The following is a 53,716-nucleotide window of genomic DNA, read 5'->3' on the forward strand; positions in this document are numbered from 1 at the left end:
GGCCCGAAGTGCGGTGAACCAGACCTTCGGTGCCGTCTCGCGCAGCGCGCGGGCAAAGGGCTCCAGCTTCACTTCTTCAGTAAAGGCGGCATGGCGCGGATCGTCGAGCGCCGGGGTCGGGCCCTCGACCGCTTCGCGATGCGCACGCGAGCGGCGCGGCAGGTAGATGTGCAGGTCCAGGCCCAGTTGCTTCGTCACCTCGTCGGCAAAACGGTAGGTGGCCTCGGTGTTGTAGCCGTTGTCCATCCAGATCACGGGAACATCGCGCTTTGCGCGCGTGACCATGTGCAGGATCACCGCCTCGAAAGGGCGGAAGTTGGTGGTGATGATCGCGGGCTGGCCCAGGCCGATCGCCCAGTCCACCAGGCCCTCGGCGTTGCGGCCGAGTTCGGTGTTGATGCGTGCGAAGTCGATGTCCGTGGCAATGCTCATGTCGAAGGTTCCCATTCGCTCTCAGTTGCCGGCCGCGAAGTGCGGCGCGGTCTGCACCGCGTCGCCCTGGTAGAAGGCGGCGAAGCGGTCGAACTGGCGCTGCGCGTCGGAGGCGTCCACGCCTTCCTTGAGCACGGCGCTGGAGAAGCCGGTGCGTTCCATCTGCACCAGCTGGTCGATCAGCACGTCGCCCGTGGCGCGGATGTCGCCCTGGAAGCCCAGGCGGCGGCGCAGCAGGAAGGCCTGGCTGTAGGCGCGGCCGTCGGTGAACTTCGGAAAGTTCAGGTCGATGCGCTCGATGTCGGCCAGGCACACCTCGATGGCGAGCGGGTCGGCGTCGTTGGCCAGTTGCAGAACCTTCGGATCGCCGTCGTCGATGTGTTCTTCTGCCGAGAGGATGTTGAGTTTCTTGTTCATGCTGCTTCCTCCACCTTGAAGCGTGCACCGTTGGCGGCGGCCTTGAACGGGTCCGGGCCTACGCGGCGCAGCGTGTCGATGAAGTTCTCGCCGCTTTCGCGGGTGTCGCGGTAGGTGGTGAGCACGGCCTCGATCACGCCCGGCACTTCGGCCGCCGAGAACGAGGGGCCGACAGCCTTGCCGGCCTGCGGCGCGCCGCTGAGCTCGGAGCCGTCGGAGCCGCCGAGGGTGACCTGGTACCACTCCTTGCCGTCCTTGTCGACGCCCAGGATGCCGATGTGGCCGCTGTGGTGGTGGCCGCACGAGTTGATGCAGCCGCTGATGTGCAGGTCGATCTCGCCCAGGTCGTCGAGCTCGTCGAGGTCTTGATAACGCTCGGTGATGGCTTCGGCGATGGGAATGGAGCGCGCATTGGCCAGCGCGCAGAAGTCGCCGCCGGGGCAGGCGATCATGTCCGTCAGCAGGTGCACGTTGGCGCTGGCGAGGCCGGCGGCGCGGGCGGCGAGCCACAGCGCGTGCAGGTCTTCGGCATGCACCCAGGGCAGCACCACGTTCTGGTCGTGCGTCACGCGGGCCTCGCCGGCCGAGAAGCGGTCGGCCAGTTGGGCGAGCGTGTCGAGCTGGTCGGCCGATGCGTCGCCGGGCGCCTGCTTCAGGCGCTTGAACGACAGCGTGACGGCGCGCAGCGCAGGGTTCTTGTGCGGCGCCACGTTGCGGGCGAGCCAGCGGGCAAACTGCACGTCGTCTGCGGCGTGGGCGCGCAGCTCGGCGTCGGTCTTCTCGGCGCTTTGCAGCACGCGGGTGGCGAGCGTCGGCGGCACGAAGGAGGCGGCCACGCGGTCGTACTCTTCCTGCGTGATGGTGTGCGGCGCACCGTCATGCTCGAGGATCTGCTTGTATTCGGCGTCGACGTCGTCGATGTAGCGCTGGCCTTCGGCCTTCACCAGAATCTTGATGCGCGCCTTGTAGATGTTGTCGCGGCGGCCATAGCGGTTGTAGACCCGGATCACCGCTTCGAGGTAATTCATGATCTGCTGCCACGGCAGGAACTCGCGCAGCACAGTGCCGATGATGGGGGTGCGGCCCATGCCGCCGCCCACCTGCACGCGAAAACCGATTTCGCCCGCTTCGTTCTTCACCACGTGCAGGCCCACGTCGTGCCAGCCGGTGGCGGCACGGTCTTCAGTGGCGCCGGTAATGGCAATCTTGAACTTGCGCGGCAAGAACGCGAACTCGGGGTGCAGCGTGCTCCACTGGCGCATGATTTCCGCGAACGGGCGCGGATCGGCGATTTCGTCGACGGCAATGCCGGCGCGCTCATCGCTCGTGATGTTGCGGATGCAATTGCCGCTGGTCTGAATGCCGTGCATGTCGACCGAAGCCAGCAGGTCCATCACGTCGGCCGACTTGGCGAGCGGAATCCAGTTGTACTGGACGTTCTGGCGCGTCGAGAAGTGGGCGTAGTGGGTCGGGAGCTTGTGGCTGCCAAGCAGGCCCTGCGTCTCGATGGCCTTCTTGTAGACCTCGGCTTCGGGCTCGTCATATTCGCGGGCGATGCGGGCCAGCACGCGGATCTGGCGGCTCGAGAGTTCGCCGTAAGGCACGGCCACGCGCAGCATCGGCGCGTAGCGCTGCACGTACCAGCCGTTTTGCAGCCGCAGGGGGCGGAACTCGTCTTCGGCGAGCTTGCCCTTTTGCCAGCGCTCCAGCTGGTCGCGGAATTGGGCAGCCCGCTGGTGGACGAACTGGCGATCGAATTCTGTGTATTGGTACATCGTGCGTGCGTGTGTCTTGAAGTGCGGTGCGTCCAGCGCCCCAGCAAGAAGCCGAGATTCTGAAAGCCGGCCTTATGGAAACAAACTATTTTTTGGTTCGCGCTTTATGCGGATAAGCTTATTCGCCAGCATCCATGCGGGTTGTGGGACGGTTTGATGCTTATTCCGGATAAGGCGAGATGGCCGGAAAAAAGTTGCCGGACCCGGGAATTCTAGGAACCGGACAAGGCCCGGATGGGCGAGCGGGTTCCTGGCCGCGCGGCCATCCGCTTCGCCATGCAGGCCTGAAGAGGGGCTGGCGCCTCAGCGCAGCATCGAAGACATTGCCGAGCAGCAGTTCAGCATGCGCACCGCCGCTTCTACCGTATCGGCGGTGAAGCGCAGCGTGACGCCGTCGACGCGCTCGAAGGCCGGCCACTGGCAGAACAGGTCGGCCAGCGCGGTTGACTGGGTGCGCAGCGTCACGGTCTGCGGCCCCTTGAAAACGAGCGGTTTCGCGTTCGAACGCGCGGCCAGCGCTTCTTCCACCCCCGCACGAATCGCCCGGCGCGACTGCTCGGGCGACAGCGAAATGCCGCTGGTGCAGCCCGTCGCCTTCTTGGTCTCGACGAATGTCGCGTGCGGAAAGAGCGGGCGGTTCTCGGCGATGAACACGTCGTCGCCGCTGCCCATCACCACGGGCGCGCCGTATTCGCCGGCCAGTGCGCCATAGAGCCCGGCCTCGCCCAGTTCCTGCCCGCCGAGCGAGATGCCGGCAAACGCAAAGCTGTTGATCGTGTGCGCCAGGATGCCGCGCCCCTGCGCGCGCGAGTGGTAGCCGACCATGCAAACGGCGTCCACGCCTTCTTCCACGCCCGCCACCATGCTCAGGTAGCGCGGCTTGCCCTGCACGACGCGGGCGCGCGCATCGAGCACATCGGGCGGCATGTTGCGAAAGCCGCCGTGCGAGTCGTTCACCAGCACTTCGGTGGCGCCTGCGTCGAAGGCGCCGGCAATCGCTGCGTTGGCTTCCTGCGTCATCAGCAGGCGCGCGCGCTCGAACTCGGGGTTGCCCGGGCGCACCTGCTCGGAGTGATAGACGCCGGCGACGCCTTCGATGTCTGTGGAGATCAGGACTTTCATGGAGCGGCTCGCAGTCAGGCGTGGGTTGAAAGAAGGACGGAGGCGGGCAGCACGTCGCCCAGTGCGGCGCGGTGGTTGTCGTCGCGCCCGGTCACGGGCGTTGCGCGCCACAGGGCATGGATGATCGCCTGCTCGGTGCTGTCTGCCGCGGCCTGGAACAGCCCGTCGAGCAGCCCGTCGTGCAGCATCGCTACGGCCGGCATCGGCCGCTCGACGCGGTCGGGCACGGTGTAGGCGGTGGAAAAGGCCAGCACGATGTCGCCGCTGCCGTGCCCGAAGACCGAGCCCGTGCGGGCCAGTCCGGCGCCTGCGCGCAGCGCCAGGCGGCGCAACTGGCGCGCATCGAGCGGCGCGTCGGTGGCGACGATGATGATGATCGAACCCTTCTCGGCCTCGTCCACCGCCGGCAGGCTGCGCGCAGCCTGCAGCTTCGCCAGCCGGTCGCCCACCGAATGCCCGGCCAGCACCAGTTGCGGCTGGCGTCCGTAGTTCGCCAGCACCAGCGCGCCTACGGTATGGCAGCCGCCTTCGCGCGCCGACACCCGCCGTGATGCGCTACCGATGCCGCCCTTGAGCTGGAAGCTCGACATGCCGCGCCCCGCGCCGACCGAGCCCTGCGCAAAGTCGACGCCGGCATCAGCCAGCGCCTGCAGGTAGTCGGCCTCGGTCACGGCCATGCGCTGGATGTCGTTCAGAAAGCCGTCGTTGCACTCGAACACCAGCGGGTTGACCGTGGGCAGCGTGCGTCCGCTCTCGGGGTTGTCGGCCACGCAGTGGCGGATCTGCGCCGTGGCCACGGTGCCGACCGAAAACGTGTTGGTCAGCGCAATCGGCGTTTCGAGCACGCCGAGCTCAGCCACCTGCACCAGGCCCACGCTCTTGCCGAAGCCGTTGAGCACTACTGCAGCGGCCGGCACCTTGTCGCGGAACGGGTCGCCGGCGTGAGGGCGAATCACCGTCACGCCCGTCTGCACGGGGCCATCGCTGAGCGTCTGGTGGCCCACGGTGACGCCCGCGACGTCGGTGATGGCGTTGCGTTCGCCCTGGAGCAGGTTGCCGATGAAGGGGAGAGGGGCTTGCTGCTTGCTGGAAGACATGAAGAAGAACGGAAATTACTGGCGGTCGATCTTCGGATCGAGCGCGTCGCGCAGTGCATCGCCCAGCAGGTTGAAGGCGAGCACGGTGAAGAAGATGGCCAGGCTGGGGAACAGCGCCACGTGCGGCGAGGTCACCATGTCGGCGCGGGCTTCGCTGAGCATCGCGCCCCATTCGGGCGTAGGCGGCTGCGCGCCCATACCCAGGAACGACAGGCTGGCGGCCGTGATGATCGAGGTGCCCACGCGCATCGAGAAATACACCACGATCGACGAGATGGTGCCCGGCAGGATGTGCCGCACGATGATGGTCCAGTCTGAAGCGCCGATGCTGCGCTCGGCCTCGATGTAGGTCTGCTGCTTCAGCACCAGCGTGTTGCCGCGCACGAGCCGCGCGAACGCCGGCACGCTGAACACCGACACTGCCACCACCACGTTGGTCATGCTGCTGCCCAGGATGGCGACCACGCCCAGCGCCAGCAGGATGCCGGGAAAGGCGAACAGCACGTCCGAGACGCGCATCACGATGCGGTCCCACCAGCCTTCGTAGTAGCCCGCCAGCAGGCCGAAGGCCGTGCCCACGAAGCCGCCCACCAGCACCGAGAGAAAGCCCGCCATCAGCGAGATGCGCGCACCCATCAGGATGCGACTGAAGATGTCGCGGCCCAGCGGATCGACGCCGAACCAGTGCGTGGCCGAAGGCCCCGTGTTCAGCATGTCGTAGTCGAAGAAGTTCTCCGCATCGAAGGGCACGATCCACGGCGCGAACACCGCGACGAACACCAGCAGCAGCACGAAGAGCGCGGCGACGATGCCCACCGGCTGCTTCTTGAAGCGGCGCCAGCATTCGCCCCAGGGCGTGCGGACCTTGCCAGCGATCTGGACGGCCGCGACAGGTGTCGTTGGAATGAGGGTTTCGGCAGGCACGCCGGAAGCTTGCGTCATGGCTGCTTGCTCACTTGTAGCGGATGGTCGGGTTGATGTAGCCGTACAGCACATCCACCACCAGGTTGATCAGGATGAATTCGAGCGAGAACAGCAGCACCAGCGTCTGGATGACGGGGTAGTCGCGCATCTGCACGGCATCGACCAGCAGGCGGCCGAGGCCGGGCCAGTTGAACACCGCCTCCACGAGGATGGAGCCGCCCAGCAGGAAGCCGAACTGCAGGCCCATCATGGTGACCACCGGAATCAGCGCGTTGCGCAGCGTGTGCTTGAACACCACGCTGGATTCGCGCACGCCCTTGGCGCGTGCAGTGCGCACGAAGTCTTCCTGGATCACCTCGACGAACGAGGCCCGCGTGAAGCGCGCCATCACGGCCGCCACGGCCGCGCCCAGCGTGATCGAGGGCAGGATGTAGTGTTTCCAGCTGCTGGCCCCCACCGTGGGCAGCCAGCCGAGCTGGACCGAGAAGATCTGCATCAGCAGCATGCCGAGTGCAAATGCGGGAAAAGAGATGCCCGACACGGCGAGCGTCATGCCCAGCCGGTCCGGCCATTTGTTGCGGTACACCGCCGAGACGATGCCGATGCCCATGCCGAAGATCACTGCCCACACCATGCTGGTGATGGTCAGCATCACCGTCGGGAAGAAGCGCTCGCCGATCTCCATCGACACCGGCCGCCGCGTGCGGATTGAGGTGCCGAAGTCGCCTTGCAGCATGTGGGTGAAGAAGCTCACGAACTGCTGCGGCAGCGGCTTGTCGAGCCCGAGCTCCGCGCGCACCATGGCCACGGTCTGCTCGTCGGCCTCCTGGCCGGCGGCAAGGCGCGCCGGGTCGCCGGGCAGCATGTGGACGAACAGGAACACCAGCACCGCCACGATGAGCAGCGTGGGGATCAGGCCCAACAGTCGTTTGAGAAAGTAATTCAGCATGGGGTGCAGGCGGTCAACCCCTCACCCTGACGGGTGAGGGGGCGAGGCTTAGTTCGCTACGGAGATTGCGTCGATGTTGATGTTGCCGTCAGGCATCACGAACACGCCGGAGAGGCGCTTGGCATGCGCCGACAGGTTCTGCTCCGTGACCATCGGCACGCGCGGCAGGTCCTTGCGGATCTCGTCCTGCGCGGTCTTGTAGAGCGCGGTCCGTTCCTTTTCGTCGACCGTCACCAGCGCCTTGGCCAGCGCGTTGTCGACCACCTCGCTCTTGTAGAACGACATGTTGTTCAGCTTGGGCGCCCAGGCTTCCGAGGCGAACAGCGGGCGCAGGCCCCAGTCGGCTTCACCGGTCGACGACGACCAGCCCGTGTAGTACATGCGAACCTTCGCCGTCTTCGGATCGGGCCATGCATCCACCTGCTCGGTGCGCTGGCCCACTTCGAGCGCCTGCACCTGCAGCTTGATGCCGATCTGCGCGAGCTGCTGCTGCACGAACTGGATCGTCTTCTGGCTGGTCGTGTTGTTGTAGGCGCTCCACAGCACCGACTCGAAGCCGTCGGGGTAGCCGGCTTCCTTCATCAGCTCCTTGGCCTTCTTCAGGTCGTAGGGAATGGGAGCCATCTTCTCGGCGTACTTCACGCCCTGCGGCACGATGCCCTGCGCGGGGAAGGCGTAGCCGCCGAATGCGACCTTGGCCAGCGCTTCCTTGTTGATGGCGTAGCCGATGGCTTCGCGCACCTTGGCGTTGTCGTAGGGCTTCTGCAGCATGTTGAATGCCAGGAAGCGCGTGATGATCGACGGCGTGGCCACAACTTCGAGCTTGTCGCTCTTTTTCAGCAGGTCGGCCTGCTCATAGGGAATGGGATACGCGAAGTCGGCTTCGCCGGTCTGCAGCATCGCGGCGCGCGTGTTGTTCTCGAGCACCGGCTTCCACGAGACCGTGTCGATCTTCGGGTAGCCCTTTTTCCAGTAGCCGTCGAACTTCTTGGCCTTGACGGCTTCGGTCTGCTTCCACTCGACGAATTCGAAGGGGCCCGTGCCCACGGGGTGGAAGGCGATGTCCTTGTTGCCCCACTTCTTCAGTGCGGTGGGCGAAATCATGGCGGCCGAGGCGTGGGCCAGCGAGTTGATGAAGGGGCCGAAGGGCTCCTTCAGCGTGATGCGCACGGTCGTCGGGTTCAGCGCCTCGACCTTGCCCACGCGGTTGAACTGGTTGTAGCGCAGCAGCTTGTTGTCCTGGTTCAGCACGCGGTCGAGCGTGAACTTCACGGCCTCGGCGTTGAAGTCGGTGCCGTCGTGGAACTTCACGCCGGTGCGCAGCTTGATGGTGTAGACCAGGCCGTCCTTCGACACGTCGTAGCTCTCGGCGAGCACGTTCTGCACCTTCAGGTCCTTGTCGAACTGGAACAGGCCTTCATAGAAGGTCTTGGTCACTGCCGTGGTGATGGTGGTGTTGGTGTTGTACGGGTCCAGCGTTTCCGGCTGATAGCCGATCGAGAGCACCACGTCTTTCGCGGCCAGTGCCGTGCCCGAAGCGGCCAGCGCGGCCAGGCCCAGCAGTGCGGAAGCCCATCGCAGGGAGGAAGAAGATTGCGTCATGGAAGAACTCCAGTCGGTTCGTGGAAAAAAGCAGGAGGGCCTGCGGGTTGAAAAAATAGGTTGATCGATCGGAAAGGATCAGAAAGCGCCGCCAATGGCGTGCCGTGCAACGAAATGCCCGGGCGCAACCTGCACCAGCGGCGGCACGTCGGGCTCGTCGCCCACCGCGCGGATGGGGCTGGGAATCTCGCCTTCGAGCAGCGCGCGCGGCTTGTGGCGGCGCGACGGGTCGGCCACTGGCACAGCTGCCATCAGCTTGCGGGTGTAGGCGTGCTGCGGCGCTTCGAACACCGCGCGGCGTGGGCCGATCTCTACGATCTGGCCCAGGTACATCACGGCCACGCGGTGGCTGATGCGCTCGACCACTGCCATGTCGTGCGAGATGAACAAGAAGGCCACGCCCAGCTCACGTTGCAGGTCGAGCATCAGGTTGACGATCTGCGCCTGAATGGACACGTCGAGCGCCGACACTGATTCATCGGCCACCACAACCTTCGGGTTGAGCGCCAGTGCACGCGCAATGGCAATGCGCTGCCGCTGGCCGCCCGAGAACTCGTGCGGATAGCGCTGCGCCACCTCGGGCGGCAGGCCGACCTTCTGCAGCAGCCAGTCGACGCGCTGCTGCGCCTCGGCGCCCTTGGCGATGTTGTGGATGAGCAGCGGCTCCATGATCGAGAAGCCCACCGTCACGCGCGGATCGAGCGAGGCGAACGGATCCTGAAAGATGAACTGGATGTTCCGGCGCAGCGCCTGCAGCTCGCGCGTGGGCAGCTCGCGGATGTTCTTGCCGCCGAACTCGATGGCGCCGCTCTGGCTTTCGACCAGGCGCAGCAGCGAGCGGCCGGTGGTCGACTTGCCGCAGCCCGATTCGCCGACCAGCGCCAGCGTTTCGCCGGGGTACAGGTCGAAGCTGATCTTTTCCACCGCATGCACGCGGCGCTTCACGCGGCCGAAGAGGCCGCTGCGCACGTCGAAGCGCGTGACGAGGTCGCGTACGCGAAGAATGGGGCCGGTGTCCTGGCGCACCGTGTCTTGCTGCGTGGGCGCTTCGACGGGCTGGGCGTCGGCACTGGCCTCGGTGCGCAGCAATTCGAACTTGGCCGGCAGGTCGGTGCCCTGCATGGCGCCCAGCTTGGGCACGGCCGACAGCAGTGCGCGGGTGTAGGGGTGCTGCGGCGCCGCGAACACGGTGTCGGAGCTGCCTGCTTCCACCTTGTCGCCGCGGTACATCACGAGCACGCGGTCGGCAATCTCGGCGACCACGCCCATGTCGTGCGTGATGAAGAGCACGCCCATGTGCATCTCCTTCTGCAGCTCGCGGATGAGCTGGAGGATCTGCGCCTGGATGGTCACGTCGAGCGCGGTGGTTGGCTCGTCGGCAATCAGCAGCTGAGGCTTGCACGACAGCGCCATAGCGATCATCACCCGCTGGCGCATGCCGCCCGAGAGTTGATGCGGAAAGCGGTCGAGCACGTTGCGCGCTTCGGGAATGCGCACCAGCTCCAGCATGCGCAGCGCTTCGGCGCGCGCGGCCGAGTCGCTCTTGCCCTGGTGGATGCGGATGGCCTCGGAGATCTGCTCGCCGGCAGTGAACACCGGGTTCAGCGATGTCATCGGCTCCTGGAAGATCATCGCGATGTCCGCGCCGCGGATGTTGCGCATTGCGCTGTCGCGTGCCTGCGCGAGGTCGAGCACTTCGCCGTTGCGGCGGCGGAACGCCATGCTCCCGCCGAGGATGCGGCCACCGCCGTGCTCCACGAGCCGCATCAGCGCGAGCGAGGTCACCGACTTGCCCGAACCCGATTCGCCCACCACCGCAAGCGTTTCGCCATGGTCGACGTGGAAGGACAGCTTCTTCACGGCATCGACCGTGCGCTCGGAAGTCGAGAAGCGAACGGTGAGGTCGTCGACGGCGAGAACGCGGCCGTCCGGCAGGGCGAGGGCAGGGGTGGACATGGGAGTGCGAAGAAAAATGGGGCGTGCGGCGATGCGTTGTCAGGCGAAGATGGCCGTATGGGGCGCTTCGTCGCCGCGCGCGTGACCGCGGTACATGCCTTCGGTGTTGAAGGCGAGGCTCAGATTGCCGTGGCGGTCGACGGCGATCAGCCCACCGGTGCCGCCGATGGCCGGCAGCGACTGCTGCACCACCGCGTGCGTGGCGGCTTCGAGCGTGGCGCCGCCGTAGGCCATGCGGGCGCACACGTCGTACGCAGCCGCCACGCGGATGAACATCTCACCGCTGCCGGTGCACGACACGGCGGCCGTGCGGTCGTCGGCATAAGTGCCGGCGCCGATCAGCGGCGAATCGCCGACGCGGCCGACGCGCTTGTTGGTCATGCCGCCGGTGGAGGTGGCGGCGGCCAGGTGGCCGTGCATGTCGAGCGCAACCGCGCCGACGGTGCCGAACTTCTTGTCTTCGTCGAGCGGCGGCGTTGCTGCCGCCATCGACGCGCCTTCGTGGTCGACCACCACGCGGCCGGTGTCGCGCACGCGGTAGAGCTGCTGGCGGCGCGCCTCGGTGGAGAAGAACGAGGGCTCGACCATCTCCAGTCCGCGTTCGCGTGCAAAGGACTCGGCGCCCGCGCCGGCCAGCAGCACGTGGGCGCCGTCTTCGAGCACGGCGCGCGCGGCGCGCACCGGGCGGCGGACATGGCACACGCCGGCAATGGCGCCGGCGGCGAGCGTGGCGCCGTCCATCACGGCGGCGTCGAGCTCATGGGTTTCGTCGTGCGTGAACACTGCGCCGTGGCCCGCGTTGAAGAGCGGGCAGTCTTCGAGCATCTCGACTGCGAGGCAGGCGGCGTCGAGCGCGGATGCGCCCTTGAGCAGCGCTGCCTGAGCGGCGGCCACGATGCTTTTCAGCGCGTCGTGATAGGCCTGCGCCTGTTCGGCGCTGGTCGTGGCGGCGCTGATGGTGCCGGCGCCGCCGTGGATGGCGATCACGGGCACATGAGTCTGGGTCATCGGGAAGCTTTCTTCTTCTTGCTGCCGGCGCCGCTGGGGGCAGGGGCATCGGATGTATGGGGCAGAGCGGCAGCACCGTTGCCTGTGCCGTTGATGCGCGGCAGGCCGTTGGCACCGTGCAGCCAGGGCCGCACTGCCTGCAGGATGCGGCCGGCCGACTGCACGGGGTCGGGCGCGCGCAGCGACACCGCGCTGGTCAGCGCCTCGATCAGCGCGAGCACGCTGGTCTCGCAGTTCGGGCGGTAGCTGGTTTCGGTCTGGCAATAGAGCGCCACGTCGGCCAGCGGTGCCAGCGGCGAGCTGGGGCGGTCGGTCAGCGCGATCACCGAGCAGCCCTGGCTGCGCGCGATCTGCGCGAGCGAAATGGTGTCCGTCAGGTAACGCGGAAAAGTCAGGCCGATGAACACGTCCTTCGGCCCCGCGTGCATCAGCGTGCGCGCGGCGTGCGTGACGCCGCTCACGCCCGAGAGCAGGCGCACGTCGTTGCAGCTGCCGTCCAGCCCGTGCTGCAGCAGGCCGGCGAGCCATGCGCTGGCGCCGAAGCCGCCGATGTAGATCGAGCGCGCCTTGCCGATGCGCTCCACCGCGGCTTCGCAGGCGGCGTAGTCCAGCGTCTGGCGCGTGGCTTCGATGTTGCGGCGACTCTCGTCGAGCGCGGTGGCGAACACCTCGGACACGGTGCTCGGGCGCTCCAGGTTGCCTCGCATGCGTTCCACCGGCGCCACCAGCGGCTCGAAGCCGCGCACCAGTTCCGCACGGAAGGTGGCGTAGCCATCGAACTCCAGCGCGCGCGCAAAACGGTTGGCCGTGGCGACCGACACCCCCACCGCGGCGGCGAGCTCGTCGATGGGCAGCGTGGCGACCTGCAGCGGGTGCTCCAGCACGTAGTCGGCCACCTGCCGGTGCGAGCGCGACAGCCGCGGCAGCGCCTGCGCAATGCGCTGGGCCACGGTGGTGCCTGGGGTGTCGACGAGGATGCTCATGAAGGGTGCAACGTGCCCGAAAGTGTGCGTTTTTTGAAAACCAGTTTACAAATATAAGTCAGATAAGAAAATTTTCTGTCATTTTTGATCGAGTTTGCAAGTAACGGGCCAGGGACAGAGGGGCATTGAAGAGGCGATGCGCGACGCGTTTCGCTCGTGGAGGGGCTGCCCGAGCGGGTTGCGGACGGGCGTCTAGGGATTTCCCCTGATGTAGCGGATGCGCGCCGTACCTCCGGCGGCACCGACGGTCACTGGAGCGAGTGGCGCGGCAGTGAGATCGTGAAGACGCAACCGGTGCCGGGCACGTCCCGCACGGTCAATGTGCCGAAGTCCGCCTCGACGCTCTGGCGGGCGATGGAAAGCCCCAGGCCCAGGCCCGACCGGTCATGACTGTGCTGGTTGAAGGGGGCGAACATCTTGGCGGCGATTCCCGGCGGCAGCCCTCCGCAGTGATCTTCGACTTCGATCAGGACGTGCTCGCCAAGCTCATAGGCCTTCAAGGCGATGTCGGTGTGCGGGTGCGTGAACTTGAATGCGTTCTGCAGCAGGTTCGCCAATGCAGCAAGCAGCAGCTCCCGGTTTCCCCGGATGGCCAGCAGGGAGTCGACGGGTGACACCTCGAAGGCGCAACCCGCGGCGCTTGCAACGAGTTGGGCCGCGGTTTCGGCGTCCTTGATGAGCAGGGCCACGGAAAATGTCTGCCGCAGTTCCGGCGCGCCGCTGCGAACTTCGGCGAGCGCCCCGCTGATCAATGTGGCCATCGAAGACAGGCTGCGCTTCAGCACGCTCCCGGTGGCTCCGCCCACCGTCATGTTGCCGAGTTCAAGGGCGTGAATCGCAAGGGTTGCCGTCCCCAGAGCATTGCGCAGCTCGTGAACCAGGAAGCCGAAACGCTCCGTCGCGTCCAGGCTCTGCTGACAGGCGATTTGCGTATCCCGCTGAAAGCTGAATTCGGTGACCGCGTCGGCAATGGCGTTGTCCAGGCACCGGTTCAGCGTCCGGAATTCCCCGATAGCGAACGGGGCGTTGCGCTCGAAGGCCAGGTCCGTGATCGCCTGGCAAAGGTCGCCATAGTCGTGAACGACCTGGTCGACCGTGTACCCCAGCTTCAGCAGCTCCTTGCCATGTGCAGTGGCGGTCATCCCCATCTCCGACAACGCCAGCGAGTCTCCGCCCGATGGTCCCGAGATCCTGACGCTCTCGGCAGGTTTGTCGTCTTCTTCGGCCGCAAGGGTTCTTATCAGTTGCTCGAGGAACAACGGAATGCCGTTCGCCAGCTGATGTTCGGTGGCGGCCCGCCGGGGCCTCAGTGCAACCTTCGACTTGCACCGTGAAACCAGCTCTTCCCGGTTGTTGGTGAGAAAGTTGCGCATGTTGCGGGACCTCGATGGCTTTCGCCTGGTTCATTCAATGAATGCCGCCTGCTTCTGCTTCCGCTTGAAAGGCGTACCGCCCATCGTTAGCCGCCCACGGGCGAATTGTCTGTGCGGCATCGCACATACGCGGAGTGCCGGCACGCGCACCCCTGTGTGCGCAAGCGCACAGACGCCGGGGCATCGGCCGCAAAATGATGGGCACTTTGGAACCTCCTTCTCCCATGGCACCGTCCCCACCCCCGTCTTCTTCGCTCGCAGCCGTGGCGCGCAACAGCCTCCTGGAGGTGATGCCGCCGGAGGTGCTGACGGGCCTGATGCCGCTCCTTGAATTGGTGCCGCTCAAGCTGGGGCAGGTGCTCTACGAATCGGGCGTGGTCCAGCAGTACGTGTATTTCCCGGTCGATTGCATCGTCTCGCTGCTGTACGTGCTGGAAAACGGGCAGTCGGCCGAGATCGCCGTCGTGGGGTTCGAGGGAATGGTGGGCGTGTCGCTGCTGATGGGCGGGGGCAGCACGCCCAACCGTGCCGTGGTGCAGAGCGCGGGGAATGCATTTCGCCTGAGCGCCGGGCACATCAAGCAGTTGACCGACAACGGCGGGCCGCTGCTGCATCTGCTGCTGCGCTACACCCAGTCGCTCATTACGCAGATGTCGCAGACGGCCGTCTGCAACCGGCACCACTCGCTGGAACAGCAGCTGTGTCGCTGGCTGCTGCTGAGCCTCGACAGGCTCCCGGGCAACGAGCTGGTGATGACGCAGGAGCTGATCGCCAACATGCTCGGCGTGCGGCGCGAAGGCGTGACCGAGGCTGCCGGCAAGCTGCAGCGCCTGAATCTCATCAAGTATTCGCGCGGGCACATCACGGTGCTGGACCGCCCGGGTCTGGAGAAGCAGGTGTGCGAGTGCTATGAGGTCGTGAAGCGTGAAACGGATCGCCTGCTGCCTCGCCAGCCCGCGACCTGAGCCGGCGGCGGCCGGGCCGCATTTGGTGCGCCTGCGCACAGACGCGAGAGGTCCCCTCGGCAACAATGCGCCCGGTTGCGCATTTCCGCGCTGATTGACTCTTCCCAACAGGCGGTTCCGTGACATCAGCCCCGACCCGCCCCGTTCTCAATCGCCTGCTCGAGGCGCTGCCGCTCGCAGACCGTGCGCACCTGCTCGAGCGCTGCGACAGCGTGCAGCTGGCCACGGCGCAGATCCTCTACGAGCCGGGCGACGTCATTCACCACATCCACTTCCCGACGAGCGCGTTCGTCTCGCTGGTATCGACCGCGGACGGCCATGACGGCCTGCAGACGGGCATGGTGGGCAACGAGGGCGCCCTGGGCTACGAGCTGTCTCTGGACGTGCAGAGCGCTCCGCTGCGGGCGCTGGTGCAGGGCGCGGGCATGGCGTGGCGGCTGACCGCGCAATCGTTCGCGCAGGAGCTGGAGCAGAACTCGAAGCTCAAGCGCATCCTCAATCGCTACGTCTGCGTGCTCTTGATGGAGTTCGGCCGTTCGGGCCTGTGCAACCGTTTCCACCTGATCGAGGAGCGCCTGGCGCGCTGGCTCTTGACCACGCAGGACTGTGCGCATTCCACGCACCTTGCGCTTACGCATGAAGTGCTGGGCCGCATGCTGGGTGTGCGCCGGGTCGGCATCACCAACGCCGCGACGGCGCTGCACACGCGGCGACTGATCGACTATCGGCGGGGGGTCATCACGATCACCGATCGCGAAGGTCTGGAGAACGCGGCGTGCGACTGCTACCGGGCCAACCGGCGCAGCTATGCGCATCTGATCGCATAGCTGCTGGCTGGTGTGTGTTGGTCAGTGCATCAGCGTGCGGCCGGAACCACGACAACGGTTCCGCTGCCGGTGCCAGTGCTGCCGGTGTTGCCTCTGGCGCCCGTTGCGCCGGTATTGCCCGTGTTGCCGGTATTTCCCTGATTGCCGGTTTCCCCTGTGGCGCCGGTGTTGCCAGTACTACCGGTGTCGCCTGTGGCGCCCGTGTTCCCTGTGTTGCCGGTATTTCCCCTAGCGCCCGTGGCGCCTGTGTAGCCGGTGCTTCCGGTGTTGCCCGTGTTGCCTTGGGGACCCATGGGGCCGGTGCAGGCAGATGCAGCAAGCAGGGCGAGCAACAGGATGGGCGGGAGTAGATATTTCTTCATGGAGGTTCCTTCTGGTGTTGGAGTGCGCGCAGCTCGAATAGAGGCTACGCCGGCCACAATGACTGCCCGCGCGTATTGCGTCTGTTCGGCACCGCGCATAGGTGCGAACCGCCCGGCAGCCCAGCCGTCAAAATCCCCGGCGCACAAGGGAGTCGCGATGAACGGACTGTTGTCGTTCGGTGCGCGCCTGGCCTGCATCCTTTTGCATGAACACGCTCAGCGGATCGTCGGGGTAGCTCCCAAACCGATCGCGCCGCGCGTAGCCCGCCCGCGCATAGAACGACAACGCCTCGGGTTGGCTCACGCCGGTCTCCAGCCTGAAGACCGCGCAGCCACGCGCCGTTGCTTCGCTTTCAAGAAAGCCGAGCACCTTCGCCGCGACGCCTTGCCCCCGGTTCTCCGGCCGCACGTACATGCGTTTTAGTTCGCCGAAGCCGGGCTCCATCACGATGGCGCCGCAGCCCACGGCCGTGCCTTCGCCGTCGCGGGCGACCGCGAACAGCACGTTCGGTGCAGACAGTGCCGCGATGTCGATGCCGTAGTGGCACTCGGGCGGATATAGAGGCTTCTGGTAGGCGTCGAGGTCGTCGATGAGCTGGACGACGTCGGGCTGGGCGGGGCTTTCGAGGGAGATTCGCATCGGGCGATGGTATCGAGCCGGCAGGGCTGTGCATCGAGGGGCCGGGCGAAGAAAACCCGCCGAAGCGGGTTGGGTGAGGGCAGTCAGCGGCTGACGCGCAGGGCTTTCAGCCGGCGCTCGGCTTCGCCGGGAGGAATCTTTCCCTCCGCCTCGAGCTTCCTGAGCCGTCGCTCATCTGCTCGATTCAGCGCATCTTTCAGCAGCGCCATCTTGCGGTTCCGGCAAGGGCTGCATTCGTAGAAGCTCGTCGGACTGCTCATGCGGTTCATCCTTGCGTCGTACTCGAGAGCAAGAGTTCGTCCGTTGGGCTCGATACCCATGATGAGGATTTTTCCGTTCTTGAACGTGACGTTGGCACCTCCTTCGCAGCCCGTGGTATCAGTTTTTTCAGGGTTGTAGGCACTACGCGAAATCCGGCGCATATGCCGCAGGGCAAAAAGAACGTCCTCTTCCGTCAAAACGACATCATCGCAATCGAGAAAATCCTTGTTCTCCCATACCGTGCTGCCCGAAGGTTCTGTGATCTCAACCTTCTGTACATGGCTGATGGGATACCGCCTGTCCGACGCTTGTGCCGGAAACATCGCAGCCGCAATCAAAAATGCCACTGGAATCAAGAGAGCGATGTTTCTTTTCATGGCGTTGGCACCTGCATTTTCCAATTTGCCCCCTGGGCCTCTGTCGGGTTCTTGCGGCTGACCAGAGGATGACGAAAAACTTCCTCGCTATCGATTCGGATCGACTCCCGAAGCACGCTGACAAGCCACGAGAGCGACTGATTCTGTGCTGCAGTTGGCTCGTCATAGATTCCACGCCTGCCGCGCAACTCATCAAGAGTCAGCTCTGCTTCCTTTCCGACAGCTCTAAATCCCGCAGGCAATCTGGCCCTTCCGACGATCTCGATCCCGATTGCCTCCATGTTCCCTGGATAACGTTCGCCCGGTGGTTTTCGCATTTCGATCTGGTGCATTCCCTCTACTCCCACCTTCGCAAAATCGCGTGGTTCGCATCTTGCCGTCGCCAGACACCTCGCCTTCAACGGCCCCACATGATTCGTCCTCTGATAGATCGCCGCCGTCTGGTAGATCGTCCCATCCTTGTCGATGAGAAAGTGCGCCCCGTTCGCCTTGGGATTCCTGTAGCTGTTCAATGAAGACGCCGAGGTATCGGCGTCCGTTTGATGCACCACGATGCCGGTGATGGCCCCGGCGCGTCTCCCTCGTTCGATCTGCGGACTGCGCGCATGTCGCACGCGCGCGTGGCTGATCATTCCGTGTTCGTCGATTTCGACAAGCATGGGTTTTCCTCCCTGAAGAATTTGTTGGTTATCGACTCTCTGCAGAAGCCAGGCCTTGCGCATCGGATGAGCGCGAGGCCACGACCTCGCGGCACATGCTAAAGGCTTAAAAAGTGAACTGGTTGATGACTTCGTCAACCACTTGTGGCCCGCTGCGCAAAGCCCATTCGTCCGCAGGGTTGAACGCGCCAACCAACAATGGCCGCGCGGCAGGCTGACCGGTCTGCCGGCCACCTTTCTTCATCCCGAATCCGCAAACACCAAGGAGTACCACTTTGGAATACCGTCATCTAGGCAAATCAGGCCTCAAGGTCCCCGTGTTGAGTTTTGGCACCGGCACCTTCGGCGGCAAGGGCGAGTTCTTCAGCGCGTGGGGCAGCACCGACGTGGCCGAGGCGCGCAAGCTCATCGACATCTGCCTCGAGGCAGGCGTCAACATGTTCGACAGCGCCGACATCTATTCGGCTGGTGCAGCCGAGTCGGTGCTCGGCGAGGCGATCAAGGGCCGCCCGCGCGACGGGCTGCTGATCTCGACCAAGGCCACCTTCCGCAGCGGCGAGGGGCCGAACGACGTGGGCTCGTCGCGCCATCACCTCGTGCAGGCCGTCAATGGCGCGCTCAAGCGACTGGGCACCGACTACATCGACCTGTTCCAGCTGCACGGCTTCGATGCGAGCACGCCTGTGGAAGAGACGCTTGGCACGCTCGACGATCTCGTGCGCGCGGGCAAGCTGCGCTACATCGGTGTGTCGAATTTCTCGGGTTGGCACCTGATGAAGTCGCTGGCCGTTTCAGAGCGCTACGGCTTGGCGCGCTACGTCGCCAATCAGGCCTACTACTCGCTGGTCGGCCGCGACTACGAATGGGAGCTGATGCCGCTGGCGCAAGACCAGGGCGTGGGCGCGGTGGTGTGGAGCCCGCTGGGCTGGGGCCGGCTCACGGGCAAGATCCGCCGTGGCCAGCCGCTGCCTGCCAATAGCCGCCTGCACGTCACTGCCGACATGGGCCCGCCGGTGCCCGACGAACTGCTGTACCGCGTGGTCGATGCGCTGGAAAAGGTCGGCGCCGAAGTCGGCAAGACGGTGCCGCAGGTCGCGCTGAACTGGCTGCTGCAGCGCCCGACAGTGTCGAGCGTGGTGGTCGGTGCGCGCGACGAGGCACAGCTGCGGCAGAACCTCGGCGCGGTGGGCTGGAACCTCACGCCCGCGCAGGTTGCCGAGCTCGATGCGGCCAGCACGACGACGCGGGCCTATCCCTACTGGCATCAGCAGGGCTTTCTCGAACGCAACCCCAATCCGGTCTAGGCCGGCGTCAGCCCGAGCACCCACCGCTTGAAGTGCTCCAGCGCCCCGGAGGCCGGCCGGCCTTCGGGGTACGCGAAGTAGTAGCCCTGGCGCACGTCGAGGTGGCGGTCCACCGGAATCACGAGTTCGCCTGCGCGCAACTCGTGTTCGATCAGGATGCGCGGCGCCAGGCCCACGCCCATGCCTGCCGCAGTGGCCGCGACGACCATGGTGAACAGTTCATAGCGCGGCCCGCGCGATGCGTGCACCGTGTACTCCCAGCCCTGCTGCGCATACCAGTCGCGCCAGGCATGGGCGCGTGTGCTCAGGTGCACGTGGCGGCATTGCTCGAAGCCGGCTTCGTCCCACGGCCCGTGCGCATCGCGGAACGCGGGGCTGCAGATAGGCACCATCTCGCCCTCGGCAAAGATCAGCCCGCCGCGGGTGTTCGGCCAGAACTGGTCGCCGAAGTAGATGGCCGCGTCGTACGCGTTCTCCTGAAAAGAGAAGGGCTGCGAGCGCGCCGACAGGTTCACCGTGATGTTCGGATGCAGCAGGCTGAACTCCGGCAGCCGCGGTATCAGCCACTGCGTGGCAAAGGTAGGCACCACCGCCAGTTCCAGCACGAAGCCCATCTCGTGGCCGGCGCTGATCTCCAGCGTGTCGCGGCGGATCTGGTCGAGGTGGCGCCTGATGCGCGCCGCGTATTCGCGGCCCACGTCGGTCAGCGTGAGCCGGCGCCGCACGCGCGAGAACAGCGGCACGCCGAGCCGCTGTTCGAGCATGGCCACCTGCCGGCCGACGGCGCTTTGCGTCAGCGCCAGTTCGGTTGCAGCGCGGGTGAAGCTGCCCAGCCGCGCCGAGGCCTCGAAGGCCTGCAGCGCGCCGAGGTTGGGAATGTCTTTTCTCATCGATTGCCAGCGGTTGTCTCAGTCGTTCAGCCAAAGCACCGGTCGTGCCCGGGGGGGGGCGGTGTCCTTCCCTGCGTGCACAACGTTGTGCGTTTTTAGCGTTTGTTCGGCTTGCGCCCACGACTCTATTCTGCGTGCCGACCCCATGCCAACGATACGAGGAGACTTCCGATGATTGTTTTGCGCACCCGTTGCACTGCCCTGGGCATTGCACTGGTTTCCGTTCTGGGCCTGCCCGTCGCCGCGTTCGCGCAGGCCGAGCAGACCGTCACCATCGGCCACGCCGGCCCGCTCACCGGGGGCGCCGCCCACTGGGGCAAGGACAACGACAACGGCGCGCGGCTCGCGGTCGAAGACCTGAACAGGCAGGGCCTTGTCATCGGCGGCAAGAAGATCAAGTTCGTGCTGCAGTCCGAAGACGACCAGGCCGATCCCAAGCAGGCCATGGTGGTCGCCAACAAACTGGCCGACATGGGCGTGAAGGGCATGCTGGGCCACTTCAACTCGGGCGCAGCCATTCCGGCCTCGGCCGTCTACAGCCGCGCGGGCCTGCCCGACGTGTCCACCGCCACCAACCCGACCTTCACGAAGCAGGGCTACAGCAACGTCTTCCGCATCCTGGCCAGCGACGACGACGTGGGCACGGCCATCGCCAACTACACGGTGAAAGACCTGAAGGCGAAGAACATCGCCGTGATCGACGACCGCACTGCCTACGGCCAGGGCGCCGCCGAGGTGTTCACACGCGGCGTGAAGGCGCTGGGCGGCAACGTGGTGGCGCAGGAGTACGGCAGCGACAAGGCCACCGACTTCATGGCCATCCTCACCACCATCAAGAGCAAGCAGCCTGACGTGGTGTTCTACGGCGGCATGGACGCGCAGGGCGGGCTCATCGCACGGCAGATGAAGCAGCTCGGCATCACGGCCAAGCTGCTCGGCACCGACGGACTGTGCACCGACGAGGTCGCCAAGATCAGCAGCGGCGCGGTCGACGGGCTGCTCTACTGCACGCGCGGCGGCAAGGAACTCGAAAAGACATCGAAGGGCGCCGATTTCGAGCAGCGCTACAAGGCCCGCTATGGCGTCGACGTGCTGACCTACGCGCCGTACCTCTACGACGCCATGATGGCGCTGGCCGCCGGCATGCGCGCGGCCAACTCGGTCGAGCCCGAGGCCTACCTGCCGGCAATGCGCAAGGTGAAGTTCGACGGCGTCACCGGCACCATCAGCTTCGATGCCAAGGGCAACCTGCAGAAGCCGGATTTCACCGTCTTCACCTACAAGGACGGCAAACGCGTGCGCGTGGCCGGCTCCTGAGGCTGCATGCGGACACTGAACGCCGAGAAAACCGCCGCAGCCTTGCCCTGGGGCGCGCTGGTCGAGGCGCTGCTGCAGATGTTCGAGCGCGAACGTCTCGGCGAGGCGCATGCGTCGCCACGCACCTCGGTGCCGCTCGCGGCCGGCGGTGTCATGCTGCTGATGCCGGCGGCCGACCAGCACTTCGCCGCGCTGAAGACGGTGACCGTGCACGCCGGCAATGCGGAACAGGGCCTGCCGGTGGTGCAGGGCGACGTGACGCTGATGGATGCCGCCACCGGCACGCGGCTGCTCGCGATGGATGGCAATGTGCTGACGGCGCGACGCACGGCGGCGTTGTCGCTGGCGGGCGCCATGAGGGCAGGGCGTGGCGGCGCCGAGCGCATGCTGCTGATTGGCGCGGGTGTGCAGGCTCGCGCGCACGCCGAAGCCTTTGCCGAGGTGTGGGGCGTGCGGCATCTGAAGATCCATGCGCGAACGCAGGCCCATGCGGAAGCACTGGCGCAGCACATGCGCTCGCGCGGCGTCGACGCCAGTGCAATCGCTGACCCGACCGCCGCCGCGGAAGAAGCCGACGTGATCGTCGCCGCGACCAACTCGCAAGAACCGGTCGTCCCGTCGCGGGTGCGGCCGGATGCCATCGTGATCGCCGTCGGCGCCTATCGTGCTGACATGGCCGAGGTGCCGCCCGAACTGGTGCGGCGCTGCGCCGTGTTTGTGGATACGCTGGAGGGCGCGCGCAGCGAGGCGGGCGACCTGATCCGGGCGGGTGTCGATTGGTCCACCGTTCAGGCTTTCAGCAGCGCACAGCCGGTACAACAAGGTCGCCTGGTACTCGTCAAGACCGTAGGCCACGCGCTGTGGGACCTGGCGGCGGCGCGGCTGGCGTATGTGAATCAACAACAGCAGTGATGACGAGCAGCAAGAAGAAGGGCATTTCATGCGTCGTGTGGTGATCATCGGCGGCGGAGCCATCGGCTCCGCCATCGCCTACTTCCTGACCCGCAGCCCCGAAGAGGAGCCCTTCGAGGTCACGGTGGTCGAGCGCGATTTCTCGTACAAGCAGGCGTCGTCGGCACTGTCGGCCAGCTCGATCCGCCAGCAGTTCTCTACCGCCATCAACATCGAGATGTCGCTGTACGGCATCGACTTTTTCCGCAATCTCGGCGAGACGCTGCGCGTGGGCGACGACGTGCCCGACATCGGCCTGGTCGAGCCCGGCTACCTGTACCTCGCTTCGCCGGCCGGTGTCGATGTGCTGCGCGAGAACCACGCGATGCAGAAGGCGCACGCGGTGGACGTTGCGCTGATGACGCCCGACGAGCTGAAGGCGCGCTTTCCGTGGATCTCGATCGAAGGGGTTGCGCTTGCCTCGCTGGGCCTCTCGGGCGAGGGCTGGTACGACGGTTACAGCCTGCTGCAGGCCTTTCGCAAGAAGGCCGCCTCGCAGGGTGTGCGCTATGTGCAGGCGCATGTGACGGGTTTGCGCCGCAACGGGCGCACCGCGACCGGTGTGCAGCTCGACAGCGGCCAGACGTTGGAGGCAGATGTGGTCGTCAACGCCGCGGGCGCATGGGCTGCGAAGGTGGCGCAGTGGGCCGGCATCGATCTGCCCGTGCGCGGCCGCCGCCGCAGCGTGTTCAGCTTCTCGTGCCCCGACACGCTGCCCGGATGCCCGCTGGTGATCGACACCTCCGGCATCTGGCTGCGCCCCGAGGGCCGCCAGTTCATCTGCGGCTTCGCGCCGCCCGAAGACCAGGACCACGACGATGCGCCGCTCGAGGTCGAGTACGAAGCCTTCGACAGCTTCATCTGGCCATCACTGGCCGAACGCGTGCCGGCCTTCGAAGCCATCCGCATGACAGGCGCATGGGCGGGCTACTACGAGATGAACGTGTTCGACCACAACGCCATCCTCGGCCTGCACCCGGACTGCGACAACCTCTACTTCGCCAATGGCTTCTCGGGCCACGGCCTGCAGCAGTGCCCGGCGGCTGGGCGCGGAGTGGCGGAGCTGATCCGCTTCGGGGAATACCGCAGCCTCGACCTTTCGCCGGTGTCTTTCGCGCGCATTCTGGAGAACAGGCCGCTGCTGGAGAAGAACGTGATCTAGGCGGGGCCAAGGGGAGGGCGTACGATCTTCGCCAGAGAGGTGCACCTACCCATGACCGCACAGACACTGATCGATACCGCCCGCGCGCTCGTCGCAGGCGACAAGGGCTTGCTCGCGATGGACGAGAGCAACGCCACCTGCAACAAGCGCTTCGCCACGCTGGGCATTCCGCAGACCGAGGCGGCGCGGCGCGACTGGCGCGAGCTGATCGTCACCGCGCCGGGGCTGGGCGACAGCATCAGCGGCGCCATCTTGTTCGACGAGACCATCCGCCAGAAGACCAACGCGGGTCAGCCCTTTGCCAAGGCGCTTGAGGGCGCGGGCATCATCCCCGGCATCAAGGTCGACACGGGTGCGAAGCCGCTGGCCGGACATCCCGGCGAGACCGTCACCGAAGGGCTTGACGGTCTGCGCGAGCGCCTTGCCGAATACGCCGGCATGGGCGCGCGCTTTGCCAAGTGGCGCGGCGTGATCGCCATCGGCGACGGCCTGCCGACGCGCGCCTGCGTTCGCGTCAATGCCCACGCGTTGGCTCGCTACGCCGCGCTGTGCCAGGAAGCCGGCCTGGTGCCCATCGTCGAGCCTGAGGTGTTGATGGACGGTGGCCACTCGCTCGCGCGCTGCGCCGAAGTTACCGAAGAAGTGCTGCACAAGACTTTCGCCGAACTGCGCGCACAGGGCGTGCTGCTCGAAGGCATGCTGCTGAAGCCGAACATGGTGTTGCCGGGGCAGAAGACGGCCGTTCAGGATTCTGTCGAGGCGGTCGCGGAGGCCACGGTCAACTGCCTGCTGCGCACCGTGCCTGCAGCAGTGCCCGGTGTGGCGTTTCTCTCGGGCGGCCAGTCGGCGCAGCTGGCTTCCGCACGGCTGAACGAAATGAACATCCGGTTCAAGTCGCGCATGCCGTGGGCGCTGGCCTTCTCGTTCTCCCGCGCGGTGCAGCAGCCCGCGCTCGATGCATGGAAGGGCGATGCCGCCAACGTGTCTGTTGCCCAACAAGCGCTGGTGCTCCGCACCCGGGCCAATCAGGCCGCGCGTCGCGGCGACTACAAAGAGGCATAGAGCCACGCATGACGACCCCTCAGGACCTGTACCGCCAGAAGCTGGCATCTCCCGCCGACGCCGTGCGCCAGGTGCGCAACGGCGACATGATCATCGTGCCGACAGGAGTCGGCGAGCCGCCCACGCTGCTCACGGCACTGTCGGAGCATCGCCGCGATTTCCGCGACGTGAAGGTCGCGCAGATTCTTGCGATGCGCAAGTACGCCTACATCGACCCCGAGACAGTCGAGCACGTGCGCCACGTCGCGTTGTTCTTCGGTGGGGCCTCCCGCGCGGGCGGGCAGGAGGGCTGGATCGACTTTCTGCCGAACTACTTCTCGGAGATTCCCGCGCAGATCGAGCGCGGGCAGATGCCGGCCGACGTGGTCTTCAGCATGGCCTCGCCCATGGATGCGCATGGCTACTTTGCCCTGAGCCTGGGCGCCGACTACACGATGGCCGCGGTTGCCAGGGCGCGTGCCGTGGTGCTCGAGGTGAACCCGAACGTGCCCTTTGCCTGTGGCGCCTGCCATGTGCACATTTCGCAGGTGACCGCGCTCGTGGAAAACGAGGCGCCGGTCATGGAAGTCGGCCTGCCGAAGATCGGGGTGGTGCAGGAAGCCATCGGCAAATACGTGGCCGACCTGATCGACGACGGCTCGACGCTGCAGATCGGCTACGGCGGCATTCCCGACGCGGTGGTGATGCAGCTAACGCACAAGCACGACCTGGGCATCCACACCGAGATGATCGGCGACGGCATTCTCACGCTGGTGGAGAGCGGGGCCGTGACCAATCGGCGCAAGAACTACCTGCCGGGCAAGTCGATCGCCACCTTCGCGCTGGGGTCGAGCAAGCTCTACCGCTTCATGGACCGCAACCCGGCGCTGGAGATGCACCCGGTGAACTTCACCAACGACCCAGCGCTGGCGGGGCTCAACGACAACCTCATCGCAATCAACGCGACGATGCAGATCGACCTGCTGGGCCAGTGCGGCTCTGAGAGCCTGGGCCACGCGCCGTACTCGGGCACGGGCGGGCAGTCGGACTTCGTGCGTGCCGCCAATCGTTCGCGCGGCGGCAAGGCTTTCATCGTGCTGCCTTCCACGGCCAAGGGCGACACCATCTCGCGCATCGTGCCCTCGCTGTCGCCGGGCACGCATGTGAGCACGAGCAAGAACGACATCAACTACGTGGTCACCGAATACGGAGTGGCCCAGTTGCGAGGCAAGTCGGCGAAGCAGCGGGCGCGCGAACTCATCGGCATCGCGCATCCGGCCTTCCGGGCGGAGCTGACCGAGCAGGCCAGGCGGCTGAAGCTGCTGTAGGCCTGCGGGTTGGCTATCAGCCGGCCTTGGCCGCCTTCACCAGCGAAGGCGTTGCCTTGTAGCTCTCCGGGAACAGCTTCTTCAGGTCGTCGATCTTCGGCATGTCGTTGATCGCGATGTAGGGCTGGCTCGGGTGCAGCGTCAGGTAGTCCTGGTGATAGTCCTCGGCCGCATAGAAGGGCTTGGACATCTCGACCGTGGTGGCCAACTGCTTGCCGAAGGTCTTGGCCTGGTTCAGCTGTGCGATGTAGGCGGTGGCGATGCGCGCCTGCTCGGCGTTCTCGGCGAACACGGTGGAGCGGTATTGCGTGCCGGTGTCCGGGCCCTGGCGGTTGAGTTCGGTCGGGTCGTGCGCCACCGAGAAGTAGATCTGCAGCAGCTTGCCGTAGCTGACCTGCTGCGGGTCGTAGGTGATGCGCACCGATTCGGCATGGCCCGTGCGGCCCGAGCCGACTTCGTCGTAGCGCGCCGTCTTGGCGTCGCCGCCGGCGTAGCCCGATACGGCATTGCTCACGCCCTTGACGCGCTGGAACACGCCCTGAACGCCCCAGAAGCAGCCGCCGGCGAACACGGCGGTTTCGGTCTTTGCGGCCGGCGGTGCCACGAGGTCTGTCGTGGGCGCGGGCACGCGGCGGGCGGTTTCGGCGAACGAAGGCACTGCGTGCCAGACCAGCGCGGCGGCAGCCAGTGTGCCGGCGGTGAGTGCGAGGGATTTCATGGGGGCTCCTTGAGGGCGAGTTTCGGTGGCTGGGAAGCTGGTTGACGCGACATTGACGCCGAATCTGCCGGGCGTCAATGGCGTTTGCGGGGTGCTCTGCTTACTTCTTCATCTCGTCCTTGCTCATGCTGTCCTTCTTCATGGCGTCCTTGGACATCGAGTCTTTGGCCATCGAGTCCTTCTTCATGGCGTCTTTCGACATGGAGTCCTTCGCCATCGAGTCTTTCTTCATGCCGTCCTTGGACATCGAGTCCCTGGCCATGCCGTCTTTCGCCATTTCGTCCGCGGCGAAAGCCGAGGCGCCGGCGAAGGCCATGCAGGTTGCGAGCAGGGTTGCGGTGAGCTTGTTCATTGGAGTCTTCCTGGGTTGAGTTTGGATTTCGTTTCAAAGATCGGCCTGGTTACAGTGAACTGGGCCTTGCGCTTTCTTCGGCAGTCGAGCGGCTGTGTCGGCCCCTCAGCTCCCTCCGAACCAGTTGTAGCCCTGGTCTTCCCAGTAGCCACCTGTGTAGGTGTTGGTGACGAACATCGCCTTGATGTGCTTCGGGTTCTTGTAGCCAAGCTTGGTCGGCATGCGCAGCTTCATCGGAAAGCCGTACTTGGGCGGCAGCGGCTGGCCGTCGTAGGTCAGCGTCAGCAGCGTCTGCGGATGCAGCGCGGTGGGCATGTCGATGCTGGTGTAGTAGTCGTCCGCGCACTTGAAGCCGACGTACCTGGCAGTCAGGTCGGCGCCGATGTGGCGCAGGAAGTCGGCAAAACGCACGCCGCCCCATTTGCCGATGGCGCTCCAGCCTTCCACGCAGATGTGGCGCGTGATCTGGTCGTGCTGCGGCATGGCACGCAACTCGGCCAGCGTCCAGGCATGTTTGTCGGCGACCATGCCGGTCACTTCGAGCTTGTAGCTGGCTTCGTCTACTTCGCGCACCTCGTCTTCTCCGTAGTAGGCGTTGAACGGGAAGGGGCGCGTGATCTCGGCTTCGGTGTAGGTTGGGGCAAGCTGCGTCGGGCTGAAGATCAGGCCCTGCACCTTGTCGTTGAAGCGCGAGATCTTCGTGAGCGCCGCTTCCACCTGCGCGTTGTCGCTGATGCTGCAGCCCGTGAGAAGCGAGAGGCCGCCGAGCGTGAGCGAGCGTTGCAGGAAGGCGCGGCGCGAAGGCTGGTCGAGCTTCTTCGCAATCAGCGTGCGGGCTTCATGCAGCACGGCGTCGCCGTCGATGCCGCTCAGGGTGGGGGCTTTGAAGATTTTCATCAGGCTTTTGGCGCACGGCCGCGGATCATGGTGAGGAGGGTGCGGGGCACCAGGGCCACCATCACCAGATGCACGACGACGAAGGCGACGATGGCCGCCATCGCAAAGAAGTGGATGCGGCGCGCAAACTCGTAGCCGCCCAGCAGGTCGCGAAGCACGGCGAACTGCACCGACTTCCACAGCACCAGGCCCGACAGCACGATCACGATCAGGTCGAGCATCACGAACAGGTAGGCCAGCTTCTGCACGCTGTTGTAGTGGCGCGGGTCGGCGTGCGAGAGCTTGCCTTTCAGCGCGGCCAGCGCGTCGTGCCAGATGCCGGACGGCGTCACCGGAAAGAACTTGCGGGCAAGCCGGCCACTGGCGATGTTCATGGCCAGGTACACGAAGCCGTTGAACACCAGCAGCCACATGGCCGCAAAGTGCCACTGCAGCGCACCGCCGAGCCAGCCGCCGAGCGTGATGACGGTCGGAATGGTGAAGGGGAAGAACGGCGCCGCGTCATAGATGCGCCAGCCGCTCGTCACCAGGATCACCACTGCCAGTGCGTTGAGCCAGTGCGTGATGCGCATCCACAGCGGGTGGATGGGGCGACGATCGACCTCGGGGGCCGGCTCGGCGAGTGGGGCGATGGCTGTGCTGTTCATGGGGCGGATTGTTGGGCGCACCCCATGGCCGATTCATCACGCAAAGTTCAATTAATCGTGATAACTCCGCAAGCCGTATCGCAGGACAATGGCGCCCCATGGACACCTCCAAGCGCGTGCTGATCGTCGAAGACGACGCCCACATTGCCGAACTCCTGCGCATGCATCTGCGCGACGAAGGCTATGCGGTCGAGCACGCCGCCGACGGCCACGCCGGCCTGCGCGAGCTGGAGCGCGGCAACTGGGACGCGCTGGTGCTCGACCTGATGCTGCCCGGCATCGACGGCCTCGAAATCTGCCGCCGCGCCCGCGCCATGACGCGCTATACGCCGATCATCATCATCAGTGCCCGCTCGAGCGAGGTGCACCGCATCCTCGGGCTGGAGCTGGGCGCCGACGATTACCTGGCCAAGCCCTTCTCGGTGCTGGAACTGGTGGCGCGCGTGAAGGCGCTGCTGCGGCGCACCGACGCACTGGCGCGCAATGCGCGCATGGAGTCGGGCAGCCTCACGCTCGGCAATCTCGACATCGAGCCGCTGGCGCGCGAGGTGCGCGTGGACGGCAAGCTCATCGAGCTCACGCCGCGCGAGTTCGACCTGCTTTACTTCTTCGCGCGCAACCCCGGCAAGGTGTTCTCGCGGCTCGACCTGCTCAACCAGGTCTGGGGCTACCAGCACGACGGCTACGAGCACACCGTCAACACGCACATCAACCGGCTGCGCACCAAGGTCGAGGCCGATCCTGCGGAGCCCCGGCGCATCCTCACGGTATGGGGGCGGGGCTACAAGCTGTCGGCCACCGCGACCGGGGAGGACTCTGCATGATGGCGTGGGCCACGCTGTCGCGGCGGCTGTCGGCCGTGTTCGCGGTGCTGCTGCTGGTGTGCTGCGGGGCCTCGGCGTGGCTGCAGATGCGCTCCAACGGCATCCACGAACAGGAGGTCATCCAGCGCCTGTCGCTCGGGCTCGCGGCGCACATCGCCGAGAACTCCGAGCTCATGAAGCCTGGCGGACTCAACCAGGAGGCGGTGAAGGATCTTTTCGACAAGCTCATGGCCGTCAACCCGAGCGTGGAGGTCTACCTGCTGGGGCTGGACGGCCGCATCAAGGCGCAGGCCGCACCGCTTGGGCACCTGAAGCGCGACAAGGTCGAGCTGGGGCCGATCCGCAAGCTGCTGTCGGGTGCGCCGCTGCCCATCGGCGGCGACGATCCGCGAAGTCTTGCCGCGTCCAAGGTGTTCAGCGCCGCGCCGCTGCGCATGGACGGGCGCGACGTGGGATACGTCTACGTGGTGCTGCAGGGCGAAGACCACGACGCGCTGGTCGCCAATGCGGCGACCGACAACGTGCTGCGCACCACGCTGTGGTCGATGGGGCTGGTGGCGCTGCTCGGGCTGCTCGCGGGCCTTGCGGCTTTTCGCCTCATCACGCGGCCGCTGCGCGAGCTGACCTCGGCCGTCAAGCGCTTCGAGACAGAAGGCATCGCTTCGCTCGAAAGCGAGGCTCCCACGCTGGAGCGCCTCTCCCACGGCAGCGACGAAATCGCGCAACTGGGCCAGGCCTTCACGCAGATGACGCGCCGCATCGCCGAGCAATGGCGCGAGCTGACCCTGCAAGACCAGCAGCGCCGCGAGCTGTTCGCCAACATCTCGCACGACCTGCGCACGCCGCTCACCTCGCTGCACGGGTATCTCGAAACGCTGCTGCTCAAGGCCGGCTCGCTCAGCGAGGAAGAGCGCCGGCGCTATCTGGAGATTGCGCTTGGCCAGAGCCGCAAGGTCGGCCGCCTCGCGCAGGAAGTGTTCGAACTGGCACGCCTCGAATACGGCGTGGTCAAGCCCGAGAAGGAAAACTTCGCACTCGCCGATCTGGTGCAGGACGTGTTCCAGAAGTTCGAGCTGGCTGCCGAGGCGAGGCATCAACGCCTCAAGCCCGACATCGCGCCGGGCCTGCCGGTGGTGTCGGCCGACCTCGGCATGATCGAGCGCGTGCTGACCAACCTGCTCGACAACGCCATCCGCCACACGCCCGAGGGCGGTGAAATCGTGGTGCAGCTGCGTGCCGAGAACGCAGGCGTGACGGTTCAGGTGAGCGACACGGGCCCCGGCATTCCGGGCGAACTGCAGCCGGCCCTGTTCATGCGCCCCGTGTTCATGAGCGGATCGCGCACCGACAGCGCGAGCAGCGGCGGGCTGGGCCTGGTAATCGTGAAGCGCATTCTTCAGCTGCACGGCAGCGACATACGGCTGGTGCAGCAGCCGGACAAGGGCGCGGTGTTCCGCTTTCAGCTGGGTGGTGCGGCAAGCGCCTGAAAGGCTTGCAGGTTTGCCTGCGCGTGGGTGACGATGCTGCAAGAGCAGCACAACCCTCACGCAAGGAGACAAGCCAGATGCCAGCCTTCGAAACCGTCCTGATCGACAAGGACCCGCAACACCCGCGCATCGCGCGCCTCTTGCTCAACCGGCCCGAGAAGCTCAACGCCATCGGCGAGACCACGCCTTCGGAGATTCGACGCGCGGTCGAATGGGCCGAAGCCGATGACGAAGTGCATGTGATCGTGGTCGAAGGCGCAGGCCGCGCCTTCTGTGCCGGCTACGACCTCGGCGACTATGCCGAAGGCCATGGTCGCGAGGGGGAGGGCGACCACCCCTGCCGGCAAGAGAAAACGCCGTGGGACCCGATGCTCGACTACGCCGCCATGAAGCGCAACACCGACGACTTCATGGCCCTGTGGCGCAGCCGCAAACCCACCATCGCCAAGGTGCACGGCTATGCGGTTGCGGGCGGCAGCGATATCGCGCTGTGCTGCGACCTGCTGACCATGGCCGACGATGCGCGCATCGGCTACATGCCCACGCGCGTGTGGGGCTGCCCGACCACCGCGATGTGGACCTATCGCCTCGGTGCCATGCGCGCCAAGCAGCTCATGTTCACGGGCGACACCATTGCCGGCACGCAGGCGGCCGATTGGGGTCTCGCCAATTTCTCGGTGCCCGCTGATCAGCTCGACGACGCCACGCTGAAGCTCGCACTGCGCATCGCGGGCGTGCCGCGTTCGCATCTGATGATGCACAAGCTGGTCGTCAACCAGGTCTGGCATTCGATGGGACTGGAGCAGAGCCAGATGTTCGCGACCGTCTTCGACGGCATCACGCGCCACAACCCCGAAGGCATGTGGTTCCGCCGCCAGGCCGAGGCCGAAGGCTTCATGAGCGCGGTGCAGTGGCGCGACAGCGGCCGGCCGATTCCCGAGGGCGACGAAGCCCGCGCACGCATTGCCGAGCTCGAAGCGAAGCTGGCAGCGCGCGGCTGATCCGGCATGGGCAGGCGCCGGTGCGCGCCGATGGCCCTTTGTCGCGTGGTGCATGTCACGCGACCGACACCTCCCCCTTCGATGATCCGGCGCGCCTGCCGCCAACCTACTTGGCAGCCAAAGGCAGGCGTATTTACATCGATAGAAACAAATAGGGGGAATTTCAATGCAGTTGTTAACTTTTTCCAGGACCACTCTGGCGGCTTGTGCCTGCGCGTTCATGGCGGCATGCGGTGGTGGCAGTGGCGGCGGCATGCCCGCGCTGCCCGATACGCCGGCGTCACCGCCGGCGGCGCCTCCTGCGCCGGCCCCGGCTCCAGCGCCAGTGGAGGCGGCACCCGTGCTCGTCATCGGTCATCGCGGCGCTTCGGCGCAGCGGCCTGAACACACGCTGGCCTCGTACCAGCAGGCCATCGACGACGGAGCCGACTTCATCGAACCCGACCTAGTGCCCACCAAGGACGGCGAACTGGTCGCCCGCCACGAGAACGCCATTGCCATCGTCGACGCAGCCGGCACCGTGATCGAGGCCACCACCAACGTGGCCGACGTGCCGAAGTTCGCTGGCCGCAAGGCCACCAAGGTCATCGATGGCATCTCGATCACAGGCTGGTTCACCGAGGACTTCACGCTGGCCGAACTCAAGGAGCTGAAGGCCCGCGAGCGCATTCCGAAGCTGCGCCCGGCCAACGTGTCGTACAACGACCAGTTCCAGGTGCCCACGCTCGACGAAGTGATCCAGCTCGCCAAGGCCCAGTCTGTGGCCAAGGGCCGCGTGATCGGCATCTACCCCGAGACCAAGCACCCGACCTACTTCCGCTCGATAGGCCTGCCGCTCGAGAAGAGGCTGCTCGACACGCTGCAGAAGCACGACCTGAACAAGGCTGATGCGCCGGTGTTCGTGCAGTCTTTCGAGACCGGCAACCTGAAGGACATCCGCCTGAAGAGCACGGTGAAGATAGTCCAGCTCATCGACGGGCAGGGGGCGCCTTACGACCTCGTGGCCCTGAGCGACAAGCGCACGTATGCCGATCTTGTGAAGCCCGAGGGCCTGGCCGAGATCGCAGCTTATGCGCAGGGCGTCGGCACGGCCAAGGCACGCGTGATCCCGGTGGTCGACGGCAAGCTCGGCACGCCGACCACGCTCGTGAAGGACGCGCACGACAAGAAGCTGCTGGTCCACGTCTGGACGATCCGCCCCGAGAACAACTTCCTGCCGGACAGCCTCAAGAGAGCGCCGAAGGCCGACCCGATCATGCAAGGCGACACCGCCGGGGAAATCAAGGCGTTCCTCGACGCCGGCATCGACGGCCTCTTCGCCGACAGCCCCGTCACGGCGGTGCCGGTAGTCAAGGCGTATCGGGCGGCGCGGTCGAGGTAGGAGCGCGCAAGAGGCGGTGGTTGGCGCTCAGTCCTTGCGGCGGGTGACGACCACCGTCGCTTCGAGTCCCTCGTAGGCCTCGGCGTCGCCGTACCAACTGCCCGAGATCGGCGCTGCCTGCGCCGGGTCGCGCGTGACGCCGACACGGATCAGCTGGCCGCTGCCCATCAGGTTGTTGGTCGGATCGAAGGCCAGCCAGCCGATGCCCGGCAGATAGGCCTGCAGCCAGGCGTGCGTGGTGCCGGCGCCGGTCATCGATTCGCCCTTGGTCTGGGCGGCGTTGTCGAGCGCGGCGTCGTAGAGATAGCCGGAGACGAAGCGGGTGGCAATGCCCAGGCGTCGCGCGGCTTCCATCATCAGCAGGGCGTAGTCGCGGCAGCTGCCGCTGCCGAGCGCCAGCGTGACGAGCGGCGTTTGCGTGCCTTCCTCGTCGCGCGCCTTGTACTCGAGGCTCTGGCCGATGTGCGCGTTCATGCGCGTGAGCACCTCACGCGTGCTGTTGGGCTTGTCGGTATGCAGGAACTGGTGGGCCCAGCGGATCAACGTGCCCTGGTTGTCGTCGTCGTGGTGCGGGCGCAGGTAGTGCTCGAGGTCGAGGCGCTCCTGCACCGAATAGGCGAAAGGCAGGAATTCGGCGGCGGGGTCGAGCGCCAACTGGTCTTGCTGCGCCGGCACGTGCTCGATGGTGAAAGAGCACACGATGCGCAGCTCGGTCGCCTCGCCCATGGGCTGCACCAGCGCCACGGAGTTGGAATGCGGGTCTTGAATGAGCCGGGTGAAGGCCTGCGGGCTCACCTGCAGGTCGGTGGCCAGCACGCGCAGGTCGTGGCTGTCGCGCGGACGGAACATCACGCGATGCAAGCCGAAGGTGACCGGCTTGTTGTAGCGATAGACGGTGGTGTGCTTGATGTCGTACTGGATGGCCATGCGGTGCATTCTCAGCGTTCGCGCGGCAAAACGGTGGATTGGCGTGAGCACATGCCGCAGAATCGGCGCCCGTCCGGGCTCTGCCCGGGTCCATTCGGGTTCATTCACCCAGGAGATTCCGGCTCGCCATGTACTCCGCCACCTTCATCTTCGCCAAGAAGCAGTTCGACGATGAGTTCCACCGTCTCGACCAGACCATCGCCGCGGCCGCGAAGTCGCTGCCCGGCTACCTGGGCGAGGAAACATGGGAGAACACGGGCAACGGGCTGGTGTTGAACGTCTACTACTGGGACTCGCTCGACAGCCTGCAGGCGTTGATCCGCCACCCCGTGCACCAGCAGGCCAAGGCGGCGCAGGCGAACTGGCTCGACGGGTACAAGGTGGTGATCTCCGAGGTGCTGCGCACCTATGGGGACAGCCGTATCGATCACCTGCTGGCGCCTTCGGGGCAGGGCGCCGCTTAGCCCATGCCCGAATCGTTCGGTCTCGTTCAAGTGCTGGGCGGGCTGGCGATCGGCATCTTTTCGGGTGCGATGGCCGGGCTGCTCGGTGTGAGCCCCGGCGGGGCGCTGGTGCCCGCGCTGGCGTTGATGCCCGGGCTGGGGCAGCATGATGCGCAGGCCATTTCGCTCGCAGCGCAGCTGGTGCCGACCAGCCTGGCGGGGTTTCTGCGCTACCGGGTGTCGGGGCATGGGGCCGCGTGGCGCACGGTGGTCTGGATCTCGCTCGGGTTTCTGGCTGGGGCTTATGCGGGCGCGCGTGGAGCGAGCCATGTCGCCGATGCGGCGCTGCGTTGGATGTTCGTGGGGTATCTGCTGGTGCTGGCGACGCTGGTCGTGCTGAAGTCGCCTGCGAAGACCGCGGGCGTCGATGCGGCGCAGGCCGAAGAGCCGCGCGGGGCAGTCGTCGCGCTGGTGGTCGTTGGCATGGTCGCGGGTGCATCGTCGGGGTTGCTGGGCATCGGCGGCGGGCTGGCCATCACGGCGCTGCTGACGGTGGCGCTGCATTACTCGCAGCACCGGGCGCAAGCGGTGAGCCTGGCGATCAACGCGCTGCCGCTGGCGTTGCCGGCAGTGCTTGTCTACGCCAGCGTCGCCAGCGGGCTGCCCTGGGTGCTGCTGGGCTTTGTCGTGCTGGGGCTGTGGATCGGCACGGCGGCCGGGGCGCGGCTGGCGACCCGGCTGGAAGAGCGGGCGCTGCGCAACTACTTCTTCGTGCTGGTGATCTGCATGGCGCTGCTGATGGCCTGGCGGGCATCGGGCGCGGGCTGATATTCAGAGCCGCTGCGTGCTGAGTGCCTTGGCCAGCGTGGCGGGCAGGGGCAGCGGCTCGGCGTGCCACTGCGCTGCCAGCAGTTCTGCGCACAGCGCGGCAAAGCTCAGCCCGCGCGAGCCCAGCGCGGTGCAGGCCCAGAGGCCGCCTGCATCGGCGTCGAGCGGGCCGACCAGCGGGCGCCGGTCGCCCGAGGCGCAGCGGATGCCGACCCAGGCATTGACCTGGCCGTGCGCGAACGAAGGGGCCAGCGCGGAGGCCGCGGCAGGGTGCAGCCGCGCAAGGCGCTCGCGGTTGGCTTCGCTGTCCGCGTCGGTGGGGGCGAGGTCCGTGCTGTCGCGGTCGAAGGTCGCGCCGGCCAGCCAGATTGGGGTGCCCTCGGCGTCGGGCACGTGAGCGACCAGATGGCCGTCGCCGTTGAGGGGCGTGGCGGGCAGTTCGAGGCCGTCGGCCATGTGGCCCCAGGCGACTTGGCCGCGCACCGGCTGAAGAGGGAGCCTGGGGGCGAATCGGTCTGATTCGAAGCCTGCGGCTATTACCACGCGGTCGACGTCGATCAGCAACTGGCCGGCCGGGTCGAACAGTTGCCAGCCGCTCGCGTGCCGCTCCAGGCGCTCCACCTTGCACCCACCACGAAACTCGACTCCCGGCTGCCGCAGCCACGCGGCGATCAGCCGGTGCGGCCGCACCCAGGCGGCGCGTGCGTGCCAGAGGGCGGGCGCATCGCTCGGCAGTCTGACAGCCGCCAATTGCCCGGCGCTCGCGGGCCACGATTCGTTGGGGCCGCCATCGCTCCAGCCAGCCGGCACGCGCGTGTCGCCATCGGGCCGGCGCTCCAGCACGCCGCTGGCGCGCCAGTCGCGGCCTTCTTCCAGCAATCGTGTCAGTTCGGCCCACGTGGCGCGGATGCCGGCTCGCGTGAGCCGCGACAGCAGCGCATCATCGGGCGACACATGTGGCGCGAGCATGCCCACCGGCAGCCCCGACGCGCCAGAGGCGGGCCAGTCGGCAGCATCCAGCACGGTGACCTGCCATCCGCGCCGCGCAAGGCTCGCCGCCACGGCCGCGCCCGCAAGCCCGGCGCCGATGACGGCGCAGCGGCCCGGCGTGTCGATGCGCTCGGTCACGGGGCCGCGGCGGCGCACTGTCCAGGCGGGCGCGAACACGCCGCGCAGGCAATCGCGCTTGGGTGGCAGGCCCTGGTCTCTTTCGACCGAGAACCCGAACTGCTTGAGCGCGTCGCGCACCGTCCGCGCGATCGTCCAGGTGGCGATGCGCGTGCCTTGCCGCGCAAAGCGCGACACGGCCTTGAGCGTGTCTTCCGACCACATCGCAGGGTTCTGCTGCGGGCTGAAGCCATCGAGAAAGATGCTGTCGGCATCGAAGCGCTGGGCGCGCAACATTGGCTGCACGTCGCCGATGCAGAGGGTGAGCAGCACGCGGCCTTCGTCGAAGGCCAGCCGGTGGAAGCCCGGCAGCAGCCCGTGCCACTGCGCGGCCAGTTCGCGGGCGAGGGAGGCCAGTTCGGGATACGCCCCGGCCGCGCGCAGCAGGTCTTCAGCCGAAACCGGATGCGCCTCGATAGAGACGAAGTGCAGCATCCGTGGCCGCCCGGCGTCCGCGCGCCAGGCCTGCCAGGTTGTCAGGAAATTGAGGCCCAGGCCAAAACCGGTTTCGAGAATCAGCCATTGCGACTGTCCGATCCAGGCCTCGGGCAGCCCGCAGCCACCCAGAAACACATGGCGCGACTGCGCCAGTGCTCCGGTTTCGGTGTGATAGATGTCGTCGAAGCGCTCGCTGCGGGGGACGCCGTCGGCGCGCCAGGCGACGGGCTCGGCGGCCAAGACGGGCTCAGTTCGAGGGGGGTACGTAGCCCTGGGCCACGTCGGCGCCTTCGCCGAAGAAATGCTTTTCCATCTGCCGCGCCAGGTACTGGCGGGCGCGCAGATCGGCCAGATTCAGCCGGTTTTCATTGACCAGCATGGTCTGCTGCTTGAGCCAGGCGGCCCAGGCTTCCTTGCTGACGTTTTCCCAGAGGCGCTTGCCCAGCTCGCCTGGGTAGGGCGGGAAGTCGAGCCCTTCGGCCTCTTTGCCGAGCTTGATGCACTGAACCATGCGTGCCATTTCGATTGCCTTTGAACGGGAAAAGTGGGGAAAGCGGTTGCTTAGTTGATTTGGCTATTTAGAACTGAAAACTTGGTCGTTCCAGTTTCTATATGTCGTATTGAGAATACGCAGCTTCATTGATATGCCTTTTCAGAGCAAGACACCATGAGCCTCCGCCGCGACTTTATCAAGCTTTCCCTGGGTGCCGGCGTGGCCAGTGCCATGGCCCTGTCGGCGTTGCCGACGTTTGCCCAGGGCGGCGCAGCCCCGGTGACGCTGCTGAACGTGTCCTATGACCCGACGCGCGAGCTGTACGTGGACTACAACCAGGCCTTCGCCAAGTACTGGAAGGCCAAGACCGGCCAGGACGTGACGGTCAAGCAGTCGCACGGCGGCTCGGGCAAGCAGGCCCGCTCGATCATCGACGGCATCGACGCCGACGTAGCCACGCTGGCGCTGGGCGGCGACGTCGACGCGCTCGTCACGCATGGTGGCCTCGTCAAGGCCGACTGGCAGAAGCGCCTGCCGCACAACTCCGCTCCCTACACCTCGACCATCGTGTTCCTGGTGAAGAAGGGCAACCCCAAGGGCCTGAAGGACTGGGACGACCTGATCAAGCCCGGCGTGCAGGTGATCACCCCGAACCCCAAGACCTCGGGCGGCGCCCGCTGGAACTACCTGGCCGCGTGGGAATTCGCCAAGCGCAAGTACGGCGGCGATGCCAAGGCCAAGGAATACATCGGCAACCTGTTCAAGAACGTGCCCGTGCTCGACACCGGCGCGCGCGGCTCGACCATCACCTTCGTGCAACGCGGCGTGGGCGACGTGCTGCTGGCCTGGGAGAACGAAGCTTTCCTGGCGCTGAAGGAATTCGGCCCCGAGAAGTTCGAAATCGTGGTGCCCTCCATCTCCATCCTGGCCGAGCCCAGCGTGGCGGTGGTCGACAAGGTCGTCGACAAGAAGGGCACGCGCGCCGTGGCCGAGGAATACCTGAAGTACCTGTACTCGGACGAAGGCCAGGACATTGCGGGCCGCAACTTCTACCGCCCGACGTCTGACAAGGCGAAGGCCAAGTACGACAAGCAGTTCCCCAAGCTGACGCTGGTGACCATCGACCAGGCCTTCGGCGGCTGGGCGAAGGCCGACAAGGAGCACTTTGCCGACGGCGGCTCCTTCGATCAGATCTACACGACGAAACAAAAGTAAGCCAAGCCGCCCCAGCAAGCCGGCAGTGCAGGGCGCCAGTTCGACTGGCGCCGTGGTTCGGCTCGCCCTGAATTCCTGAAAAAGAAAACAGAAAGTCTCCCGTGTCCGTTCTCCTGATTGCCGGCAGCCCCACGGCCCCGTCCCGCTCCACCGCCTTGCTCGACTCGGTGGGCGAGCGGCTGGCCCAGCGCCATGCGCGGATCGAGCGGCTTGCCATCCGCGAGCTGCCGGCGCAGGCGCTGCTGCTGGCCGAGTGGAACAACCCGGCCATCGAGCGTGCCATTGCCCAGGTGGCGGCGGCTCGCGTGATCGTGGTGGCCACGCCGGTCTACAAGGCGGCCTACAGCGGCCTGCTCAAGGTCTTTCTGGACCTGCTCTCGCAGAACGCGCTCAAGGGCAAGACGGTGCTGCCGCTGGCCACCGGCGGCAGCCCGCACCACATGCTCGCGCTCGACTACGCATTGCGCCCCGTGCTGCAGTCGCTGTCGGCGCGCCACATCCTGCCGGGCGTGTACGCCAGCGAATCGCAGATTGCGCTGACGCCCGAGAACGCCTACCAGGTGCACAACGACCTGGCCGAGCGACTCAACGAGGCCGTCGAGGTGCTGGCCACCGAAGGCCTGAAGCTGCCTGCAACCCACGGCTTCGAGCCGGTGCCGTTTTCTCGCGTGCGATGTAGCGTCTGAAAGCACGGGCTCGTCGCGAGCCCGTGCTTGCCCAGACCTCATCCCTCATTCCCGTTCTTGAAAGCCGCCTGCGCGCGGTGCGGGACAGCTTTTGCCTGAAGTTTTTGCAGACCAAGGAATCCACGCATGACCCCCGTTGCCACCGAAGACTCCGTGCTCGACACCTCGCCGCGCTCCCTCTGGCACGCGCTGGGCGATCTTGCCGTGAGCGTCATCGTCGTCAGCGCCATTGCGCTGATCGTGAGTTTCATTGCCGCCGCCTGACCGCGCGGCACATCCATACCCAAGCATTGCCATGACATTGATTTCCGCACCCCGACGTCGCCTGATCCAGGGCGTTGCTGCCGCCATTGCGCTGCCTTCTTTTGCTGCGCTGGCACAGGCGCCCGCACGCCAGCTTCGCATCGGCAACCAGAAGGGGCCGCTGAGCGTCCTCAAGGGTCGCGGCACGCTCGAGAAGCGACTCGCACCACTCGGCGTGACCGTGAAGTGGACCGAGTTCACCGCCGGCCCCGTGCAGCTCGAGGCGCTGAACGTCGGCTCCATCGACTTCGGCGACGTGGGCGAGGCGCCGCCCATCTTCGCGCAGGCAGCCGGTGCGCCGCTGGCCTATGTGGCCGCGACGGTGCCGCGTCCGCGGGCGGAAGCGGTGATCGTGCCCAAGGGTTCGGCCATCAAGACCGTGGCCGATCTGAAGGGCAAGAAGATCGCGCTCAACAAGGGCTCGAACGTTCATTACCTCATCGTCAAGCTGGCCGAGAAGCACGGGCTGCCGTACACCGACCTGAACCTGGTCTACCTGCCGCCGGCCGATGCGCGCGCCGCCTTCGAGAAGGGCTCGGTCGACGCCTGGGTCATCTGGGACCCGTTCCTCGCCGCAGCCGAAAAGTCGCTCGAAGCGCGCGTGCTGGCCGACGCCACCGGCGTGGTCGGCAACCGTGGCTACTACTTCTCGTCGCTCGACTACGTGGCGAAGAACGCCGACGTGCTGGCCATCGCGGTCGAGGAGATCAACAAGATCGACGTCTGGGGCGCAGCCAACAAGGGCGACTACGCGGCCGAACTGGCCACGCTCTGGGGCCTGCCGAAGCCGGTGGCCGATTTGTCGGTGGGCCGGGTGGACTACGGCACCACACCCATCACCAAGGCCATCCTCGCGGAGCAGCAACAGATTGCCGACACCTTCTTCGCACTGAAGCTGATCCCGAAAAAGATCAACCTGCTCGAAGCCGCCGGCGCGGGGATTGCGTGATGCAGATCTTCTGGTTCCTCCCCACGCACGGCGACAGCCGCTACCTCGGCACGAGCGAGGGCGCACGCCCCATCGACCTGGCTTACCTGCAGCAGATTGCCGGCGCGGCCGACAACCTCGGCTACGAAGGCGTGCTCATTCCGACGGGCCGCTCGTGCGAAGACCCGTGGGTCATCGCGTCGAGCCTGATCGGTGCGACGAAGAAGCTCAAGTTCCTGGTGGCGGTGCGCCCCGGCCTGCACCAGCCCAGCCTGGCCGCGCGTATGGCCGCGACCTTCGACCGGCTCTCCGGCGGGCGCCTGCTCGTGAATCTCGTGACCGGCGGTGACCAGGCCGAGCTCGAAGGCGACGGCGTGTACCTCGACCATGCGTCGCGCTACGAACAGTCGGCAGAGTTCATCCGCATCTGGCGCGAGATCATCGCGCGCAGCCACGACGGGCAGGCTTTCGACTTCGAAGGCAAGCACCTGAGCGTGAAGGGTGCGAAGCTGCTTTACCCGTCGGTGCAGAAGCCGTATCCGCCCGTGTGGTTCGGCGGCTCGTCGGCTGATGCGCACGACCTCGCCGCGGAGCAGGTCGATGCGTACCTCACCTGGGGCGAGCCGCCCGCGGAAGTCGCGAAGAAGATCGCCGACGTGCGCGCCCGCGCCGAGCGGCAGGGCCGCAAGGTCGAGTTCGGCATTCGCCTGCATGTGATCGTGCGCGAGACCGAAGACGCCGCGTGGAAGGCCGCCGAAGAACTGATCAGCCGCGTGGACGACGAGACCGTCATCCGCGCGCAGGCTGCGTTTGCGCGCATGGATTCCGAAGGCCAGCGCCGCATGGCCGCGCTGCATGCTGGCGGCGCCAAGCGCTCGCGCGCCGAGCTTGAGATTGCGCCGAACCTCTGGGCTGGTGTGGGCCTCGTGCGTGGCGGGGCTGGCACCGCATTGGTCGGTGACCCGAAGACCGTTGCTGCGCGCATCGAGGAATACGCGGCGCTCGGGCTCGACAAATTCATTCTCTCGGGCTACCCGCATCTCGAAGAGGCCTACCGCTTCGCCGAGCTGGTGTTCCCGCTGCTCTCCCGCAAGGCGCAGACGCGTCTGGCAGGCGGTTCGCTCAGCGGGCCCTTCGGCGAGGTCGTCGCCAATCTCGATGCGCCATCCAGGCTCGTCTCCCAAAGCTGAAGGACCGCCATGACCGAACAAGTTCAGGAGCTGCCGGCCGTGGCACCCACCGAGAACACCGGCAACGCATTCAGGAGCTTCGCTGCCAACGTCGCCGGGCGACTGGTGCCGTGGCTCGTGCCGGTCGGGCTCATCGTCTTCTGGCAGATTGCGTCGTCGCTGGGCTGGCTCAGCACGCGCGTGCTGCCGGCGCCTGTCGACGTGGTCAAGGCTGCGTGGAACCTCACGGTGTCGGGCGAGCTGTGGACGCACGTGAAGGTCAGCGCGGGTCGTGCGCTCGCGGGGCTGGCCATCGGCGGCGGGGCGGGGCTTGCGCTCGGCCTGCTCACGGGCTCGGTGAAGTTCGCCGAGACGCTGCTCGACTCCACCATCCAGATGGTGCGCAACATTCCGGCGCTGGCGCTGATTCCGCTGGTGATCCTGTGGTTCGGCATCGACGAATCGGCCAAGCTGTTCTTGATTTCGGTGTCGGTGTTCTTTCCGATCTACCTGAACACCTTCCACGGCATCCGCAACGTCGATCCGCAGCTGATCGAGATGGGGCGCACCTACGGCCTGTCGCGTTGGCAGCTGTACCGCGAGGTGATCCTGCCGGGCGCGCTGTCGTCGATTCTCGTGGGCCTGCGCTTCTCGCTGGGCCTGATGTGGGTGATCCTGATCGTGGCGGAGACCATCTCGGCGCAGGCCGGCATCGGCTACCTCACGATGAATGCCCGCGAGTTCCTGCAGACCGACATCGTGCTGGTGGGCATCCTGCTGTACGCGCTGCTCGGCAAGCTGGCCGACCTGTTCGCGCGCGGGCTGGAGCAGTGGTGGCTGCGGTGGCATCCTGGCTACCAGAAGAAGGCGAAGTGAGGGCGGGGGCATGACGCAATTCCATGTTTCCCGTCGCACCGTCATCGCCACGCTGGGCGCGTTCGGCGCCAGCGCGGTGCTTGCGCAGGGCGTGGCCGCCCGGCCCGCGACCGTGCGGCTCGGCTACCAGAAGTCGTCGACGCTGATCGCCGTGCTCAAGGCACAGGGCGCGCTCGAAAAGCAGCTCGCGCCGCTCAACGTCACGCTGAGCTGGCACGAGTTCACCAGCGGCCTGCCGCTGCTGGAGGCGCTGAACCTCGACAACCTGGACATCAGCGCCGACGTGGCCGACACCGTGCCGGTGTTCGCGCAGGCCGCCGGAGCAGACCTGACCTTCATTGCGCAGGAAGCACCGTCGCCGGCCGCACAGGCCATCGTGGTGCGCGAAGACTCGCCGATCAAGACGGTGGCCGATCTGAAGGGCAAGAAGATCGGCTTCGCGAAAGCCGCTGGCGCGCACTACCTGCTGATCGCCGCGCTCGACAAGGCCGGCCTGTCGTTCAAGGACATCGAGCCCGCCTACCTCACCCCCGCCGATGGCCGCGCCGCCTTCGAGAAGGGCGCCATCGACGCATGGGTGGTGTGGGACCCGTTCCTCGCTGCCGCGCAGCGCCAGTCGAAGGTACGCGTGTTGGCCGACGGTGCGGGCATCGCTTCGTACCAGCGCTACTACCTCGCGAGCACCAAGTTCGCGAAGGCCCGGCCCGACGTGCTGCGCGTGGTCTACGCCGAGCTCGAGAAGACCGGCAAGTGGGTCAAGCAGAACCCGAAGGACGCGGCCGCGCTGCTGTCGCCCGTATGGGGCCTGGACGCCGCAACCATCGAGCAGGCCAACAGCCGCCGCAGCTATGCCGTGCGTCCGGTGGTGGCCGAGGCCCTGACCGAGCAGCAGCGCATCGCCGATGCCTTCTTCACGGAAAAGCTGCTCCCCCGAAAAATCGATGCGCTGAACGTGGCGCTTTTCAAACCCGGAGCCTGAAGCCCATGAGTGCCGTCCTGAAAGACATCCAACCCCAGGCCATCGCCGGCGGCGTGCGCCTCGAAGCGCGCGGCCTGCACAAGCGCTACGGTGCGCGCGAAGTGCTGCGCAACACGCGCCTGACCATCGAGCCGGGCCAGTTCATCGCCATCGTCGGGCGCAGCGGCTGCGGCAAGAGCACGCTGCTGCGGCTCATCGCGGGGCTGGAGGAGCCGAGCGCCGGTGGCCTCTACACCGACGGCAAGGCCGTGCATGGCCTGCACGACGACACCCGCATCATGTTTCAGGAGGCGCGCCTGCTGCCGTGGCGGCGCGTGCTCGACAACGTGACGCTGGGCCTGCCCAACGACGCCAAGGCGCGCGGCAAGGAAGTGCTGGCGCAAGTCGGCCTGGCCGACCGCGAGAACGAATGGCCGGCGCGCCTGTCGGGCGGCCAGCGGCAGCGCGTGGCTCTGGCCCGCGCGCTGGTGCATCACCCGCGCCTGCTGCTGCTCGACGAGCCGCTGGGGGCGCTGGATGCGCTGACGCGCATCGAGATGCACCGCCTCATCGAGAACCTGTGGCAGCGCCACCGCTTCACCGCTTTGCTGGTGACGCATGACGTGCAGGAGGCCGTGGCGCTGGCCGACCGCGTGATCCTCATCGAAGACGGCCGCATCGCGCTCGACGAGAACATCGCGCTGGCCCGCCCGCGCTCGCAGGGCGACCCGGCCTTCGCGGCCATTGAAAAACGAATCCTCGACAGGGTGCTGCAGAAGCCGGAAGACACCGCGCCAGAGAGCACCGACGCAAGCTGGCTCAGCACCCCCGCGCACGCATTGCGCTGGGCGATCTGAGCTTCTTTCATCCATCCGCCCCTTTGAAAGGCAGTCGCATGTCGCAGAACTGGAAATTCGAAACCCTGTCGGTGCACGCCGGCTACTCGCCCGAACCGACCACCCGCGCGGTCGCTCCGCCGATCTACCAGACGGTGGCCTATGCCTTCGACAGCGCGCAGCACGGCGCGGACCTGTTCGACCTGAAGGTGCCGGGCAACATCTACACCCGCATCAACAACCCCACGCAGGACGTGCTGGAGCAGCGCGTGGCCGCGCTTGAAGGCGGCATTGCGGCGCTGGCGCTGGCCTCGGGCCAGGCGGCCGTGACCTACGCGATCCAGACCATCGCCGAGGCCGGCGACAACATCATCAGCAGCACCGCGCTGTATGGCGGCACCTACAACCTGTTCGCCCACACGCTGCCGCAGTTCGGCATCACCACGCGCTTCGCGGACCACCGCGATCCGACAAGCTTCGAGAAGCTGTTCGACGAGAAGACCAAGGCGGTGTTCGTCGAATCACTGGGCAACCCGGCGGGCAACGTGACCGACATCGCGGCCATTGCCGAGATCGCGCATCGCCATGGCGTGCCGCTGATCGTCGACAACACAGTGCCTTCGCCGTACCTGAGCCGGCCTATCGAACACGGCGCCGACATCGTGGTGCACTCGCTCACCAAATACCTGGGCGGCCACGGCACCAGCATCGGCGGTGCCATCGTCGATTCGGGCAAGTTCCCGTGGGCCGAGCACAAGCAGCGCTTCAGGCGCCTGAACGAGCCTGACGTGAGCTACCACGGCGTGGTCTACACCGAGGCGCTGGGCCCGGCCGCCTACATCGGCCGTGCGCGCGTGGTGCCGCTGCGCAATACCGGTGCGGCCATCTCGCCGTTCAACGCCTTCCTGATCCTGCAGGGCATCGAGACGCTGGCGCTGCGCATGGACCGCATCAGCAGCAACGCACTCGCAGTGGCGCAGCACCTGAAGCAGAGCAAGGCCGTGAACTGGGTGAACTACGCGGCGCTCGAAGACCACCCCGACTACCCGCTGGCAAAGAAGTACTTCGGCGGCCGCTCCAGCGGCGTGCTGACCTTCGGCATCGGTGCGGGTCGCGAGGGAGGGGCGAAGTTCCTCGATGCGCTGAAGCTCTTCACGCGCCTCGTGAACATCGGCGACGTGCGCTCGCTGGCCACGCACCCCGCCTCGACCACGCACCGGCAGCTGTCACCCGAGGAGCTGGCCAAGGCCGGCGTGACCGAAGACACCGTGCGCCTGTCGGTCGGCATCGAACACATCGACGACCTGATCGCCGACCTCGACCAAGCGCTCGCAGCAGCGTCGAACTGAAACACCTTTTTGAAGACATGACCACACTGCAATCCATTCCCGAAGCCGCGCTGGACCAGCTGTTCCGCAAGGCCCGCACCGTGCACGCCTTCAAGCCCGTGCCCGTGACCGACGAACTGATCCACAAGCTCTACGACCTGCTGAAGTGGGGCCCGACCGCCTACAACGCCCAACCGGCGCGCTACGTGTTCGTGCGCAGCGAAGAAGCCAAGGCGAAGCTCAAGCCAGCCGTGTCCGCGGGCAACACTGCGCAGACGCTGGCGGCCGGTGTCACGGTGATCGTGGCGCACGACACGCGCTTCTACGAGCACCTGCCCACGCAGTTCCCGGCCTACGACGCCAAGCCCTTCTTCGAGAAGAGCGCCGAAGCCGCACAGGCCACGGCCTTCCGCAACAGCAGCCTGCAGGGCGCCTACCTGATCCTGGCGGCGCGCTCGCTCGGGCTCGACGCAGGGCCGCAGTCGGGCTTCAACGCCGACCTGGTCGACAAGGCCTTCTTCCCCGACGGGCGCTACCGCGCCAACTTCCTCGTCAACCTCGGCGTGGCCGACCACGCCGGCACTTTCGAGCGCGGCCCCCGGCTGGCGTTCGACGACGTGGCCGAGATCGTCTGACGCTCCGGCCCATTCATCCATCCATCCCTGCTTCAACCTGAAAGAGAAACCATCATGTCCATCCAAGCCATCAACGTGCGCAACCAGTTCAAGGGCAAGGTCCGCGAGATCATCCGCGGTGACGTCGTCTCCGAAGTCGATGTCGAGACCGCCTGGGGCATCGTCACCTCCGTCATCACCACGCGCTCGGTCGACGAGCTGCAACTGAAGGTGGGCTCCGACGTGGTCGCGCTCGTGAAGTCGACCGAGGTTTCGATCGCGAAGCTCTGACGGACCCTCGGGCATCTGCGACAACCCGGCGCTGTCATGGCGCCGGGTTTTTTCGTTTCTGGGCTTCGTGTTTGCAGGGGTTTACAGGGTGTGGATTCATCGACCGTGCTGAATTTCTGGAATCCATCGAATCTTTCAAGACCCTGAATTTTCTTTGAAGACATCGCCATAGCATCCGCGCCGCGAGGTGCGATCCGTGTCGTGTGTCGATGCTGGGAAACGCCTCGTGAAGAGTCGTTAACCAATCAAAGATATTCAGGGAGGAACCCCATGCTCGTTGAAATTGACGAACACGGAATGCTCAGTCACGCGCGAGGGCGATGCATCGGATCGAGATGCGTAGAGCGCCAGGAGACCGCTATCCGAGCAATATGGAAGCCATAGGAATCGAAATGGTGGGAAGAGCAAGATTGCCGGAGGGATTTAACCCGACTCTCAAGCAAAGAAAAATGCCTCTGGAAAGACTGCGGGGAGACGCCGGTGTCTTTCCCACTCCAACAGCAGCTCAGAACCAGGCGCTTTCGTGGCTCGTTCATGTGCTCCAGAGCTCAATGCAACTCGCAACGAGCGAAGTGTTTCGTCACCCGGATGTCAGCAGAAAGAACAGTACCGAGGCGCAAGGCGCGAACTGGACGCTCCCCATACCCACACCATGAGCAAAGTAAGCATTCTTTTGATGGCGCTGGTTGCAACCGCAATGGGTGCCCCGACTCACGCGGCGGACAAGCGATACCCGCTTGATTCCGTAAGGAAGATCGAAGTCGTCGAGCCCTCCAGCGGGTCTGTGTGGGAAGACAAAAATCTCCTAGATTGCTCCGATGTCGTCCTGACCGAAGAGGATGTGCGATATGCGCTGCGGCACATACGCAGGGTCACAGAGAAGGCATTTTTCAGCGAGGAGACGGAGAGGACGGGGTGTTCAGGTGGTGCTTCCGTCACTTTCAGAAATGGAAAGATCATCGTCATCGGAGTCGAGCCCACGGGGAGGATCAACATCTTCGAAGCGAACGCCAAACTCGAACCTACCGGTGTTCCTGAAAGCTACTATGGGTGCGATCCGTGCAGGAAGCGCAAGATGATCCTTCTTCAGGACGCTTTCGATCGAGCCGATGAGCGCAGGCTCAAGAAGCTGGTGGCGCAAGGACGGATTTCTTCCACTGAAGCGGAACTTCTGCTGCAGAAGGCGCGTTCAGCGCGCAAAGGGCCTTGATGCGCAAGATCAACAATCTCGTGGCCACGATACTGATCGTGGCAGCGGGAACATCTTCAGCGCAGGCCGCTGACAAGCGGTACCCCATCGCGTATGTGCAGAAAGTGGAAGTCACACACCCTTCGCACCGAGGTGCCTGGGAGAACAAGGATTTTCTGAACTGCGACGATGTCGTGCTGGCAGAAGAGGACGTCCGCTACGCCTTGCGGCATATGCGCAGGGTTTCGTGGAAAGCCTACGACCCGGAAAGAACCGATACCACAGGGTGCGAAGGGAGTGCCCTCGTCACGTTCAAGAACGGAAAAATCCTCGCCATGGGTATCGAACCCAATGGGCGAGCTCTTGCCCTTGAGTACGACGCAAAGATGAAGCACACGGGGAGTCCGACGAGCTTCTACGAATGCAGCCCTTGCCGGGAGCGCAAGATGGCTCTCCTGAAAGATGCACTGAACCGCGCGGATGAGCGAAGGCTCAAGAGGCTGGTGGCGGAAGGGCAGCTCTCTGCCAGCGAAGCGGAGTTTCGGTTGAAGTGGGTGCGAGCTGAACGCGACAAGCCCTGACATACCAACCAAGGCGTTCTCCCCCTGGTTACCCGCTACGGCGGGTTTTCTTTTGGCTGTATCCAAACGGCAATCACCCTTAGTCGCGGGGCGCATTAGAAAGCGCGAACAGCTTCCTTCCGCCTCGCGCACCCGCCTCGCAGAATCTTCTGGATTCATCGAAACCAAGGTTGCCGCTCATGCTCAAACGTTCGTTTCTTCGTCACGCTGCTGCGTGGCCTTTGATCGCCGCCGCACCACGCCTGCTGGCGGCTAACACCGAAGCGCCGGCCACCATCCGCATCGGTGTCGCCACCGGCGGCGTGGGCAACCCGGTGCGCTTCGGCGGGTCGTCTGCGGCGCTGCTGCATGCCTTCGGCGGGCTTGAAGAAGAATTCAAGGCTGACGGCACGAAGATCGAGTGGGTGTTCTTCAAGGGCGCGGGCCCGGCGGTGAACGAGGCACTGGTCAACAAACAACTCGACCTGGCCTGGCAGGGCGACCTGCCTTCCATCGTGCACCGCGCGGGCGGAGTCAAGACTCGGATCATCGCGGGCTCGGGGGTGCGCAATGGCCTTTACCTTGCGGTGCCGCCGGATTCGCCGGTCAAGCGCATCGAGGACCTGCGCGGCAAGCGCATCGCGCTCTACAAGGGCACGAACCTGCATCTCGCGGCCGTGCGCGCGCTGGCCGCGCACGGGCTGAAGGAAAGCGACGTCCGCCTCATCAACCTCGACCTGCCGGGCGCACAGGCCGCGCTGGCCACCAGGGACATCGACGGCGCGTTCGGCTATGTCGAGCTGTTCGTGCTGCGCGACAAGGGCGCGGCGAAGGTGATCTATTCGGCTTCCGAGGATTCATTCAAGTACACGCGGCAAACCGTGCTGCTGGCCTCGGACGATTTCGCGCGGAGCTATCCCAAGGCCACGCAGCGCATCGTCAAGTCGCTGGTGACGGTGGCGCGACGCTACTCCGACGAATCGCAGCGCGACGAAGTGTTCAGGCAATGGGGCAAGGCCGAGGTGGCCGAGAAATACTGGCGCGAGGACTTCATCGGCCAGCCGCTGCGCGTGCGCCTGTCGCCGCTGCTCGATCCGTTCCTGGTGCAGCGCTACAAGGATTCGGCCGAACAGGCACTGGCGCTCAAGTTGGTGCGCGGCAAGGCAGAGATCGACAACTGGTTCGATCGCAGCTTTCTCGATGCAGCGCTGCGCGAGCTGAAGCTGGAGAACTACTGGCCTGTGTACGAGGCCAATGGCGAAGTCAGCGGCAAGCAAGTGGCGGTGGCGCGATGAGCAGCAGCAAGCGGCAGATCAAGCTCAATGCCTTCCTGATGGCGACCGGCCATCATGTGGCGGCGTGGCGCCACCCCGATGTGCCGCTGCAGGCCGGGCTCGGTTTCGCGCACTACAAGGCACTGGCGCAGACGGCGGAGCGCGCGAAGTTCGATGCGGTGTTCCTGGCCGACAGCGTGGGCATTCGAGATGCCTCGGCGTCGCGCACCCTGCATCGCAGCGCACGGGTCTCTGGCTTCGAGCCGTTGACGTTGCTGTCGGCGCTCGCGGCCGTGACCGAGCGGCTGGGCCTGATTGCCACGGTGTCGACCACCTACAACGAGCCGTATCACGTGGCGCGCAAGTTTGCTTCGCTCGATCACCTGAGCGGCGGACGCTCGGGCTGGAACGTCGTCACCTCGTCCAACGAGGCCGAGGCGCTGAACTTCAACCTCGACCGGCATCCCGAGCACGCGCTGCGCTACGAGCGCGCGCGGGAGTTCGTCGATGTGGTGACAGGGCTGTGGGATTCGTGGGACGACGATGCCTTCACGCACGACAAGGCGGCCGGCGAATACTTCGACCCCGACCGGCTGCATGTGCTGGCGCACCAGGGAAAGCACTTTCGCGTGCGCGGCCCGCTCAACGTCGCGCGGCCGCCGCAGGGGCACCCGGTGGTGGTGCAGGCCGGCGCTTCGGAAGCGGGGCAGGCGCTGGCCGCAGCGACGGCGGAGGTGATCTTCACCGCGCAGCAGTCGCTGGCGGGCGCGCAGGCTTTCTATCGCGGCCTGAAGGCGCAGCTGGCGCACCATGGCCGCGACCCCGAGGGGCTCAAGATCTTGCCGGGCGTGTTCCCCGTGGTGGGGCAGAGCGAGCAGCATGCGAAGGAAAAGCTCGAGGAGCTGCAATCACTGATTCCGCCCGACGTGGGCGTGGCGCTGCTGTCGACGGTGATCGGTGGCGTGGATCTCACGGGCTATCCGGTCGATGGCCCGCTGCCCGGTAACTTGCCAGAGCCGAACGGGCCCAAGAGCCGCTTCCGGCTCGTGACCGAACTGGCGCGCACCGAGGGCCTGAGCATTCGCCAGCTCTACCAGCGCGTGGGCACGGCGCGCGGTCACTGGTCGATTCACGGCACGGCCTCGCAGATTGCCGACCAGCTGCAGCAGTGGTTCGAAGAAGAGGCGGCCGACGGCTTCAACGTCATGCCGCCGACCTTGCCCGGCGGGCTGGATGACTTCGTGACGCAGGTGGTGCCTGAGCTTCGGCGCCGCGGCCTGTTCCGCCATGAGTACGAAGGCCGCACGCTGCGCGAGAACCTGGGGCTGGCGCGGCCCGCGAACCGGCATCTGCTGGCGCGTGATCTCAAGGCGGCCGCATGAGTGCGGTGCTGCCTCCGGAGCTGTCGCTCCCGGTCGTCGGGCGAACGTCGCCCCTTGCGGCATGGCGCCGATGGCTGCCTGGCACGACACGCCTGCTGCTCGCCTGGCCGGTGCCGCTGGCCGTGCTGCTGCTGTGGCACATCGCGGCGCGCAACGAATGGATCGCGCCGCAGGTGCTGCCGTCGCCCGAAGCGGTGGCAGCGACTTTCGCCGATGCGTTGCGCAGCGGCGAGCTGCTCGACAACCTGCGCATCAGCCTCTGGCGCGTGTTCGCGGGCTTCGGCGTCGGGCTGGTGGGCGGGTTGCTGATCGGCACTGCGATGGGGCTGTCGCCGACCTTCAAGGACTACGTCTATCCGCTGTTCAAGGCCTTCGCGCAGGTGCCGGTGCTCGGCTGGCTGCCGTTGCTGATGCTGATGGTGGGCATCGACGAGGCGCTCAAGATCATCCTGATTGCCAAGGCCTCGCTGGTGCCCATTGCGCTCAACACCTACAAGGGCATCCAGAACGTGCCCACGCGCTACATCGAAGTGGCGCGGGTGTTCCGGTTCAGCCGTTGGCAATTGCTGTCGCGCGTGGTGTTCCCGGCCGCGGCGGCACCCATCTGGAACGGCGTGCGCTACGGCTTCACGCACGCCTGGCTCGCGCTGGTGGTGGTCGAGTTGCTGGCGTCGAGCGAAGGGCTGGGCTACATGATTGTGTTCGGGCGGCAGCTGTTCCAGCTCGACGTGGTGCTGGCGGCGGTAGTGATGGTGGGGCTGGTCGGCTTCGTGCTCGACAAGATGCTCGCGCTGATCGAGACGCGGTTGCTGCGCTGGCGGCGGGCGGGGTTCTGATGAGTGCCGGGAACCTCTTTCGCCGCGTGCCGAAACCCCTGCGCGGCTGGGTGCTGCCTGCATTGCTGATGGCGCTCTGGTGGGCAGCCTTCCGCTTCGGCTGGTCGAGTTCGCCGCTGCTGGTGTCTATCGACAGCGTCTGGCAACAGGCGGTGGAGCAGGCCACGAGCGGGGAGCTATGGGTAGGGCTCTCCGCCAGCCTGTGGCGCGACCTGGCGGGTTTTGCCATCGGCGCGAGCGCGGGGCTGCTGTTCGGCGCGGCGCTGGGCCTGTCGCGGTTGTTCGAGAACCTGGTGGGGCCGGGCTTCCACACGCTCAAGCAGATCTCGCTGTTCGCATGGATTCCGCTGCTGTCTGTCTGGTTCGGGCTGGGTGACGCGGCCAAGGTGGCCTTTCTGTCGCTCGCGGCTTTCTTTCCGGTGGTGCTCAACACCTTCGAGGGCATTCGCAGCGTGCCGGGCGACCTGGTCGAGGTGGCGCGGGTGCTGCGCTTCAACCGCTGGCAGTTGTTCACGCGTGTGGTGCTGCCGAGCGCGTCGCCGTCGATCTTCGCGGGCATTCACCTGGCGCTGATCTACGCATGGCTTGCCACGCTCGGGGCGGAGTACCTGCTGGTCTCGGGCAAGGGCATCGGCAACACCATGATCGATGGGCGCGACCACTTCCGCATGGACTTGGTGATCTTCGGCGTGATCGTGGTCGGGCTCGTGGGCTTCACGCTCAACTGGATCGCTACGCGCATCGAGAACCGCCTGCTGGCCTGGCGCGGACGTTCCGTGGCCGGCTTCTGAACAAGAGAAGAAAGAACAACGCAATGGCACACGCCGCCACGCTGGAAATACGCCAGCTCAGCAAGCAATACGAGGTCGAGGGCGCACCGCTGAAGGTGCTCGACGACATCAGCCTGACCATCACGCCGGGTGAGTTCGTCAGCATCGTGGGCTCCAGCGGATGCGGCAAGTCGACGCTGCTGCGGTTGATCGTCGGCCTCGAAGCGGACTACCGCGGCGAGGTACTCATCGACGGGAATCGCATCGTCGGCACCAGCCTCGACCGCGGCATCGTGTTCCAGGAGCACCGGCTGTTCCCGTGGCTCACGGTGCGGGACAACATCGCGCTGGGCCTGCTCAATGCCGGGCTCGGTGCACAGCAGAAGCGCAAGGAGGTGCAGGCGCACATCGAGCTGGTCGGGCTCAAGGGCTTCGAGAGTGCCTATCCGCATCAGCTGTCGGGTGGCATGTCGCAGCGCGTGGCGATTGCGCGGGCGCTGGTGAACCGGCCCGAGATATTGCTGCTCGACGAGCCTTTCGGCGCGCTCGACGCGATGACGCGCGCGCATCTGCAGCAGGAGCTGCACCGCATCTGGCAGGCCGAGGGCATCACCATGATCCTCGTCACGCACGACGTGGAGGAGGCCGTGTACCTTGGCGACAAGGTGGTGGTGATGGAGCCGCGCCCCGGGCGCATCCGCCGCATCGTGCCGGTGGAGCTTGCACATCCGCGCAATCGCGTAGACCTGGCCTTCACCCACGTCAAGGAAGAGGTGCTGCGCGAGTTCGCGGGCACGCCGCCACCGACCGAAGCGCCGCTGTATCCGGTGGGTGGTTTGCCTGCCGGCCTGCGCTTTGCCTATTGAGCCTTTGTTCCTTTCCTTTCTTCCATCAACCAAAGAGGACCTTCGATGAGCGCCATTCTTTCTTCCCCGGTCGTTGCGCAGGACAACGAACTCGACATCGTCCGGCAGGCCGGCCACATCGGCGCGGAGGTGCGCGGCGTGCGGCTCTCCGGCGCATTGCAGCCGGAGGTTTTCCAGTCGATCAAGGCCGCGCTGCTCAAGCACAAGGTGCTGTTCTTCCGCGGCCAGCAGCACCTGGACGATGCGCAGCAGGAAGCCTTCGGGCGCCTGTGGGGCGAACTGGTGCCGCACCCGACCGTGCCCTCGAAGG

General features: G+C 66.0%; 57 protein-coding genes (2 of these 57 only partly in view). 33 read left to right on the forward strand and 24 right to left on the reverse strand.

The genetic code is table 11. The features are described 5' to 3' along the window. The 12 genes from ACZYSP_RS00530 to ACZYSP_RS00585 form a co-directional block, all read right to left on the reverse strand. On the reverse strand, positions 1-432 hold the 5' portion of the coding sequence (locus tag ACZYSP_RS00530) for a phosphoadenosine phosphosulfate reductase domain-containing protein (protein WP_093075243.1). It extends 201 nt beyond the left edge of the window; only the first 432 of its 633 coding nucleotides appear in the window; its start codon is at positions 430-432; its stop codon lies beyond the left edge, outside the window. A 21-nt stretch (positions 433-453) separates the two neighbouring features. Then, positions 454-849: a DUF934 domain-containing protein gene (locus tag ACZYSP_RS00535; protein WP_093054503.1), complete on the reverse strand. Its 396-nt coding sequence runs from the start codon at positions 847-849 to the stop codon at positions 454-456. Next, on the reverse strand, positions 846-2,624 hold the full coding sequence (locus tag ACZYSP_RS00540; protein ID WP_093054505.1) for a nitrite/sulfite reductase: 1,779 nt from the start codon (positions 2,622-2,624) through the stop codon (positions 846-848). The genes ACZYSP_RS00535 and ACZYSP_RS00540 overlap by 4 nt, the downstream gene beginning before the upstream one ends. 303 nt (positions 2,625-2,927) lie before the next feature. Next, entirely contained in the window at positions 2,928-3,746 is an 819-nt protein-coding gene (locus ACZYSP_RS00545; protein WP_093174011.1) for a M55 family metallopeptidase, read from the reverse strand. Positions 3,747-3,760: 14 nt separating this feature from the next. Then, a complete protein-coding gene (locus ACZYSP_RS00550) occupies positions 3,761-4,843 on the reverse strand; it encodes a P1 family peptidase (RefSeq protein WP_489012816.1) in 1,083 nt (360 codons plus the stop codon). Between the two features lie 15 nt (positions 4,844-4,858). Then, on the reverse strand, positions 4,859-5,785 hold the full coding sequence (gene gsiD / locus ACZYSP_RS00555) for a glutathione ABC transporter permease GsiD (protein WP_093054511.1): 927 nt from the start codon (positions 5,783-5,785) through the stop codon (positions 4,859-4,861). Between the two features lie 10 nt (positions 5,786-5,795). Beyond that, entirely contained in the window at positions 5,796-6,716 is a 921-nt protein-coding gene (gene gsiC, locus ACZYSP_RS00560) for a glutathione ABC transporter permease GsiC (RefSeq protein ID WP_426392891.1), read from the reverse strand. 48 nt (positions 6,717-6,764) lie between these two features. Then, a complete protein-coding gene (gsiB, locus tag ACZYSP_RS00565) occupies positions 6,765-8,318 on the reverse strand; it encodes a glutathione ABC transporter substrate-binding protein GsiB (RefSeq protein ID WP_093054515.1) in 1,554 nt (517 codons plus the stop codon). A 78-nt stretch (positions 8,319-8,396) separates the two neighbouring features. Further along, the gene (locus ACZYSP_RS00570) at positions 8,397-10,274 is read right to left on the reverse strand and encodes a dipeptide ABC transporter ATP-binding protein (RefSeq protein WP_093074809.1); all 1,878 of its coding nucleotides are present in this window, start codon (positions 10,272-10,274) and stop codon (positions 8,397-8,399) included. A 39-nt stretch (positions 10,275-10,313) separates the two neighbouring features. After that, positions 10,314-11,282, reverse strand: a complete 969-nt coding sequence (locus tag ACZYSP_RS00575; RefSeq protein WP_093074806.1) for an isoaspartyl peptidase/L-asparaginase family protein — start codon at positions 11,280-11,282, stop codon at positions 10,314-10,316. Continuing rightward, the gene (locus ACZYSP_RS00580; RefSeq protein WP_093074803.1) at positions 11,279-12,265 is read right to left on the reverse strand and encodes a MurR/RpiR family transcriptional regulator; all 987 of its coding nucleotides are present in this window, start codon (positions 12,263-12,265) and stop codon (positions 11,279-11,281) included. Before ACZYSP_RS00580 ends, ACZYSP_RS00575 begins: the two co-directional genes overlap by 4 nt. Before the next feature lie 248 nt (positions 12,266-12,513). After that, on the reverse strand, positions 12,514-13,638 hold the full coding sequence (locus tag ACZYSP_RS00585; RefSeq protein WP_489012817.1) for a sensor histidine kinase: 1,125 nt from the start codon (positions 13,636-13,638) through the stop codon (positions 12,514-12,516). A 224-nt stretch (positions 13,639-13,862) separates the two neighbouring features. On the opposite strand from ACZYSP_RS00585, the gene ACZYSP_RS00590 reads away from it, so the two are divergent. Further along, complete coding sequence (locus tag ACZYSP_RS00590; RefSeq protein WP_093074798.1) at positions 13,863-14,603, forward strand: Crp/Fnr family transcriptional regulator; 741 nt, start codon at positions 13,863-13,865, stop codon at positions 14,601-14,603. A gap of 119 nt (positions 14,604-14,722) precedes the next feature. Beyond that, positions 14,723-15,430, forward strand: coding sequence for a Crp/Fnr family transcriptional regulator (locus ACZYSP_RS00595; RefSeq protein ID WP_093074795.1), 708 nt, complete (start codon positions 14,723-14,725; stop codon positions 15,428-15,430). Positions 15,431-15,459: 29 nt separating this feature from the next. Here the strand turns inward: ACZYSP_RS00595 and ACZYSP_RS00600 are convergent, their stop codons facing one another. The 4 genes from ACZYSP_RS00600 to ACZYSP_RS00615 form a co-directional block, all read right to left on the reverse strand. Next, a complete protein-coding gene (locus tag ACZYSP_RS00600) occupies positions 15,460-15,792 on the reverse strand; it encodes a hypothetical protein (protein ID WP_093074793.1) in 333 nt (110 codons plus the stop codon). A gap of 127 nt (positions 15,793-15,919) precedes the next feature. After that, positions 15,920-16,432, reverse strand: a complete 513-nt coding sequence (locus ACZYSP_RS00605; protein ID WP_489012818.1) for a GNAT family N-acetyltransferase — start codon at positions 16,430-16,432, stop codon at positions 15,920-15,922. Between the two features lie 83 nt (positions 16,433-16,515). After that, entirely contained in the window at positions 16,516-17,070 is a 555-nt protein-coding gene (locus ACZYSP_RS00610) for a hypothetical protein (protein WP_093074787.1), read from the reverse strand. Next, positions 17,067-17,729: a peptidoglycan recognition protein family protein gene (locus ACZYSP_RS00615; protein WP_093074784.1), complete on the reverse strand. Its 663-nt coding sequence runs from the start codon at positions 17,727-17,729 to the stop codon at positions 17,067-17,069. The genes ACZYSP_RS00610 and ACZYSP_RS00615 overlap by 4 nt, the downstream gene beginning before the upstream one ends. 275 nt (positions 17,730-18,004) lie before the next feature. Here ACZYSP_RS00615 and ACZYSP_RS00620 point away from each other — a divergent pair, with 275 nt between their 5' ends. Further along, complete coding sequence (locus ACZYSP_RS00620) at positions 18,005-19,033, forward strand: aldo/keto reductase (protein ID WP_093074781.1); 1,029 nt, start codon at positions 18,005-18,007, stop codon at positions 19,031-19,033. Here the strand turns inward: ACZYSP_RS00620 and ACZYSP_RS00625 are convergent. Continuing rightward, positions 19,030-19,923: a LysR substrate-binding domain-containing protein gene (locus ACZYSP_RS00625; RefSeq protein WP_093054533.1), complete on the reverse strand. Its 894-nt coding sequence runs from the start codon at positions 19,921-19,923 to the stop codon at positions 19,030-19,032. The genes ACZYSP_RS00620 and ACZYSP_RS00625 overlap by 4 nt on opposite strands. 171 nt (positions 19,924-20,094) lie before the next feature. Here ACZYSP_RS00625 and ACZYSP_RS00630 point away from each other — a divergent pair, with 171 nt between their 5' ends. From ACZYSP_RS00630 to ACZYSP_RS00650, 5 genes are read left to right on the forward strand one after another with little or no spacing between them, the layout of a single operon-like run. Then, positions 20,095-21,240, forward strand: coding sequence for a branched-chain amino acid ABC transporter substrate-binding protein (locus tag ACZYSP_RS00630; RefSeq protein ID WP_093074778.1), 1,146 nt, complete (start codon positions 20,095-20,097; stop codon positions 21,238-21,240). A gap of 6 nt (positions 21,241-21,246) precedes the next feature. Beyond that, on the forward strand, positions 21,247-22,152 hold the full coding sequence (locus tag ACZYSP_RS00635; RefSeq protein WP_093074775.1) for a delta(1)-pyrroline-2-carboxylate reductase family protein: 906 nt from the start codon (positions 21,247-21,249) through the stop codon (positions 22,150-22,152). Between the two features lie 28 nt (positions 22,153-22,180). After that, a complete protein-coding gene (locus ACZYSP_RS00640) occupies positions 22,181-23,353 on the forward strand; it encodes an NAD(P)/FAD-dependent oxidoreductase (RefSeq protein ID WP_093074772.1) in 1,173 nt (390 codons plus the stop codon). A gap of 51 nt (positions 23,354-23,404) precedes the next feature. Further along, complete coding sequence (locus tag ACZYSP_RS00645) at positions 23,405-24,415, forward strand: class I fructose-bisphosphate aldolase (RefSeq protein WP_093074769.1); 1,011 nt, start codon at positions 23,405-23,407, stop codon at positions 24,413-24,415. 8 nt (positions 24,416-24,423) lie between these two features. Continuing rightward, positions 24,424-25,722, forward strand: a complete 1,299-nt coding sequence (locus tag ACZYSP_RS00650; protein ID WP_093074766.1) for an acetyl-CoA hydrolase/transferase family protein — start codon at positions 24,424-24,426, stop codon at positions 25,720-25,722. Positions 25,723-25,738: 16 nt separating this feature from the next. Here the strand turns inward: ACZYSP_RS00650 and msrA are convergent, their stop codons facing one another. From msrA to ACZYSP_RS00670, 4 genes are all read right to left on the reverse strand, one after another. Next, positions 25,739-26,440, reverse strand: coding sequence for a peptide-methionine (S)-S-oxide reductase MsrA (msrA, locus tag ACZYSP_RS00655; RefSeq protein ID WP_093074763.1), 702 nt, complete (start codon positions 26,438-26,440; stop codon positions 25,739-25,741). 100 nt (positions 26,441-26,540) lie between these two features. Continuing rightward, positions 26,541-26,792 (reverse strand): pentapeptide MXKDX repeat protein, encoded by a 252-nt coding sequence (locus ACZYSP_RS00660; RefSeq protein ID WP_093074760.1) that lies wholly within the window; start codon positions 26,790-26,792, stop codon positions 26,541-26,543. 105 nt (positions 26,793-26,897) lie between these two features. After that, on the reverse strand, positions 26,898-27,689 hold the full coding sequence (locus tag ACZYSP_RS00665; RefSeq protein WP_093054549.1) for a molybdopterin-binding protein: 792 nt from the start codon (positions 27,687-27,689) through the stop codon (positions 26,898-26,900). Then, a complete protein-coding gene (locus tag ACZYSP_RS00670; RefSeq protein WP_093074757.1) occupies positions 27,689-28,336 on the reverse strand; it encodes a cytochrome b/b6 domain-containing protein in 648 nt (215 codons plus the stop codon). Before ACZYSP_RS00670 ends, ACZYSP_RS00665 begins: the two co-directional genes overlap by 1 nt. Before the next feature lie 98 nt (positions 28,337-28,434). Here ACZYSP_RS00670 and ACZYSP_RS00675 point away from each other — a divergent pair, with 98 nt between their 5' ends. The 4 genes from ACZYSP_RS00675 to ACZYSP_RS00690 all read left to right on the forward strand — a co-directional run bounded on the left by ACZYSP_RS00675 (position 28,435) and on the right by ACZYSP_RS00690 (position 33,029). Next, positions 28,435-29,160 (forward strand): response regulator transcription factor, encoded by a 726-nt coding sequence (locus ACZYSP_RS00675; RefSeq protein ID WP_093074754.1) that lies wholly within the window; start codon positions 28,435-28,437, stop codon positions 29,158-29,160. Beyond that, positions 29,157-30,647, forward strand: a complete 1,491-nt coding sequence (locus ACZYSP_RS00680; protein WP_093074751.1) for a sensor histidine kinase — start codon at positions 29,157-29,159, stop codon at positions 30,645-30,647. The genes ACZYSP_RS00675 and ACZYSP_RS00680 overlap by 4 nt, the downstream gene beginning before the upstream one ends. Before the next feature lie 77 nt (positions 30,648-30,724). Continuing rightward, on the forward strand, positions 30,725-31,648 hold the full coding sequence (locus tag ACZYSP_RS00685) for a crotonase/enoyl-CoA hydratase family protein (RefSeq protein ID WP_093074748.1): 924 nt from the start codon (positions 30,725-30,727) through the stop codon (positions 31,646-31,648). A gap of 166 nt (positions 31,649-31,814) precedes the next feature. Beyond that, positions 31,815-33,029: a glycerophosphodiester phosphodiesterase gene (locus tag ACZYSP_RS00690; protein ID WP_371258780.1), complete on the forward strand. Its 1,215-nt coding sequence runs from the start codon at positions 31,815-31,817 to the stop codon at positions 33,027-33,029. A 27-nt stretch (positions 33,030-33,056) separates the two neighbouring features. Here ACZYSP_RS00690 and ACZYSP_RS00695 read toward each other — a convergent pair whose 3' ends face one another. Further along, positions 33,057-33,956, reverse strand: a complete 900-nt coding sequence (locus tag ACZYSP_RS00695) for a transglutaminase family protein (protein WP_256216665.1) — start codon at positions 33,954-33,956, stop codon at positions 33,057-33,059. A 128-nt stretch (positions 33,957-34,084) separates the two neighbouring features. On the opposite strand from ACZYSP_RS00695, the gene ACZYSP_RS00700 reads away from it, so the two are divergent. Both ACZYSP_RS00700 and ACZYSP_RS00705 read left to right on the forward strand, forming a co-directional pair. After that, on the forward strand, positions 34,085-34,420 hold the full coding sequence (locus tag ACZYSP_RS00700; protein WP_093074743.1) for an antibiotic biosynthesis monooxygenase family protein: 336 nt from the start codon (positions 34,085-34,087) through the stop codon (positions 34,418-34,420). A gap of 3 nt (positions 34,421-34,423) precedes the next feature. Continuing rightward, a complete protein-coding gene (locus ACZYSP_RS00705; RefSeq protein WP_093074740.1) occupies positions 34,424-35,227 on the forward strand; it encodes a sulfite exporter TauE/SafE family protein in 804 nt (267 codons plus the stop codon). A 3-nt stretch (positions 35,228-35,230) separates the two neighbouring features. Here the strand turns inward: ACZYSP_RS00705 and mnmC are convergent, their stop codons facing one another. Further along, positions 35,231-37,072, reverse strand: coding sequence for a bifunctional tRNA (5-methylaminomethyl-2-thiouridine)(34)-methyltransferase MnmC2/FAD-dependent 5-carboxymethylaminomethyl-2-thiouridine(34) oxidoreductase MnmC1 (gene mnmC, locus ACZYSP_RS00710; protein WP_093074737.1), 1,842 nt, complete (start codon positions 37,070-37,072; stop codon positions 35,231-35,233). Positions 37,073-37,079: 7 nt separating this feature from the next. Beyond that, positions 37,080-37,352 carry an oxidative damage protection protein gene (locus ACZYSP_RS00715; protein WP_012748083.1) on the reverse strand — a complete coding sequence of 91 codons (273 nt, stop codon included), beginning with the start codon at positions 37,350-37,352 and terminating at the stop codon, positions 37,080-37,082. 147 nt (positions 37,353-37,499) lie between these two features. Here ACZYSP_RS00715 and ACZYSP_RS00720 point away from each other — a divergent pair, with 147 nt between their 5' ends. The 19 genes from ACZYSP_RS00720 to ACZYSP_RS00810 form a co-directional block, all read left to right on the forward strand. Further along, positions 37,500-38,540 (forward strand): sulfate ABC transporter substrate-binding protein, encoded by a 1,041-nt coding sequence (locus tag ACZYSP_RS00720; RefSeq protein WP_093074735.1) that lies wholly within the window; start codon positions 37,500-37,502, stop codon positions 38,538-38,540. A 101-nt stretch (positions 38,541-38,641) separates the two neighbouring features. Continuing rightward, complete coding sequence (gene ssuE, locus ACZYSP_RS00725; RefSeq protein ID WP_093054572.1) at positions 38,642-39,226, forward strand: NADPH-dependent FMN reductase; 585 nt, start codon at positions 38,642-38,644, stop codon at positions 39,224-39,226. 126 nt (positions 39,227-39,352) lie between these two features. After that, on the forward strand, positions 39,353-39,490 hold the full coding sequence (locus ACZYSP_RS00730; RefSeq protein WP_177142297.1) for a hypothetical protein: 138 nt from the start codon (positions 39,353-39,355) through the stop codon (positions 39,488-39,490). Positions 39,491-39,521: 31 nt separating this feature from the next. Further along, positions 39,522-40,478: a sulfonate ABC transporter substrate-binding protein gene (locus tag ACZYSP_RS00735; protein ID WP_093173967.1), complete on the forward strand. Its 957-nt coding sequence runs from the start codon at positions 39,522-39,524 to the stop codon at positions 40,476-40,478. Then, on the forward strand, positions 40,478-41,647 hold the full coding sequence (gene ssuD, locus ACZYSP_RS00740; protein WP_093074729.1) for an FMNH2-dependent alkanesulfonate monooxygenase: 1,170 nt from the start codon (positions 40,478-40,480) through the stop codon (positions 41,645-41,647). Before ACZYSP_RS00735 ends, ssuD begins: the two co-directional genes overlap by 1 nt. Positions 41,648-41,656: 9 nt before the next feature. Beyond that, on the forward strand, positions 41,657-42,502 hold the full coding sequence (gene ssuC / locus ACZYSP_RS00745; protein WP_093054578.1) for an aliphatic sulfonate ABC transporter permease SsuC: 846 nt from the start codon (positions 41,657-41,659) through the stop codon (positions 42,500-42,502). Between the two features lie 10 nt (positions 42,503-42,512). Further along, positions 42,513-43,481 (forward strand): aliphatic sulfonate ABC transporter substrate-binding protein, encoded by a 969-nt coding sequence (locus tag ACZYSP_RS00750; RefSeq protein ID WP_093074726.1) that lies wholly within the window; start codon positions 42,513-42,515, stop codon positions 43,479-43,481. Between the two features lie 5 nt (positions 43,482-43,486). Further along, a complete protein-coding gene (locus ACZYSP_RS00755; protein ID WP_093074723.1) occupies positions 43,487-44,317 on the forward strand; it encodes an ATP-binding cassette domain-containing protein in 831 nt (276 codons plus the stop codon). Positions 44,318-44,355: 38 nt separating this feature from the next. Beyond that, positions 44,356-45,645: an O-acetylhomoserine aminocarboxypropyltransferase/cysteine synthase family protein gene (locus ACZYSP_RS00760; protein WP_093054584.1), complete on the forward strand. Its 1,290-nt coding sequence runs from the start codon at positions 44,356-44,358 to the stop codon at positions 45,643-45,645. Positions 45,646-45,662: 17 nt separating this feature from the next. Beyond that, a complete protein-coding gene (locus ACZYSP_RS00765) occupies positions 45,663-46,259 on the forward strand; it encodes a malonic semialdehyde reductase (RefSeq protein WP_093054585.1) in 597 nt (198 codons plus the stop codon). A gap of 54 nt (positions 46,260-46,313) precedes the next feature. Next, on the forward strand, positions 46,314-46,529 hold the full coding sequence (locus ACZYSP_RS00770) for a TOBE domain-containing protein (RefSeq protein WP_007829250.1): 216 nt from the start codon (positions 46,314-46,316) through the stop codon (positions 46,527-46,529). Positions 46,530-47,181: 652 nt separating this feature from the next. Then, positions 47,182-47,739 (forward strand): hypothetical protein, encoded by a 558-nt coding sequence (locus ACZYSP_RS00775; protein ID WP_093074718.1) that lies wholly within the window; start codon positions 47,182-47,184, stop codon positions 47,737-47,739. Further along, complete coding sequence (locus ACZYSP_RS00780; RefSeq protein ID WP_093074715.1) at positions 47,739-48,299, forward strand: hypothetical protein; 561 nt, start codon at positions 47,739-47,741, stop codon at positions 48,297-48,299. Before ACZYSP_RS00775 ends, ACZYSP_RS00780 begins: the two co-directional genes overlap by 1 nt. A gap of 179 nt (positions 48,300-48,478) precedes the next feature. Next, positions 48,479-49,573, forward strand: coding sequence for an ABC transporter substrate-binding protein (locus ACZYSP_RS00785; protein ID WP_093075241.1), 1,095 nt, complete (start codon positions 48,479-48,481; stop codon positions 49,571-49,573). Further along, complete coding sequence (locus tag ACZYSP_RS00790) at positions 49,570-50,934, forward strand: LLM class flavin-dependent oxidoreductase (RefSeq protein ID WP_093074712.1); 1,365 nt, start codon at positions 49,570-49,572, stop codon at positions 50,932-50,934. The genes ACZYSP_RS00785 and ACZYSP_RS00790 overlap by 4 nt, the downstream gene beginning before the upstream one ends. Beyond that, positions 50,931-51,770 (forward strand): ABC transporter permease, encoded by an 840-nt coding sequence (locus ACZYSP_RS00795; RefSeq protein ID WP_093074709.1) that lies wholly within the window; start codon positions 50,931-50,933, stop codon positions 51,768-51,770. Before ACZYSP_RS00790 ends, ACZYSP_RS00795 begins: the two co-directional genes overlap by 4 nt. Next, on the forward strand, positions 51,770-52,561 hold the full coding sequence (locus ACZYSP_RS00800; RefSeq protein ID WP_093074706.1) for an ABC transporter permease: 792 nt from the start codon (positions 51,770-51,772) through the stop codon (positions 52,559-52,561). The genes ACZYSP_RS00795 and ACZYSP_RS00800 overlap by 1 nt, the downstream gene beginning before the upstream one ends. Positions 52,562-52,584: 23 nt before the next feature. After that, positions 52,585-53,406: an ABC transporter ATP-binding protein gene (locus ACZYSP_RS00805; protein ID WP_093074703.1), complete on the forward strand. Its 822-nt coding sequence runs from the start codon at positions 52,585-52,587 to the stop codon at positions 53,404-53,406. A 45-nt stretch (positions 53,407-53,451) separates the two neighbouring features. Further along, positions 53,452-53,716, forward strand: the start of a protein-coding gene (locus tag ACZYSP_RS00810) for a TauD/TfdA dioxygenase family protein (protein WP_093074700.1). 683 nt of this gene lie beyond the right edge of the window; the window shows 265 of its 948 coding nt (coding positions 1-265); the start codon lies at positions 53,452-53,454; the stop codon falls past the right edge of the window.

The organism is Variovorax sp. F042 (assembly GCF_057814215.1).

What these genes read in the sequence shown, in the direction of transcription:
- ACZYSP_RS00535 (WP_093054503.1), bottom strand. Translation starts at nt 849, where the DNA reads ATGAACAAGAAACTCAACATCCTCTCGGCAGAAGAACACATCGACGAC.
- ACZYSP_RS00540 (WP_093054505.1), bottom strand. Translation starts at nt 2,624, where the DNA reads ATGTACCAATACACAGAATTCGATCGCCAGTTCGTCCACCAGCGGGCT.
- ACZYSP_RS00545 (WP_093174011.1), bottom strand. Translation starts at nt 3,746, where the DNA reads ATGAAAGTCCTGATCTCCACAGACATCGAAGGCGTCGCCGGCGTCTAT.
- ACZYSP_RS00550 (WP_489012816.1), bottom strand. Translation starts at nt 4,843, where the DNA reads ATGTCTTCCAGCAAGCAGCAAGCCCCTCTCCCCTTCATCGGCAACCTG.
- gsiD (WP_093054511.1), bottom strand. Translation starts at nt 5,785, where the DNA reads ATGACGCAAGCTTCCGGCGTGCCTGCCGAAACCCTCATTCCAACGACA.
- gsiC (WP_426392891.1), bottom strand. Translation starts at nt 6,716, where the DNA reads ATGCTGAATTACTTTCTCAAACGACTGTTGGGCCTGATCCCCACGCTG.
- gsiB (WP_093054515.1), bottom strand. Translation starts at nt 8,318, where the DNA reads ATGACGCAATCTTCTTCCTCCCTGCGATGGGCTTCCGCACTGCTGGGC.
- ACZYSP_RS00570 (WP_093074809.1), bottom strand. Translation starts at nt 10,274, where the DNA reads ATGTCCACCCCTGCCCTCGCCCTGCCGGACGGCCGCGTTCTCGCCGTC.
- ACZYSP_RS00575 (WP_093074806.1), bottom strand. Translation starts at nt 11,282, where the DNA reads ATGACCCAGACTCATGTGCCCGTGATCGCCATCCACGGCGGCGCCGGC.
- ACZYSP_RS00580 (WP_093074803.1), bottom strand. Translation starts at nt 12,265, where the DNA reads ATGAGCATCCTCGTCGACACCCCAGGCACCACCGTGGCCCAGCGCATT.
- ACZYSP_RS00585 (WP_489012817.1), bottom strand. Translation starts at nt 13,638, where the DNA reads ATGCGCAACTTTCTCACCAACAACCGGGAAGAGCTGGTTTCACGGTGC.
- ACZYSP_RS00590 (WP_093074798.1), top strand. Translation starts at nt 13,863, where the DNA reads ATGGCACCGTCCCCACCCCCGTCTTCTTCGCTCGCAGCCGTGGCGCGC.
- ACZYSP_RS00600 (WP_093074793.1), bottom strand. Translation starts at nt 15,792, where the DNA reads ATGAAGAAATATCTACTCCCGCCCATCCTGTTGCTCGCCCTGCTTGCT.
- ACZYSP_RS00605 (WP_489012818.1), bottom strand. Translation starts at nt 16,432, where the DNA reads ATGCGAATCTCCCTCGAAAGCCCCGCCCAGCCCGACGTCGTCCAGCTC.
- ACZYSP_RS00610 (WP_093074787.1), bottom strand. Translation starts at nt 17,070, where the DNA reads ATGAAAAGAAACATCGCTCTCTTGATTCCAGTGGCATTTTTGATTGCG.
- ACZYSP_RS00615 (WP_093074784.1), bottom strand. Translation starts at nt 17,729, where the DNA reads ATGCTTGTCGAAATCGACGAACACGGAATGATCAGCCACGCGCGCGTG.
- ACZYSP_RS00625 (WP_093054533.1), bottom strand. Translation starts at nt 19,923, where the DNA reads ATGAGAAAAGACATTCCCAACCTCGGCGCGCTGCAGGCCTTCGAGGCC.
- ACZYSP_RS00630 (WP_093074778.1), top strand. Translation starts at nt 20,095, where the DNA reads ATGATTGTTTTGCGCACCCGTTGCACTGCCCTGGGCATTGCACTGGTT.
- ACZYSP_RS00635 (WP_093074775.1), top strand. Translation starts at nt 21,247, where the DNA reads ATGCGGACACTGAACGCCGAGAAAACCGCCGCAGCCTTGCCCTGGGGC.
- ACZYSP_RS00640 (WP_093074772.1), top strand. Translation starts at nt 22,181, where the DNA reads ATGCGTCGTGTGGTGATCATCGGCGGCGGAGCCATCGGCTCCGCCATC.
- ACZYSP_RS00645 (WP_093074769.1), top strand. Translation starts at nt 23,405, where the DNA reads ATGACCGCACAGACACTGATCGATACCGCCCGCGCGCTCGTCGCAGGC.
- ACZYSP_RS00650 (WP_093074766.1), top strand. Translation starts at nt 24,424, where the DNA reads ATGACGACCCCTCAGGACCTGTACCGCCAGAAGCTGGCATCTCCCGCC.
- msrA (WP_093074763.1), bottom strand. Translation starts at nt 26,440, where the DNA reads ATGAAATCCCTCGCACTCACCGCCGGCACACTGGCTGCCGCCGCGCTG.
- ACZYSP_RS00660 (WP_093074760.1), bottom strand. Translation starts at nt 26,792, where the DNA reads ATGAACAAGCTCACCGCAACCCTGCTCGCAACCTGCATGGCCTTCGCC.
- ACZYSP_RS00665 (WP_093054549.1), bottom strand. Translation starts at nt 27,689, where the DNA reads ATGAAAATCTTCAAAGCCCCCACCCTGAGCGGCATCGACGGCGACGCC.
- ACZYSP_RS00670 (WP_093074757.1), bottom strand. Translation starts at nt 28,336, where the DNA reads ATGAACAGCACAGCCATCGCCCCACTCGCCGAGCCGGCCCCCGAGGTC.
- ACZYSP_RS00675 (WP_093074754.1), top strand. Translation starts at nt 28,435, where the DNA reads ATGGACACCTCCAAGCGCGTGCTGATCGTCGAAGACGACGCCCACATT.
- ACZYSP_RS00680 (WP_093074751.1), top strand. Translation starts at nt 29,157, where the DNA reads ATGATGGCGTGGGCCACGCTGTCGCGGCGGCTGTCGGCCGTGTTCGCG.
- ACZYSP_RS00685 (WP_093074748.1), top strand. Translation starts at nt 30,725, where the DNA reads ATGCCAGCCTTCGAAACCGTCCTGATCGACAAGGACCCGCAACACCCG.
- ACZYSP_RS00690 (WP_371258780.1), top strand. Translation starts at nt 31,815, where the DNA reads ATGCAGTTGTTAACTTTTTCCAGGACCACTCTGGCGGCTTGTGCCTGC.
- ACZYSP_RS00695 (WP_256216665.1), bottom strand. Translation starts at nt 33,956, where the DNA reads ATGGCCATCCAGTACGACATCAAGCACACCACCGTCTATCGCTACAAC.
- ACZYSP_RS00700 (WP_093074743.1), top strand. Translation starts at nt 34,085, where the DNA reads ATGTACTCCGCCACCTTCATCTTCGCCAAGAAGCAGTTCGACGATGAG.
- ACZYSP_RS00705 (WP_093074740.1), top strand. Translation starts at nt 34,424, where the DNA reads ATGCCCGAATCGTTCGGTCTCGTTCAAGTGCTGGGCGGGCTGGCGATC.
- ACZYSP_RS00715 (WP_012748083.1), bottom strand. Translation starts at nt 37,352, where the DNA reads ATGGCACGCATGGTTCAGTGCATCAAGCTCGGCAAAGAGGCCGAAGGG.
- ACZYSP_RS00720 (WP_093074735.1), top strand. Translation starts at nt 37,500, where the DNA reads ATGAGCCTCCGCCGCGACTTTATCAAGCTTTCCCTGGGTGCCGGCGTG.
- ACZYSP_RS00730 (WP_177142297.1), top strand. Translation starts at nt 39,353, where the DNA reads ATGACCCCCGTTGCCACCGAAGACTCCGTGCTCGACACCTCGCCGCGC.
- ACZYSP_RS00735 (WP_093173967.1), top strand. Translation starts at nt 39,522, where the DNA reads ATGACATTGATTTCCGCACCCCGACGTCGCCTGATCCAGGGCGTTGCT.
- ssuD (WP_093074729.1), top strand. Translation starts at nt 40,478, where the DNA reads ATGCAGATCTTCTGGTTCCTCCCCACGCACGGCGACAGCCGCTACCTC.
- ssuC (WP_093054578.1), top strand. Translation starts at nt 41,657, where the DNA reads ATGACCGAACAAGTTCAGGAGCTGCCGGCCGTGGCACCCACCGAGAAC.
- ACZYSP_RS00750 (WP_093074726.1), top strand. Translation starts at nt 42,513, where the DNA reads ATGACGCAATTCCATGTTTCCCGTCGCACCGTCATCGCCACGCTGGGC.
- ACZYSP_RS00755 (WP_093074723.1), top strand. Translation starts at nt 43,487, where the DNA reads ATGAGTGCCGTCCTGAAAGACATCCAACCCCAGGCCATCGCCGGCGGC.
- ACZYSP_RS00760 (WP_093054584.1), top strand. Translation starts at nt 44,356, where the DNA reads ATGTCGCAGAACTGGAAATTCGAAACCCTGTCGGTGCACGCCGGCTAC.
- ACZYSP_RS00765 (WP_093054585.1), top strand. Translation starts at nt 45,663, where the DNA reads ATGACCACACTGCAATCCATTCCCGAAGCCGCGCTGGACCAGCTGTTC.
- ACZYSP_RS00770 (WP_007829250.1), top strand. Translation starts at nt 46,314, where the DNA reads ATGTCCATCCAAGCCATCAACGTGCGCAACCAGTTCAAGGGCAAGGTC.
- ACZYSP_RS00775 (WP_093074718.1), top strand. Translation starts at nt 47,182, where the DNA reads ATGAGCAAAGTAAGCATTCTTTTGATGGCGCTGGTTGCAACCGCAATG.
- ACZYSP_RS00780 (WP_093074715.1), top strand. Translation starts at nt 47,739, where the DNA reads ATGCGCAAGATCAACAATCTCGTGGCCACGATACTGATCGTGGCAGCG.
- ACZYSP_RS00785 (WP_093075241.1), top strand. Translation starts at nt 48,479, where the DNA reads ATGCTCAAACGTTCGTTTCTTCGTCACGCTGCTGCGTGGCCTTTGATC.
- ACZYSP_RS00790 (WP_093074712.1), top strand. Translation starts at nt 49,570, where the DNA reads ATGAGCAGCAGCAAGCGGCAGATCAAGCTCAATGCCTTCCTGATGGCG.
- ACZYSP_RS00795 (WP_093074709.1), top strand. Translation starts at nt 50,931, where the DNA reads ATGAGTGCGGTGCTGCCTCCGGAGCTGTCGCTCCCGGTCGTCGGGCGA.
- ACZYSP_RS00800 (WP_093074706.1), top strand. Translation starts at nt 51,770, where the DNA reads ATGAGTGCCGGGAACCTCTTTCGCCGCGTGCCGAAACCCCTGCGCGGC.
- ACZYSP_RS00805 (WP_093074703.1), top strand. Translation starts at nt 52,585, where the DNA reads ATGGCACACGCCGCCACGCTGGAAATACGCCAGCTCAGCAAGCAATAC.